The sequence below is a fragment of the Paenibacillus sp. RC73 genome (genome assembly GCF_044908085.1).
In the GTDB taxonomy this organism is placed as follows: Bacteria; Bacillota; Bacilli; order Paenibacillales; family Paenibacillaceae; genus Paenibacillus; species Paenibacillus terrae_A.
In genome coordinates, this window is record NZ_JBIYCV010000014.1 from 1 (window position 1) to 57,671 (window position 57,671).

At 46.3% G+C, this 57,671-nt stretch carries 45 protein-coding genes and 4 pseudogenes (1 of these 49 running past the window's edge); 6 read left to right on the plus strand and 43 right to left on the minus strand.

The annotated features are described in order from the left end of the window. The 7 genes and pseudogenes from ABH897_RS24055 to ABH897_RS24085 form a co-directional block, all read right to left on the minus strand. A partial coding sequence (locus ABH897_RS24055) for an SMI1/KNR4 family protein (protein ID WP_404592820.1) occupies positions 1–736 on the minus strand: 736 nt, incomplete at its 3' end. A gap of 440 nt (positions 737–1,176) precedes the next feature. After that, entirely contained in the window at positions 1,177–1,824 is a 648-nt protein-coding gene (gene catA, locus ABH897_RS24060) for a type A chloramphenicol O-acetyltransferase (RefSeq protein WP_283653971.1), read from the minus strand. 662 nt (positions 1,825–2,486) lie between these two features. Further along, positions 2,487–3,866, minus strand: a complete 1,380-nt coding sequence (locus ABH897_RS24065; protein WP_044647837.1) for an FAD-binding oxidoreductase — start codon at positions 3,864–3,866, stop codon at positions 2,487–2,489. Positions 3,867–4,347: 481 nt separating this feature from the next. Beyond that, positions 4,348–5,127, minus strand: coding sequence for a class B sortase (locus ABH897_RS24070; protein ID WP_044647838.1), 780 nt, complete (start codon positions 5,125–5,127; stop codon positions 4,348–4,350). A gap of 19 nt (positions 5,128–5,146) precedes the next feature. After that, the gene (locus ABH897_RS24075; RefSeq protein WP_404592821.1) at positions 5,147–11,296 is read right to left on the minus strand and encodes a DUF7601 domain-containing protein; all 6,150 of its coding nucleotides are present in this window, start codon (positions 11,294–11,296) and stop codon (positions 5,147–5,149) included. Between the two features lie 1,074 nt (positions 11,297–12,370). Next, positions 12,371–13,193, minus strand: a pseudogene (locus ABH897_RS24080) (IS3 family transposase); the annotation flags it as partial. Positions 13,194–13,672: 479 nt separating this feature from the next. Continuing rightward, positions 13,673–14,371, minus strand: coding sequence for a hypothetical protein (locus ABH897_RS24085; protein WP_283653973.1), 699 nt, complete (start codon positions 14,369–14,371; stop codon positions 13,673–13,675). Between the two features lie 360 nt (positions 14,372–14,731). Between ABH897_RS24085 and ABH897_RS24090 the strand changes: the two genes are divergently transcribed. Next, complete coding sequence (locus ABH897_RS24090) at positions 14,732–14,971, plus strand: hypothetical protein (RefSeq protein WP_283653974.1); 240 nt, start codon at positions 14,732–14,734, stop codon at positions 14,969–14,971. Between the two features lie 316 nt (positions 14,972–15,287). Beyond that, positions 15,288–16,709 carry an MDR family MFS transporter gene (locus ABH897_RS24095; RefSeq protein WP_283653975.1) on the plus strand — a complete coding sequence of 474 codons (1,422 nt, stop codon included), beginning with the start codon at positions 15,288–15,290 and terminating at the stop codon, positions 16,707–16,709. Positions 16,710–16,845: 136 nt separating this feature from the next. On the opposite strand, the gene ABH897_RS24100 is transcribed toward ABH897_RS24095, so the two are convergent. The 8 genes and pseudogenes from ABH897_RS24100 to ABH897_RS24135 form a co-directional block, all read right to left on the minus strand. Beyond that, positions 16,846–17,448 carry a class I SAM-dependent methyltransferase gene (locus ABH897_RS24100; protein WP_283653976.1) on the minus strand — a complete coding sequence of 201 codons (603 nt, stop codon included), beginning with the start codon at positions 17,446–17,448 and terminating at the stop codon, positions 16,846–16,848. 164 nt (positions 17,449–17,612) lie between these two features. Then, positions 17,613–17,912: pseudogene (locus ABH897_RS24105) on the minus strand (SMI1/KNR4 family protein); the annotation flags it as partial. 300 nt (positions 17,913–18,212) lie between these two features. Next, positions 18,213–18,365: pseudogene (locus tag ABH897_RS24110) on the minus strand (phage tail protein); the annotation flags it as partial. A gap of 366 nt (positions 18,366–18,731) precedes the next feature. After that, complete coding sequence (locus ABH897_RS24115; RefSeq protein WP_404592822.1) at positions 18,732–20,471, minus strand: ABC-F family ATP-binding cassette domain-containing protein; 1,740 nt, start codon at positions 20,469–20,471, stop codon at positions 18,732–18,734. Positions 20,472–20,664: 193 nt separating this feature from the next. Continuing rightward, positions 20,665–21,030, minus strand: coding sequence for a helix-turn-helix transcriptional regulator (locus ABH897_RS24120; protein ID WP_283653979.1), 366 nt, complete (start codon positions 21,028–21,030; stop codon positions 20,665–20,667). A 178-nt stretch (positions 21,031–21,208) separates the two neighbouring features. Further along, positions 21,209–24,124, minus strand: a complete 2,916-nt coding sequence (locus tag ABH897_RS24125; protein ID WP_283653980.1) for an HD domain-containing protein — start codon at positions 24,122–24,124, stop codon at positions 21,209–21,211. Positions 24,125–24,248: 124 nt separating this feature from the next. Then, entirely contained in the window at positions 24,249–24,728 is a 480-nt protein-coding gene (gene rlmH, locus ABH897_RS24130) for a 23S rRNA (pseudouridine(1915)-N(3))-methyltransferase RlmH (RefSeq protein WP_013312768.1), read from the minus strand. Between the two features lie 188 nt (positions 24,729–24,916). Continuing rightward, a complete protein-coding gene (locus ABH897_RS24135; RefSeq protein ID WP_283653981.1) occupies positions 24,917–25,741 on the minus strand; it encodes a DNA-binding protein in 825 nt (274 codons plus the stop codon). Positions 25,742–25,907: 166 nt separating this feature from the next. On the opposite strand from ABH897_RS24135, the gene ABH897_RS24140 reads away from it, so the two are divergent. Both ABH897_RS24140 and ABH897_RS24145 read left to right on the plus strand, forming a co-directional pair. Continuing rightward, a complete protein-coding gene (locus tag ABH897_RS24140; RefSeq protein WP_283653982.1) occupies positions 25,908–26,249 on the plus strand; it encodes a helix-turn-helix domain-containing protein in 342 nt (113 codons plus the stop codon). Positions 26,250–26,315: 66 nt separating this feature from the next. Further along, positions 26,316–26,661, plus strand: a pseudogene (locus ABH897_RS24145) (helix-turn-helix domain-containing protein). Positions 26,662–26,744: 83 nt separating this feature from the next. On the opposite strand, the gene ABH897_RS24150 reads toward ABH897_RS24145, so the two are convergent. The 4 genes from ABH897_RS24150 to ABH897_RS24165 form a co-directional block, all read right to left on the minus strand. Then, positions 26,745–27,236, minus strand: coding sequence for a DinB family protein (locus ABH897_RS24150; protein ID WP_404592823.1), 492 nt, complete (start codon positions 27,234–27,236; stop codon positions 26,745–26,747). A 28-nt stretch (positions 27,237–27,264) separates the two neighbouring features. Continuing rightward, on the minus strand, positions 27,265–28,203 hold the full coding sequence (locus ABH897_RS24155; RefSeq protein WP_404592824.1) for a DUF6597 domain-containing transcriptional factor: 939 nt from the start codon (positions 28,201–28,203) through the stop codon (positions 27,265–27,267). A 119-nt stretch (positions 28,204–28,322) separates the two neighbouring features. After that, a complete protein-coding gene (locus ABH897_RS24160) occupies positions 28,323–28,490 on the minus strand; it encodes a CxxH/CxxC protein (protein ID WP_081750721.1) in 168 nt (55 codons plus the stop codon). Between the two features lie 108 nt (positions 28,491–28,598). After that, positions 28,599–29,363: a class I SAM-dependent methyltransferase gene (locus tag ABH897_RS24165; protein ID WP_404581049.1), complete on the minus strand. Its 765-nt coding sequence runs from the start codon at positions 29,361–29,363 to the stop codon at positions 28,599–28,601. 235 nt (positions 29,364–29,598) lie between these two features. Here ABH897_RS24165 and ABH897_RS24170 point away from each other — a divergent pair, with 235 nt between their 5' ends. Further along, entirely contained in the window at positions 29,599–31,320 is a 1,722-nt protein-coding gene (locus ABH897_RS24170; RefSeq protein WP_404581026.1) for a cellulase family glycosylhydrolase, read from the plus strand. Between the two features lie 89 nt (positions 31,321–31,409). Here the strand turns inward: ABH897_RS24170 and ABH897_RS24175 are convergent, their stop codons facing one another. Continuing rightward, positions 31,410–32,645: a S1C family serine protease gene (locus tag ABH897_RS24175; protein WP_283653986.1), complete on the minus strand. Its 1,236-nt coding sequence runs from the start codon at positions 32,643–32,645 to the stop codon at positions 31,410–31,412. Between the two features lie 485 nt (positions 32,646–33,130). Between ABH897_RS24175 and ABH897_RS24180 the strand changes: the two genes are divergently transcribed. Then, on the plus strand, positions 33,131–33,337 hold the full coding sequence (locus ABH897_RS24180; protein WP_283656356.1) for a hypothetical protein: 207 nt from the start codon (positions 33,131–33,133) through the stop codon (positions 33,335–33,337). Here the strand turns inward: ABH897_RS24180 and ABH897_RS24185 are convergent. The 23 genes from ABH897_RS24185 to ABH897_RS24295 form a co-directional block, all read right to left on the minus strand. Then, the gene (locus ABH897_RS24185; RefSeq protein WP_283653987.1) at positions 33,306–34,112 is read right to left on the minus strand and encodes an MBL fold metallo-hydrolase; all 807 of its coding nucleotides are present in this window, start codon (positions 34,110–34,112) and stop codon (positions 33,306–33,308) included. The two genes, ABH897_RS24180 and ABH897_RS24185, sit on opposite strands and share 32 nt — an antisense overlap. A gap of 6 nt (positions 34,113–34,118) precedes the next feature. Continuing rightward, positions 34,119–34,883 (minus strand): two-component system regulatory protein YycI, encoded by a 765-nt coding sequence (yycI, locus tag ABH897_RS24190; RefSeq protein WP_283653988.1) that lies wholly within the window; start codon positions 34,881–34,883, stop codon positions 34,119–34,121. 88 nt (positions 34,884–34,971) lie between these two features. Beyond that, positions 34,972–36,315 carry a YycH family regulatory protein gene (locus tag ABH897_RS24195; protein WP_283653989.1) on the minus strand — a complete coding sequence of 448 codons (1,344 nt, stop codon included), beginning with the start codon at positions 36,313–36,315 and terminating at the stop codon, positions 34,972–34,974. Beyond that, the gene (gene walK, locus ABH897_RS24200; RefSeq protein ID WP_044648119.1) at positions 36,312–38,141 is read right to left on the minus strand and encodes a cell wall metabolism sensor histidine kinase WalK; all 1,830 of its coding nucleotides are present in this window, start codon (positions 38,139–38,141) and stop codon (positions 36,312–36,314) included. The genes ABH897_RS24195 and walK overlap by 4 nt, the downstream gene beginning before the upstream one ends. Next, positions 38,138–38,869 carry a response regulator YycF gene (gene yycF, locus ABH897_RS24205; RefSeq protein WP_014278963.1) on the minus strand — a complete coding sequence of 244 codons (732 nt, stop codon included), beginning with the start codon at positions 38,867–38,869 and terminating at the stop codon, positions 38,138–38,140. The genes walK and yycF overlap by 4 nt, the downstream gene beginning before the upstream one ends. Before the next feature lie 227 nt (positions 38,870–39,096). Then, the gene (locus ABH897_RS24210) at positions 39,097–40,620 is read right to left on the minus strand and encodes a M23 family metallopeptidase (protein WP_283653990.1); all 1,524 of its coding nucleotides are present in this window, start codon (positions 40,618–40,620) and stop codon (positions 39,097–39,099) included. A 299-nt stretch (positions 40,621–40,919) separates the two neighbouring features. After that, complete coding sequence (locus ABH897_RS24215) at positions 40,920–41,567, minus strand: hypothetical protein (protein WP_404581029.1); 648 nt, start codon at positions 41,565–41,567, stop codon at positions 40,920–40,922. Positions 41,568–41,711: 144 nt separating this feature from the next. Beyond that, positions 41,712–42,428 carry a GntR family transcriptional regulator gene (locus ABH897_RS24220; RefSeq protein WP_283653992.1) on the minus strand — a complete coding sequence of 239 codons (717 nt, stop codon included), beginning with the start codon at positions 42,426–42,428 and terminating at the stop codon, positions 41,712–41,714. A gap of 38 nt (positions 42,429–42,466) precedes the next feature. Beyond that, positions 42,467–43,474: a CehA/McbA family metallohydrolase gene (locus ABH897_RS24225; protein WP_283653993.1), complete on the minus strand. Its 1,008-nt coding sequence runs from the start codon at positions 43,472–43,474 to the stop codon at positions 42,467–42,469. After that, complete coding sequence (locus ABH897_RS24230) at positions 43,467–43,934, minus strand: hypothetical protein (RefSeq protein WP_283653994.1); 468 nt, start codon at positions 43,932–43,934, stop codon at positions 43,467–43,469. The genes ABH897_RS24225 and ABH897_RS24230 overlap by 8 nt, the downstream gene beginning before the upstream one ends. After that, positions 43,931–45,445 (minus strand): hypothetical protein, encoded by a 1,515-nt coding sequence (locus ABH897_RS24235; RefSeq protein ID WP_404521388.1) that lies wholly within the window; start codon positions 45,443–45,445, stop codon positions 43,931–43,933. Before ABH897_RS24235 ends, ABH897_RS24230 begins: the two co-directional genes overlap by 4 nt. Positions 45,446–45,476: 31 nt before the next feature. Then, a complete protein-coding gene (locus ABH897_RS24240) occupies positions 45,477–46,319 on the minus strand; it encodes an ABC transporter permease (RefSeq protein ID WP_283653996.1) in 843 nt (280 codons plus the stop codon). Between the two features lie 2 nt (positions 46,320–46,321). Then, the gene (locus tag ABH897_RS24245) at positions 46,322–47,491 is read right to left on the minus strand and encodes an extracellular solute-binding protein (RefSeq protein ID WP_283653997.1); all 1,170 of its coding nucleotides are present in this window, start codon (positions 47,489–47,491) and stop codon (positions 46,322–46,324) included. 98 nt (positions 47,492–47,589) lie between these two features. Then, on the minus strand, positions 47,590–48,621 hold the full coding sequence (locus tag ABH897_RS24250) for an ABC transporter ATP-binding protein (RefSeq protein WP_044648128.1): 1,032 nt from the start codon (positions 48,619–48,621) through the stop codon (positions 47,590–47,592). Positions 48,622–48,649: 28 nt separating this feature from the next. Continuing rightward, positions 48,650–49,474: an ABC transporter permease gene (locus ABH897_RS24255; RefSeq protein WP_149096164.1), complete on the minus strand. Its 825-nt coding sequence runs from the start codon at positions 49,472–49,474 to the stop codon at positions 48,650–48,652. A 233-nt stretch (positions 49,475–49,707) separates the two neighbouring features. After that, positions 49,708–50,994 carry an adenylosuccinate synthase gene (locus ABH897_RS24260; RefSeq protein WP_044648129.1) on the minus strand — a complete coding sequence of 429 codons (1,287 nt, stop codon included), beginning with the start codon at positions 50,992–50,994 and terminating at the stop codon, positions 49,708–49,710. A gap of 378 nt (positions 50,995–51,372) precedes the next feature. After that, positions 51,373–52,731 (minus strand): replicative DNA helicase, encoded by a 1,359-nt coding sequence (gene dnaB, locus ABH897_RS24265; RefSeq protein ID WP_014278975.1) that lies wholly within the window; start codon positions 52,729–52,731, stop codon positions 51,373–51,375. 2 nt (positions 52,732–52,733) lie between these two features. Then, entirely contained in the window at positions 52,734–53,177 is a 444-nt protein-coding gene (gene rplI / locus ABH897_RS24270; RefSeq protein WP_014278976.1) for a 50S ribosomal protein L9, read from the minus strand. Next, positions 53,174–55,162 (minus strand): DHH family phosphoesterase, encoded by a 1,989-nt coding sequence (locus ABH897_RS24275; RefSeq protein WP_014278977.1) that lies wholly within the window; start codon positions 55,160–55,162, stop codon positions 53,174–53,176. Before ABH897_RS24275 ends, rplI begins: the two co-directional genes overlap by 4 nt. Before the next feature lie 11 nt (positions 55,163–55,173). After that, complete coding sequence (locus tag ABH897_RS24280) at positions 55,174–56,091, minus strand: DUF2232 domain-containing protein (protein WP_044648131.1); 918 nt, start codon at positions 56,089–56,091, stop codon at positions 55,174–55,176. A 5-nt stretch (positions 56,092–56,096) separates the two neighbouring features. Continuing rightward, on the minus strand, positions 56,097–56,399 hold the full coding sequence (locus ABH897_RS24285; protein WP_404592825.1) for a MazG-like family protein: 303 nt from the start codon (positions 56,397–56,399) through the stop codon (positions 56,097–56,099). Positions 56,400–56,520: 121 nt separating this feature from the next. Then, positions 56,521–56,949, minus strand: a complete 429-nt coding sequence (locus tag ABH897_RS24290) for a CBS domain-containing protein (protein ID WP_283653999.1) — start codon at positions 56,947–56,949, stop codon at positions 56,521–56,523. A gap of 46 nt (positions 56,950–56,995) precedes the next feature. Next, positions 56,996–57,671: the 3' portion of an LCP family protein gene (locus tag ABH897_RS24295; protein ID WP_404592826.1), read on the minus strand. Its footprint extends 383 nt past the window's final position; 676 of the gene's 1,059 nt are visible here — the last part of the coding sequence; its start codon lies off the right edge, out of view; it ends in the stop codon at positions 56,996–56,998.

A 57,671-nucleotide genomic window follows, 5' to 3' on the forward strand; every position in this document is an offset into this window, starting at 1 on the left:
GGGTTGGCTGAGATATTTTCTTAAACTTGGACATTCCATCAAGCGCTTTTGCTTGGATTTCTTCGTTTGGAGCGCTCTGATAAATCTGGATCAGCGCATTCTCATCACCCGGTATTCGACTGCCAAACCACCCGATATCATAATCCAGAATAATTTCATCCAGCCAGCGCTCGTACCAGTCCAGAAAGCTGTCTTCATAGACAAAGAAAAAAGGATGATCGGGATGAAAATCGGAGGTGTACACAATTCTCCCCCTGTATTTCCCTTCAAGTACGAGATACATTTCGTATTCGCAGCCTTGGGTACCTATGCACAACATGCCGCCCAGCACCTTATTACAGGTGTCGTCGTATTCCTCATCGGGGATGTCCTCATCCTTGGTCAGGGGCTCAATTAGATGGTTCCATTCCTCTTTGGTCATCCCGGGATGCAGAACGGATTTTGCAAGGAGTGCCTGGCGCTCGGTATAGGAAGCTGCCTTTTCAATCGGATAAATTCCATAATAGGGTCCGGCGCCTCCGTTGCCGACTTTCGTTAAAAACTGCGCGTAAGGCTCAGGAAGAGTGACCTGATTATGGGCTTGCCAGTCCGCCAGCTCTTTTGCAGTAAGCTTCTCATTAACCTTGTATTGATGTGAGGATGCTCCAAACACCGAGAAAGCCGTGTCTTTGCGCATGGCTTGATTCAGTTTATTTTTTATTCGATCCAGTTGCGTTTCTTTCTTCCCAAACCACATATTGAACCCTCCTGTTGACTATAGCCAGGTTTCCTTTGTTTGCTTATCCAGCAATTTTATTATTTTTTCTAAGGGCCTTACCTCTTTAGAATTATATGTATCTTAAGTAGGTCTTTACCAGTATACAACTGGTGCAGCAAACAGCTTGGACTACTGTCAATAGAGTGGACACCCCAAGTGGAGAATTTCAAGCGAGCCGATTCGTTTCCATTATAAAAGCATGTAATATATTCGAAATCTGCTTTCTTACTTAAAGTTTAACAAACTTATCTAAAAAATGCGTATACATTTCCCTAACTATTCGCTTCTGATAAGGTTCTCCGCGCTGTCTGTAACAGCAAGTTTTAGGACCATCCTTTGTCGGATGGCCCTACTTTGTAATCACATACGTTTAAACCATCAAGCACCATCGAACGCCAAGCTTATCAACAAACGACCAGTTAAACCCAGTCTTCGCTTTCATTAGCGAATCTTTGTAAATCATTCATAAAAACAGATGCATGGTAGCCATCGCAAACAGAATGATGAATTTGTAAAGAGACAGGCAGGAATAATTCATTATTCACTTGGGAGTATTTTCCGCCAGTTATTATTGGTAAGAGAAAGTTTCCACCATTATTAATATTTAAGTTAAACGCTTTAAAAGAACTCCAAGGAATCATAGATATCGGAATATTATTATCTGGTATAGGTTCTTTTGGAAATAAACTACCTGTACCATTGTATTTTCGGACATCCTTTTCATACTGAAAATGAAACTCTGAAAAATTATTCATATTTGGCGACCAAATGGCTGAAAATGTATGCGTCCTATTGTCAAAAATAGTATAACAAGGACAAATCTCTGCCCAATAACCTAAATTACCCTCTGAGTTAAAACACGTTCTAAATTCTCTGTGAGAATTAACTATTCTTGTAACCATAAAAATAAACGCAGGATATAGCTTATATCCCTTTTTCTTTAAGTTCTTCATTAGAACAGTAATATTAATTTCATTCGTCATACTGAATGTTGTCTGTTGTTGTAAATAATGTTCAAAGTATTCTTTTCGATACCAATTGTCACGATTAATAATACTGAATTTCAACTTCAACGCCCCCTAATATAATTTATTTAATATTAGGAGGCTACTTTCACTGCTTTTTTCATATCAGTCATCCTTTTTAATATTTTATGCCATTATATCATCAAGTATATCTAACACCCTCTGAGCCATCTTTCACAGGCAGCTCTCTCACTGGAGTAGCGCCTAGCCTTTATTGCATAACTTACAACAAGTCCATTTTTATATCAGCCTTTCCATGAATTAAATGTAGTCGCTAGCATTGTCTGTATAGTTTTCAGGGTTTGGCGATTGATAAGTTACCAGGCACAAGCTCAGTGTCTACAAATTCCTTCAATAACCGTGCTTGCTCGTATTCCCCCATGTAACTTTTGAACCAATCAACCTAAGAATATGATTGGCATTGACGATGCTCATCAATACCAAAAGCTACATCATCCCACTTAAACGACCACCTGCTCAAAGCAGGTTGATTTTGACATGAATGTCAACGACTAAAGTCGTTACCTAAGACTAAAGTTCTTCTGAAAGTCCATACGCTGAAGCGCATTGGTATTGAAATTCGTAGCTCTTATTATTTTTCGCCCTACTTATGATACGGTTCAGCTTACGTCTCTATCAGCGAAATTGCTAAAGGAGCTGCATCTGTCAGCTCTTTTAGCAATTTCGATCTGGTGTGCATATTGTCATTTTCCGACCTGTTTATCCACTGGAATACTCTGAGCAAAACGAAACACATTATGAGGATCGTACTTTCGTTTCACCTGCTTCAATCTGCCAAAGTTCACGCCATAATACGCCTTGGGCCAGTTCTTAATCTGCAGATCGGGAAAATTCACATAATCCCCTTTAACAAAGGGACGTAACGCTCTGCGAAACCTTTCCACCCACTGAATATTCCGCTCCTGCTCCCCATTGTTTCTCCAGCGGGCTGACAGTTCGTAGATTGTCTCAGCCTTCCGATGAGGATAGGCCGTTGCAGTAGGCGATACTCGACTCACCGCGCTTCCTGCACCACCTAAGCTTTGACTCCACACGCTAGAATGTCTGTTGGGTGCTTTGGATAAAAAGTCACGTATAATTCGTACTCCTACAGGCGGCAAAGCTTGGAACCCGTAGGCCCCGGTTATTTTAAACTTCGGTTCCAAATTCAGGTCCGATTCGGCAAAAAATTTGGTTGCTTCAATAAAAGGTACTGTCTTCACCATCACCTTCACCGGAGTGCCTGCTCGCAAGAGCGGTCTAATCAATCGACGCAGCTCCTCTGCACCGCCAAGCAATTGCCCGGTAGATACAATGGTTCCCACCTGCTTGGCAGCCACCTCAATTGTTGAGGTTAAGCGGTTCGTGACAGACGGGGCCCAGCGCTGCCAAGTTGGTAACACCTTCTCAAGGTCACTCCATTTCCATGTAATACTGTAAATAGATACCGATGAAATCGGCCTAACCCGAAATGTATATTCTGTAGCAACACCAAAGTTCCCTCCCCCTCCGCCTCGTGATGCCCACAACAGATCGGAATGTTTCTTCCGGTTTGCCACAATCGTCCTTGCCCCATACCTTCCCGAAGCTACGACCATCTTCACTTGTTTCAAGTTATCGCACGTAAGTCCATATTTGCGGGAAAGAAGTCCAATGCCTCCTCCCAAGGTAAGCCCAGCTACGCCTACGTCGGGCGCAGTCCCCGCCGGAATGGCCACACGCTTATCCCACAGCTTTTTGTACACACGGGCAAGTGGATTTCCCGTTTGTACAATGGCCACTCTATTTTTTCGATCAACCTTAACCTTATTCATCTCGCTCACATCAATAATAATGCCGCCATTTACAGCCGAGAAGCCTTCATAGCTATGCCGCCCGCTGCGCACTCGCAGACGTATGCCCCGCTCACGAGCCCATTTGACTGCGTTGATCACATCCTGAGTCCGTTGGCAAAAAACAATGACCCTTGGAAATTTGGAAAAGCGCCTATTGAACTCCATTCTGGCCGTATTGTATGACGGATTACCCGGAATTACGATCCTTCCGGTTAATCGTGTACTTTTCTTTTGCAACTTTTGTGCCATCTACTTTACACCATCCCTGCTCATGACATAAGCCTTTCTCATCAACTTATTTCTATGTAGGGACACCTGTCCTAGTAACGGCAAACGCCCAGTTTATATCGTAAAAGTAGAACAAAGACGTGGTAGGTGTATAAGTTCTTCATTCATCAGGTAGCCCACCTTTTGCTCAATCAATCCTGTAATAAACCTCCTTTAAGTAAAACTATTTAAGAGCTGCACATCTTACAGAGCATTTAAATGTAGTATACTGTAGTATTCTTCACTAATTTCCTAGATTCTACAGGTGGCTAACATGACTAATAAGGGATGATCCATTTCCTTGTCTGTATGAAGAGGATATGCTGGAGGTGCATTTGCTTAAGGAACGAAACGGTGGCGTCAGATGGAGAGATTGGTCACAAAAAAATAGAAGAGAGGCACTAATGCCCTGCCTCTCTTCTATAACGCATATGAAGCAGCTTGACACCGTGTTTCAATATCGTCATTTACGCTTTCGGGCGATCACCGCTAACCGGCCGTCCTCGGTTGAGTATTCACACGTAGACAGTACAATAAGCTTGTCGCCATATCGGGCTGTCACGCCCGTATCGTAAAGAGCGAGTTTTTTGATGTTCTGAATATATGAGTCAAACTCGGCGGGCGTACTTACCTTCTCAATCTGGTAGTATTTAAAAACGTCGTCCGATTTGCGATAAACTTTTGACAGAATAACGGCAACAATTTCATACTCTTCCTTTTCGTAAAGCGTGCTGAACTGGAACGTAGCATGCTCTTTATAAAAGCTTTCGTTCTTGTACTTCATTAAATCTTTAAACATCCAGCCGCTTTTCATGTGGTGTCCGTGAATCAGCAAAATGTCCGAACCGTTGGTCCGGCTATGCGCGTCCAAAAAGGGGAGGCCCCCTTTGTTTTCCTTTTTATCGAAATCATGATTGAGATAGTACTCCGCATCCTGTGGATTCTGCATGACTGGGTACTCAATTCGGGTGCCGTCAATCTTCAGCCAGCCGACGATGTCCGAGTTCCTCTCGTAAAGCTCTCGAAATTCGGGAAGCATAACCGGCTCATTCGCCTTATTGAACAAAAGGGAGGGGAATGCATCCCCTCCGCCTTTGTCCGACCCTTCCTCCCAAACTTTTGTCAGCTCTTCGATTTTCTGCTGCTCGGCATAATCCCCCAGAAAGGTTCTCGCAATATTAACGAGGGAAAATACCAACAGAAGGGAGGAAACGGCGATAAGAAACTTTTTAGTTTTGCTCATTTTCTTACCGCCTTCCCGGTCACTGGATGTGCTTTTTCTTCTTGTTACCGAGTAGACAGAACCCAATCGTCATCAAGGACATCAGCGCCAAAACCATATAGAAGATTGGCGATACGCTGTTGTCTCCGGTTTTCGGAGCATCGTCCAGCTCGTTGCCGACGTTGTCGGTTTCGTTGTTACCGTTATCGGTTTCGTTGTTACCGTTATCGGTTCCGCTGTTACCGTTGTCGGTTCCGCTGTTACCGTTGTCGGTTCCGTTGTTACCGTTGTCGGTTCCGTTGTTACCGTTGTCGGTTCCGTTGTTACCGTTGTCGGTTCCGTTGTTGCCGTTGTCGGTTCCGTTGTTGCCGTTGTCGGTTCCACTGTTGCCGTTGTCGGTTCCGTTGTTACCGTTGTCGGTTCCACTGTTGCCGTTGTCGGTTCCGTTGTTACCGTTGTCGGTTCCACTGTTGCCGTTGTCGGTTCCGTTGTTACCGTTGTCGGTTCCGTTGTTGCCGTTGTCGGTTCCACTGTTGCCGTTGTCGGTTCCGTTGTTACCGTTGTCGGTTCCACTGTTGCCGTTGCCGGTTCCGCTGTTACCATTGCCGGAGTTGCCGCCGGAGCCGCCACCGGAACTGATCGGCTTCATTGGCACGTCGTATTTTATAATGTCAAAATCGACAGAAATCGTATCACTCCGGTGCGTCTCGTATCCGTCCTTCGTTACGATCAGATAGTAATCCGCTTCAGGAAACACCATGTACGCATAGGAGCCATTTGCATCGCTATCCTGCTCCGGGCTCTCGTTGTTGTGCGGTGGAAAATTCGGAACCGGAGGAAGCGTTACTTTCGTACCCGGAATGCGGCCGTTATCTCTATTCCGCTTCGTATCCGCATAATACAGTGTAACTTTGGCTCCGTCAATTTTCTTGCCAGTGATGGCATCTCCTGTCGTTTCATCATAAACCGTACCATAAGGGTCGACCAATTCCTCGGAAATATTCAGCTCTCCGTTAGCTTTCACGTCCAGTTGCGTCACTTTGAGGAGCAGTTCCTCGCCGGTCTCAGCTTTATAGCGAACTTCCATTGTGTACTTCTGCTCGCTTAGCCCTTCCACAGAGAAAGTTCCGTTCGAAGCCATCGGAAACGCCTTAGGACGACCGTTCTCCTTAATATAATTGCCGTCCTTGTCCTTCAAATAGATATGCATCTGGTTGGTAAACGAATCGTTGAATAGCTCTTTTGCTCCATTCAGCTGCTTGAACAGAACGATCCCTACCGCCGTAATGTCCGCCGGAACGGTCTCGTCCGTCACGCTGCCGTCCACATTTGCTTTTTGCGTGAACTCGACAGGCACACCCTTCCCACCTACCTGATACCACTTCGTATATGTGATCGTATAGTCGGTATCCGCTGCGGCTGGGACCGAATATTCACCCTTCTCATTTGTCTTCGTCTGAAGCTCCTTGCCTGTGTTCAGATCGGTCACCGTGATGGGGGCATTCGGAATGACTTCTCCTGTGTTGTTATCACGCAGCACGCCTTCCAGATACGGGCGGGTATTGACAAAGTGTGCTTCGGCCGCTTTTTTCTGTGGAATGGTGCCTGTGCGAACGAGACTTTCAGGATCTGTCACATAGCCGTCTTTCGTATAATCATCCTGGGTCACCTTATACTGGAGATATGTCGGAAGTCCTTGCACAATGAGCGTCTGGCCATCTGTAAGCTCGAAGGTCTCTCCGCTCTTGATCGTGCCCTTACTGCCATCCGACTTCACATAAGAGTAGGATTCGTTCGCTCTCTCGCCTGTGAAGGTGACTGTGTACTTGAACGGCTTCTTTTTGTCGTCGTCTTTGCCTTTAATCGTGTTGCTGATTAGCAAGTCGCCCTCCAAGACTCGCACGTTCGTAAACGGGGCATCTTTATCTTTTCCCTCCATGACTCCGGTATAATACCGTTCCTCAGGAATGGTCACGTATTCGTCGGCTGTGTATTCCTTCTGGGTAATTGTGTATTTCAGACCCTTAGGCAGACCCGAAATATCCAGTGTCTCTCCATCCTTGAGCTTGAAGGTATCGCGGGACTTGATCGTACCTGTGCCTCCGCCCGACTTCAAGTAAGAGTAGCTTCCATCCTTGCCTGCATCCTCAAAGACGACGGTGTACTCGAACACCTTCGTCTTGTCGCCGCCGTTGCCCATGACCGTATTGCTGACGGTCAGTTTGTTGACGGTCCGTTCATTGATGAAATCCGCCTTGTGGTCGCCTTTATTCACGATTGTGCCGGACAGCTCTCTCGTCTCCGGCGTGGTGATATAACCGTCAACGGTCGTATAATCGGCCTCGGTTATGGTATAGACCAGATCCGCAGGCAATATCGGGAGCGTCACAGATTCCCCGTGCTTGAGGGTAATCTTATCTCCGCTTTTGATCGTGCCAAACGTATTATCCGGCTTCTTATAGGTGTACTCTCCGTCCTTGCCTTCGCCGGTAAAGGTCACGGTGTATTCAAATTCCTTGGAAGAATCGCTGCCGTTTCCTCCAACCTTATTGCTGATAGTCAGCTTTCCTTGCGCCGGCGTAGGTACGACCAGCGGATTATCAGAGGTTACTTTTACGCCATCTACCCAGATGGGCTTCCCGGGCGTATTCCCTACGTACACCTGATAAATTCTTGTAGTCGGCAACCATGTCGTTGTGTCAATATAAGTTTCCTTCAGCTCATAATACCCTGGATCTGGGAATAGCAGATTAAGTTTCCCTCCGCTATCGGTTGTTCCTTTGGCGATTTGAGTTCCAGCGTCCTTCTTATAGAGCGTAAGTTCTACGCCTTTTAGCGGATTGCCATTAGGATCCACCTTTTTCAGGGGCAGCAGGGCATTGGAGCTTGAACTGCCGGCTACGTCCGAACTGTCCAGCGTACTTTCGCTTCTGGCACTGACAGATTTCAGATTGTCATCACCCTCCAGCTTTACCTCGTTGCCCATTTTGTCTCCGGCTTTCGCTTTAGATGAATCAACCTCTGTTTGGTACACAAACTGGTAAAACTTATTAGGGTCGTTCATTTTGAATTTTAAAACTGTGGTGCCTCCCGCGCCTGGTGCAGCTTCTACCTGAACTTCAGCATTCGGGTCGCTTAGATCCAGTGCTGCGCCCTCTCGTTCCAGAGCACCGCTGGCAGTCAGTTTAGCACGATAGACTGCCATACTAGGCGCTGTCAGCACAAGCTTTCCGTTTTCTTCATAGCGCAGATTCATGCCTGCACCTAGGGTATCCTGCAGATAAACGCCCTGCTTCATGTTAAATGGCGGGGTATAGTTCACTGTCCATTCCAGCACCCCTGGAACTGGCTTAGTTACCGACTTGCCCAAGGTCTGAATAGGTACGATAATCTTACGTTGTTCAGTGAGAACCTTTTCCTCTCCGCCCCATGTCATATGAAGGTCAGCTTTATTATACAACACCTGCTTGGTTGTGCCGTTTGTAGTGTATTCCTCTAAATATTTCCCCAGAGCTGTATTGGAAGGTCTTGCCTTTACCAAAATGACATAAGGACTTTCCAATTTAGAGAAGGTGAAAGTTCCTACGTTTCCATTATGGGAGAAGTTTACCACATGAGCATTAGTGCCTGGTTCAATAATTGTTCTGGCGTCGTTTCTGACACCATACTCGGTGCCTCCACCATTGTCCGAGTAGCCTTTCCAAAGCTCAACATCTTTGCTCTCAGAAAACGGCACGAATTCCCAGCCTTCAGGCAGTGTATCCACTAGCTTGATGTTGCTGATTACTCGGCTACCACCGTCCTTAGCCATTTCTTCTGTGTTGTATCCTGGCATATTCACCCCTAAGCGGAATGTAACAGTCTTGGTTGTCCTGTCATAGCCAGAAATCGTCCACGCTTCATTGCTGTCGTTTCTAATGTAGTTATTTACGTTATTTGGATTAACATTTTCAAGTGTACCATCTGCTTTCAATGGCTTCGACGCAAAGAGCATATCCTTGTTCAGCATACGCAGATGAAGATTAACAGCGTTTTCCGCAGCAGTTTTTACGGTTTCGCCGTCAAAGAGCAAGGCCCGATTCCAGCTTGTTTTCCCTGCGTTAATATCCTGTCTGAAGAGGATATCCGGCTTGGTCTCAAGTGAACGGAAGCTGAAGGATGCAGCTTTGTCGGTGTATCCGGTCACCTTGATCAAATCCGCCACGACTTCACCGTTCACTGTCAAAGGGATAACCTTCAAGGTTAAGCCGTTTGCGCTCTTGAGAGTACCTTCGCGATATTGCTTCCAAAGCTGAGCAGTATTAACATTCGCCTTGATTTTCGCAATCGTTTCCGCACTCACCTCGCCTGTTGCATCCACTGCGTTGTCCAAGACGTTCAAATCGCCGCCATGCACTAGCACATCGTATACCGCCGCATTTGGCAGGGCATACTGTGGTGTTAAATTAACGGTCCACGTGATGCCGCCCAGGTTATAATCCTCCATCGAAACAGAGCCTGTTTTTGTAAAAGTATGCGCACCGATAGTAACGATTGCCTCGTCAGTTACTGCGACAGGTCTTAAACCAGTTGTCACATCATTGTTCTGAATACCGCCTGTTGTGTCCAAATTCCAGTTAGCGCGTGGGTCGATTCTGAAGTTGGAACCGCTTGTTACCTTACTCTTAATCACTAGTTCCACTTTACCGTTAATATCCCCAAAGGAATAAACGCTGTTCGCATCCGGTACAATTGATTGTACCTCAGATGCAGTGCCATCCACCCACGTCTGCCATGTGGCTGAAGTAAACTCCAGCCCTTGAGGTAGTACATTTGTGATGGTAAAGTCCTTTAAACCTTTTTTGTTATACTGGTTAACAGTGACTTTCCATGTGATTGTTTCATTAGGATTGTCATACGAGGCGCTGGCTTGAATCCAGTCGGGTGCGAAAGAAATTTCCTGACCTGCCTGCACCAACATATTATTGTCCTGTCTCAGTTCCACTTTGCCATTCATATCCCGATAGCTGCGACCAAGATTGCCTGGCGGATTCCGGTGCTCGTAATAATAGGCTTCCTTTGGAATCCATGTTTTATATTCAACCTTTGGATCTACACCTGTTCCCTGTGGGAAAGTGTAAGTCAGCGATCCGTCTGCCCCAATGTCTGGAGTTACATTTTGGTCATTTACTTTGAATGAATCCTCCATATAGATACCGCGGACATTTCCAAAGCCGGTATTATAAGTTGAAGGATTCGTATAAAATGTCTTCCCGTCTAGCGGTAATTTGATTGTTTTATCAAACTGATCGAATGCAGATACGCTTGACTGCCAAGTAATCGCTCCCTCAACAAATTGTGCCGGTTGAATTCCGCGATAACCATACTGATCCCACCTGATCATTCCAGGCGAGCTTAAAGTAATGCTATACGCTGCTGTAACATCTGGGTTCTCTAGCTGATAAGCACCGCCAAAGATGTTGATAGGCTTTGTATCGCCATACTCCATTCCCGTTACATCTGCATCGGCAGTAGTTACAAAGCTGAAGACAATACCTCGTCCAACACCATTGAAAAAGTTATCATCACCGTTAAATACAATCCTGATGCTATTTGGAGTGAAATAGGCGGTACCAAGCTGTTTCATACCTGATTCAGTCTGTGCATTCAGGGTTTTATTAGTTGTCGGCAACACCACTTCCTTGAAGTAGTCTTCTCTTTTCAGCTCGATCCAGTCACCCTTCTGAATGTATAGGTCGAGATTCGCATTTGTCGGATTAGAGTCATCACCATTCACTGGCACCTTCAGACCTTCCGATTTGAGAGTAAATGGCTGTCTACCCTGAATAATACCGTTTGGATCAATAACAGCATTTCCCTGCGTCACTTCCAGCGGAAAGGTTGAATTAGCTTCCATGAACACCGCCGTTTTGTCCGTCGGGACTGCCGCCATCGCTACGAGATTGGCCGGCATAGCGAACACCGCCTCTGGTACTGGCAACGGTTCGGTCGGCGCAGCGTATACCGCCTCTGGTACCGACGACGGTTCGTCCGCGCTCGGCGAATCGGCTTCGCTAACGGCCGCCGCACCGGAATCGCTTGGCGCGCTATCCGCAAATGCGACAGCAGAGAACGCCACCGTCTGCAAGACAAGCAAAACTGCTAGGCAGAAAGATAGCACAGCTTTGCTCACACTTCGTTTCCTTTTCAAACGAATTTCCCCTTTATTGACATATTTTTTCTATACCGAACTCATCTCCTCGATTTAACCGCTCAAGCGAATAAACATATGCTATTTGCTTGATCCCAACAGCCTTTATATCATCGAAACTCTTGCGGAGTTCCAGATGAACGTGTAAGTGCCGTGGGGTGCTGGCTGCTGATCATGCTTAGTAGCTATCTTCCCCTCTCCTTCGATGGTCTTCGCCACTTACATACTGCAAATGGCAGAATACGCCCAGTCTACACGACGTATTTCAACATTATATTACAAGGGACCTATACAAAATCTAAACAACCGCTCGACAATATGAAGCGTGAAACTCAATTTCCACCATCACATGCGGTCCAACCATCCGTTCAGTTGATTATTCTTGGAACTAGGTATGCTTAAACCGTCTGCCGAGATGTAACTTGCTAAGTTCCCTCTTTTTCACCTCCTCTTAGAAACTGATTGGCTTGCTGGTAGATGTAGTAGTTCCTTCTTCCTAGTATCTTAGTTTCGCTGTAGACTATCATCACAAAAAAACTCTCAGATGTAGGACACCGATTATAGGACATCTACATATAGCTAGCCTATCTTAGTTCTTTTTTCATATTTTTAAATTTGAGACAATTTACCTACTCAGTGTAAGCCAATAAACTTTTTTCGACAAGACTTGGAAAACATACTTCTAGTATCTTGTCTGACAATGTTGAAGAATATCTGCTTTTTCAAAACACAATTTTATTGTGATCCTTAGGAAATCAGCTCATGATAACTACATTTTCACCAAACTTTTTTCATAGTTTAAATCCTAGCCTCTACAAAATCTCTATAAAATACAGACCGTACCCTCTCCCTGCAAATCTCAATAAAAAAACAACCTCTGACAGACTTCAAAGCATCAGTGGTTGTTGGGGTAATTATTAGAATAGTTGTTGAGATTAAGAATGCCTTCCTGCCAAGGTCGATTAGCTGACTTTGGATTGTCAACAGTAAATCAGACAACTTTTTTAAGGGCTGCATGACGATACTGAACAGGCGTCATATATCCTAGTGTTCCATGGATACGAAGCTTTTTTCAAACGTCTCCAGCAGTTCGTCCATCTTTTGATTTTTAAACTCGCTGCCACGGTCCGTATGAAACCACTAAATCTGACACAAATCGCCCTTGACGCTCGCAAAAGCGCGGGAAATCAGAGCAGCATCCTTGTTTGGACCTCGACCAGCACACAAATGTAATGCCATCGGTTCTGGACCTTCACATAAGTCAGATCGCTAACAACGAAGCGTTTGGCTTCCGTTTGCTCAAACTCACGCCGTTGTGTCTGTATTACAAGCAGTTTTATGGGGCTTATATTGTGCCACGGTGTAGCTGGAAACCAGTCCTTGCTCTTTCATAATCCGACCAATTCGGCGTCTGGAGACGATCAACCCACGCTCATGTAGCTTCACTTTGATCTTGCGTGTGCCGTAGGCTTTTCGATTCTTGTGAAAGATATCCACAATAGCTTCGGTGACATCGTCTTCAGTGGCTCGTTCTTGGGCGTCGTAATAAAATGTACTTCTTGCGATTTGCAGGACGTCACACATTGCTGATACCGAGTATTTATCACGGTTATTCTGGATGATAGCTACTTTCGTCCCATGGCTTTAAAATATCGTTTTCCATCCTCAGACGCTGGAGTTCTTTTCGCAAAGCGATTAATTCGTTTTCCTCGGGCGAACGATTGTCCTTCTCTTTGAAGGAACCCGATGTCTGAGCTTGTTTGATCCAGCGGTCTAAAGCAGAGGCTGTGAGGCCATATTCCTCCACAAGGGCTGCTCTGGATTTCCCGTTTTCATAGAGTTGCACCATTTGCTTTTTAAATTCTGAGGTAAAGGTACGTCGTTGTTGTTTTGGCATTGTAGAGATCCGCTCCTTAACATGATAGGTTTATTCTACAATCCCTTATTTTTTCTGTAAAATTAAGTGTATCCGATCCATTTTATCCACTATTTATGAAAAGAAATCAACTTTTCCTCCTAAATGAACATCGGAAAATATACTTTATAATGAAGATAAAATGTATGCAAAAAGGGGGATTCGCTTTACTATTACTTATGATACGGTTCACCGCGATTGCTTAGTTAGTAAAGCGGATTATTAGTTGGTAGAATCCAAAGTTAGTAACCTAATTTATAGGGACGGGGCTCCCCAAAAAGTAATAGGAATCAGTTTCGAAGCATTACTTTTTTTGGAGGTTCAAGAACGATGACAACCCGATTAGAAACGTTTGGCAACTTCTATAGCATGAGCAATTGTTTTTTGCTTTATAGCTGGAGCTTTCTCCAATGATGCCGTTCCTTCAGCAAAGGTTGCTTCAATAGATTGAATCCTCGTCATTACCAATCGACATCTATATCCTTAATATCTTGAACACTTAAACTACAAAGCTCCATACGGGCAGTCGTAACATTCCCTCGGCGTTCCTTACTATTTGGGTCTCCTCCAATAGCTTGTACTAGGATCATTCCTCCGCCATGTTTTTTCAAGGCTTCGCTCCCCCATGCCTCATACCAATCTGAGAAGGTTTCGGCAGTGGAAGGGCTTTGGTATAACACAAAGATAGACTCGCCATCAACGCGGGATTTTATCTTTTTCGCATCCTTAGGCAGATAGGGAAGGATTTTAGCAAGTGCATTTTCCTTGTTAATAAACGTCTCGTTTGAAAAGGACATTGATATTGAGTTGACCATACCACTTTCGTTGTCACTGTCGATTAATAGATCATCTTGATTATACGAGATGGAAAACATGTATTTCGAGTCAGGTGTTCCATACTTGTCCTTAAATGCTTGAAGAGGCCCGGCAAATAGAGGTTTAAGCTCGGCTGTAGATTTCGCTGGTTTGGTTACCGATTGGGATTGGTTCAATACTTTTGCAGGCTGATCTGAAGGAACTGTAGAATTCACAGTAATTTGGGTGTCATTTTCAAACTGTGAGCTAGTAGAGGAAACTTCCGTATCCTTTGAGTTTCCGATTAGATAACTAACAACGATTAATACAATAATGGCACATATCATCAAGTTCTTCCGTTTCATACTTCCTCCTTAATTAATGCCTTATAACAATTCGATCATATCATGGAAGTAGCATTCACGAAAATTATAGCGTTGTTCCTATCCTACCTATTGTATGATGTGCCCATATCTGACCATGATGGAGTTTATCGAACTTTCGTTTTTATGTTGCAAGATTGTAACTTCCTCCATCACTCCTACAGGTCTCTATATCCTTTTTGATATTCCAGTTTTTCGCCCTACTTGTGGTATGGTTCTGCGTCCACAACTTGCTGGTACACTCCTCCGCCGTTGTCACGTAGAAACCTTATCCCTTGACATTTTATGGGGAATACTGTATATATTCAAAGCCAATACGAAAGACAGGAAGGGAAGATCTGCATGCACAGAGTGATCAAAATCAAATTTACACTCTTTTACGGTGAAGCGCCTGAAGCAAAATGTTACGGGTACTTGGAGTTGAATCAGGATGGCAATATGATCGCGCTCTACAATAGGTACGGTGAGGAAATAGACATGTATGGCGGATATGAATTTGTTAGGGTAAGGACACTTGGCAAATTTGATGACCAAGACCGTGATAATTTTTATTCTTTGTTAGAAAGTGATGGTGTAGGATAATCTGCACGATAGGCTGACGATTCCGGTGCCAAGGCACTACGAAAAGTCAGCCTTTTTGATTTTATTTGCCTTATAGAGTTGACCGGCACGTTATCATAATCCCCTAACCTCATCTTGTCAAGAAATAATGCGCGAATGAGCGACACCGTGGGGGGCCCCCCCTTTTGCTTTCGAAATATGAATGAATTTCCGAGTATGATGAGCAATTTCGCTTTTTCCAATTCATCTCACTTCACGTAGAATGATCTTCAGGCGTTGCGGGATAAGCGATATACAAACAATGGACGGAACGTCATGAACAATCGGGAGGTAGAAGATGGACAATCAGGCTCAAGATGCAAGAGGAATGAAGAGAGGGGCAATATTAACCACTCTACTCATCGGTACATTTGTCGCGTTTCTTAACGAAAATTTACTTACCAATGCGTTTCCTGCATTGATGAGAGAATTTAACGTTGCTGCTTCGACCATACAATGGTTATCGACGGGTTATATGCTCGTGATCGGCGTACTGGTGCCGGTGACCGCATTACTACAGCAATGGTTCACGACTCGCCAGATGTTTATGTCTGCGATGGCGTTATTTTTGGCCGGTACCTGCTTGTGTGCAGTATCCCCGGGATTCGGAATCTTGCTGGTGGGCAGGGTTGTTCAGGCTTGCGGGACAGGATTATTGATTCCGTTGATGATGAATACGATTCTCGCCCTCTATCCTCCAGAACGCCGGGGTGCCGCCATGGGTCTCATGGGGCTGGTCATCATGGTCGCCCCTGTCATCGGGCCGCCTTTGTCTGGCTTGATTATCGATACCTTTCAATGGCGATGGCTGTTCTACATGGTGATTCCTGTCGCACTGTTTTCGATGATTTATGCATTCGTGTACTTAAAGAATGTGACAGAACTGACCAAGCCAAGGGTCGATCTTGTATCCGTTGTGATGTCAACCGTCGGTTTTGGCTGCGTCACCTATGGCTTCAGCCAAACAAGTGTCTCTCTTGAGCCTGAAGGTTACGGATCGATTGCAATAGGCAGCCTTTTCTTGCTCTTGCTTGTATGGCGCCAGCTTAAGATCAAAGAGCCGTTGATCGATCTTTCCGTATTCCGTCATTCCACTTTTTCTCTGGTTGCGGTATTGATTGTAATTCTGATGATGGTTCTATTCGCCACAACAACATTGCTGCCGTTCTATATGCAGGATGTGATGAAGTTGACAGCATTTGCGACAGGCTTACTTCTAATGCCAGGTAGCATTTTGAACGGGATGCTGATGCCGGTATCGGGGAAATTACTCGATAAATTCGGGCCGAGACCCGTCATTGTGCCCGGACTGTTCCTGATCGTCATATCGTTGTGGCTGTTTACCGGCATCGACAGTGATACAACACAAGGTTCCGTTCTCTTCAATCATATCCTCTTATTCTTAGGCATGTCGTTCGTCGTCATGCCGGCTCAGACGACAGGATTAAATCAACTTCCACGTCACCTGGTTTCTCATGGCACAGCCATATACAATACGCTCCAACAGATTGCAGGGGGAATTGGCATCGCATTGTTCGTCGGCATCATGTCGTCTGGAGCCAATCGTTATCTTCACCATTCGCTCAATCCCACTGCGATGCATGAGAAGACACAAAGCATGGTTTCCGGTCTACAAACAGTTTTTTGGATTGAATTTATTCTGGCAATACTTATTCTGGTGCTGGGTTGGTTTATAAAAAAGCCACCTGAACATAATTAATTCATTACTAGGCACAGATTGAATCATAAGTTTAACACCGTACAAGAAGCATGGGGCTGTCTCATAAGGGGCGGCCTTTTATTTCGTTGTACCTTGGAACCCCGAATATAGGGAGAGCTGATTTCTGCCTAAAAGTTTATTTTCGAGAATCAATAATAAACATAGATGCATCTTGTCCCATGAATATTTTACTTCCATTATAAAAAGTTTTGGATTGAATACCTCTATACCCTATTTTAGTCATAACGTCAGCCAGCTCTTCTTGATTAAATCCGTTATGAACTATATCTGAAACTACTTTTTCATTTTTATTAAAATCTACGATTAGTAAATGTCCTCCCTCATTTAGAACATCAAATAGCCTTGATAAAACGAATTCAACATCATGAATATGAAGTAGAACCTGAGCCATAAAAATATAATCCGCATGCAAATCCGTTAGACCTTCCTTTTCAAAATCAAAGCATAATGTATCTGCATTCTGAATATGAAGATCAGTAATTTTTTGTTTTATTTGATTAATCATGTTTTGTGAAGTATCCAGAAAAAGCATAGAATTAAAATCGTTTAACAAGTTCATTCCGACAAGGCCCGTTCCACACCCAAAATCAATAGCATTCTTACTATTAGCGTCAACTACATATTCACGAATGGCATCAGATGATCCCTTTGCAATCTGAATTCTTTCAGAAGTGTCATATACATTAGCTATCATTTCAAACTTATCCGTATTTCCCATTTTACCTCTCCAATCTGCCTTAATAAAATCCTGAATACAACAGTATAGAATGATATTCTATCAAGCATTAGCATTTAATCCCCATTCTTATTAGTGCTTATGGAAAAACAAAACCTCTGTATGAATGGAGGAGACAACCTTGGGTTGATTCATGTACACCTTCTTCACGATTCGTCTTTGTCGAAATAATCATCTAGCAAATGCAGTTCTCGCAAACAACCGATAAATTTTTCTCTGAAATTCGGATTGCTTTTATATTCTGGCCATACCGCCTTATAGTAAGGCAGCAACTTCTCGTGTGGAATAATGCCCCAGTATAAAATCGAGTTATTCAAAACCTGCGGGTCGGCCCCCATCAACATCTGTTCAATGATCTGCCAGCTTCCCTGCTTGTTTTCACAACTGCGCGCGGCATAGATGGCAGTGGTTTGCATTTTCGGGTCGGCGTGACACAATAAAGGCGCAAGTGGAAGCTTCGACACTCTCACTGTACCAAATGAATTGGTGTTTTTCTATGTTAGCAAGATCGTTACTTGAACCGACTTCACCCTAATCCCCGCTTAGAGTCAGCTCGATTTTGACTCTGCGAAAGTTGAGTAATTAAGTATTCAAAAAATTTCGCCCTACTTATGATACGGCTCTCCGCGCTAGGTGAAACGGTAAGTTTTAAGCCATCCCGTTTAGGATGGCCCTCTCTTTGATCTCGCATCTCTTTTGCAAAAAGAAAAAGTGAATGGATTACTCCAATTGCGCTTTTGCTTACTTTAATATTCTCCTTTAATCACAAAAAACGAATCCCTAATGGTTCCCGGTAGTTTAGACTTCTGCCGGGCAAACTTAAACTTCTCTTCTAATTCCTGCGGGATCTCCATCCCCTCAGAAAGCTTAAAGCCAACGGCCCACTTCTTCAGGTCGGTGCCCGTATTCGTGACCTGAGAAAAGAAAGAGGATTAACACAAGAGTCTCTCGGAGAAAGATCCTCAACAGATTGCTATGGCCAAAAATGTGTTAAGAAAGATTTTTAATAATAAGTGAACCACTGACCACGGCAAGAGCTATCAAGAAATCAATGCAGTAAAAAGACACTGAGATTCTATCCATCAGTGTCTTTTTTATTGATACTTTTCCACCAACATCATGTTTCATCGTTGAACTCGAACTGATTCACTTTAGCAATATTCGCTGTAACTGACTTCACTTTCTAGTTGGATGGTTCCGGAGTAGCCGTAATTCCCAGTACAATAAATTGATTCTTGTAATCATTTCAATCAGAGGGTTGTAATTTAAAGCAACTTAATCAGCTCTTCTAGCTCATCAACCAATACTTTTGCAAGTTCAAAATCAGTATCTTTTAAAGCCAATTCTATTTTCATTTCAACTGATTTTTTATTTTGTTCAGTTTCTAAATAGTCTCTATCAAAATGACTAGCATAAATCATCTGTCTAAATTTTCGCATACTCATTTTTCTAATCGTCTTATCGTCAATGATTAAAACATAATCCATACCATTTACAACAGAATAGAAATCATGAGAAATCATGAGAATCGCACCTTTATAGTCTTCAATGGCTTTCTCCAGTGCTATTTGTGTATAGGTGTCTAAATGGCTTGTCGGTTCATCAAGAAGCAATACGTTTGCTTTACTGGCCGAAACTTTAGCCAATTGAAGCATATTTTTTTCTCCACCAGATAAAGATTCTATCTTTTGATTAACGATTTCTCCTTCAAAGCCATAGTTTGAAATATACGATCTTATCTCATCATAAGTTTTAAACCCAGCATCGATGAATTCTTCTAGTATTGTATTAGAATCCTTTAGTATTTCGCCTTGAAGCTGAGATAAATAAGCCACTTTAACATCAGCATTTATTTCAATTGAATCATGATTATTTTTAAAGATTTCTCGGAGCAAAGTCGTTTTCCCGGTACCGTTTGAACCAATAATGGCTACTTTATCAGTAGATTTTATCTCAAAGTTAACATTGTCTAAAAGCAACTCATCAAAGGCAACACTATAATTATTGACATTCACAACAATCGTGTCTTCAATTTCATTATCAATACCAAAACTAATATTCGGTTGCTTAATATCAACAAATGGCGCTTTAATTCTACGCGCTTCCAATCTTTCTTGAAACTTAACTCTAGCTTTTAACGCTCTACCTCTAGATGCTTCTGCATTATAAGTTGCGATAGCTCTAAGATTATTGATTATGTTCTCGTTTCTCTCAATTTCTTCATCTTCAGCGATTGTGAGTTCTTGTAACTCAATTTTAGTCTGAAGTAATGAGAAGTTATAATCAATATATCGCCCATCAAACTCTTGGATCTCCGTATTTTCAAGGTGTATAATTTTGTTGAAACAATGATTCAATAGATATCGGTTGTGCGTAACAACTAGCAGCATTCCCTTGTGGGAATTAATAAGATTTTTAAGCGCATTTAGGTTTTCAAAGTCTAAAAATACATCTGGTTCGTCCATAATCATTAAGTCTGGACTACTAAGCATTTCCTTCATCACTTGAATAAGTTTGAATTCCCCACCACTCAGGTCGGATACCCTAAGATCTTTTAGCTTCATGAGGTTTGCTAGATTTAGTTTCTTATTAATGTTGCTTTCAAAATCATCCCCACCCATTGAATCAAATGCGTCTAAAGCTAATTGATACTTTTCTAGTAACGAATCAATATCCGATGATGTTTCCATTTCAGTACAAATAGATGTTATTTCATTTTGTATCTTAATAAATTCTTCTCCTATATATTCAAAAACGGTTGTTTCTTTAGTTTTGTCTACTTGTGAGAACTGACTTACATACCCAATTCTGCAAGTTGGGTCTATCTCTAACTTGCCATCGAACAAATATCTTTCCGGATCCATCAGTATATCTATCAGTGTACTTTTCCCACTGCCACTTGTTCCTATAAAAGCGCAATGTTGTGCCTCTTCAAACGTAAATGAAATGTTTTTATATAGTTCTTTTTGCGGAAATGAGAAGGATAAGTTATCAACTTTTATCATAGTGTTACCTTTCTTTATAACTAAAATGGTGACTATTATTAGAGGTATTGCAGAACATAGATTTTGAGTTTACCGTTGTTAGAGTAACACTGTTTACCACCAAGTTCAATCCATTTGTAGCCCATCCCTTGGGGGTCAAAGTTCCATGCTACCTCCTCAACTGTCCTCATAAAAGCGCCGGAATGAACTCGACTTAGATCTCTGCCGGTTGTAAATGTACCTTATTCATCTTATCTCGCTCCTTGATCAAATAACGATAAGGCGAGAATACCTCCTGACGAATAGCCAACGGAATAGGTCGGGGAGCTTTTTCGTAGGCTGCAGGGGTGAGCTGAAAAGCCTTGTTGAATGCTCGTGTAAACGTCTCTCGTGATAAGAATCCATACTTTACGGCAACATCCAGAACCCGCTGATCTGTGTCGCGGAGCTCGAAGGCGGCACGGCTGATCCTTCGAGTCCAGATGTAATCCCGCAATGTCATCCCGGTTAATTGATTGAACTGTCTGTAACAATAATAGGGTGAATAGCCCATATGTTCCATTTCATTCCATTTGTACACAGAAGTCCTCCCTCCTTTCCTTTTGATCATATCACCGGCGATTTTTGCATACTTGATTCGAGTTGTACAATAAAAACTTGCCGTTATTTATGATACGGTTCTCCGTATCATAAATAGGGCGAAGTCTTCCGTTTCTACAGGATGACTTCGCCAAAAAATATAAGAGACTGTGTTTTTATTATTGAACATATTTGAGAAACATAGAGCTAGAAATTTCTATCTGAGGCGGAATTAGCTCATCTGGTAAATTGGGTATGTCCTTCCACTTTTCAATTTGATTCTTCAACTCCTCATATTCATACCCACCTAACCCGATTGGGGTTTTCAGCAGTTCAAGTAACTTATTAAACGCACTTGTAATTATTGTATCAGTATCCCTATCAATAAACTCTTGTATTCTTAAGATCCAATTTATCAATTTATTATTTTCATTTAGAATCAATATTTTGCCTTGCCGATTATCAAATAATCTGAATCCAGCAATTTTATCATCTAAGTATGAAGTAACAATAAATCTATCACTATAGTATCGAGATCGAGAACCTATTACTTCAATTATTTTCCTTTTACCCTTTTTCCAGTAAGTTTTAACATACCGTTCATTTATTAATTTTTCTGCTTTGTATGGATATCTGTCTTTGAGAACTTTGATTGATCTTGAAAGCACATTAAAATCATCCTCCAACAATGTTGCTAGATTAGTGTATTGTGCGAGGTCATTAATCTCATCAGTTTCTGTGCGAGATTTAATATATTTGCGAGAAATATCAGTGATAATTACGAACTCCTCCAGACTCTCAAACTCATTAAGTGAAATAACCTCTGCAGTTCCATTAATATACACTCTAATTAGTGGATAATCTATAAAATGTGCAACTAGTTGAGGAGCATGTTCTAATATTGAATGAATATAGTACCAGCCATCAGGTGTATTATTCACCGAGCTATTTTTCAAATGGTCCTCTACTATTTCAACAAATCTTTCAAATAGAACTGGATCATCTAAATAATCCCCTCTCTGTTCCATATGTTGTCTTGAGAGATTTTGTCTATGACTATTTCCTCGATAGTCAATGCGAAATCGAAATGGCCCCGAAGGGTACCCGCTTTCAGCAAACGCAATTCCATGAAGACATGTTAAATTACCGGGTATCTCAGGTAATTCCGCAAGAGGGTGACTTTTGGTGTAGGTATAATTTGCCCATCCCCACTGATCCCATCTATCAATATTATTCTTAATAACACTGAACACATAAATCTCACCGAAAACTCCATCACTTTTAATAGGATAAGCTGAAGTAGCAAATTCAACGTCTTCCAAGAGAGTACCGGAATTATTAATTAACTCCCTCCGGTCTTCGGCCTGAATTAGTGTCTCTTTTCCATATTGGTTAATATAAATAGGAAATTCGACCTTCTTGCACCAACCGGATACTAAACTTATTAATTCATCTTCACCAAATTCTGTATCTAATAATATTTCGATTTTCGTACCACTTATTCTTCTGTCACTTCGTTCTGTAAGAAGATAATTTTTCGGACCGCTAAGCGTTAATCGTACCGCTCCTTCACCTTGTTTGGAGTGAACTTTATATGTCTCGACTGTAACATTCTCACTTACAGCAAACACAGACAAAAAGCCGACTCCAAATTGACTAATTGGTTTGAAACTATAGTTTCTTTGAAAGTCCTCTGAAGAATAATACGATCTGCCGATCTGTAAAAAATACCTCTTTATAATTTCTGAATCCATGCCTATTCCGCTATCTTCAACAATTAAAAGCTGTTTTGAATACTCTTCACCGGAAAGGGGATTCAAAACTTTTAATGATTCTAACCTTATATTTATTGGATATTTATTTCTTATCAATTCATCTATATCATTAGGATAACTAGGAAGTGATTTTCCTTCGTATTTTAAGTCTTCATAAATCTTGCATCTTGTTGCATCAAATGCATTTTGAAGTATCTCTCTAAGAAATTCTTTTTCATTTTTATAAACATCTAGTATTAATCTCTGAAATACTGCGTCGTGATCAAGTTCAAATTTCCATTCTGAAGGAATATACATTGCAGAATCACTAGGTTCAATTTTTATAGTTGAGTTATTTTTCCCTATGGTCACCACAGGTGCAATCCAGCTTGAATGTCTGCTGACTTTAGACATTAATATTGACGCATTATTAATTTCCTCCACAAGCCACTGGCACCAGTCTTGAAGAAACCTATGTTCATCTTGAGTATTACATTTTGCAACTAATTCAATCCTGTCATATGCAGTTAATCTATGATAGATTCTTTGATATTGTGTCCAGTGTGCTAAACTATCCGCCGGCAAAGGACATGCAGCATTCAATAAAAGTGGACATGCTCTATCATATGTCATATCCAACAAATCACCGATTCTAAGCAATATCGCCAGGAATCTTACATTCACCTCTTCTCCTCTTATATCCCGTCTATCAGGGTAAATATCACTATTTTCTAATTCAAAATGCTTTAATCCATGAGCTACACACACATCAGCAATTGTTTTAAATAGAGCAGGATCATCAAACGAGAACTTTCCTAATAGATTATGATTTTGAACTAGTATATCCACAGCTCTAGTATGGTGGTTCTTGCGAATATACTCGGCAATTAAAAATCTTGTTTGTAAATCTGCTATAAAATCTTTAACGCTCGGCTCAAGGGTAGTGCTCGTTCTAGTTGCTTCTATTTCATCCCATCTCTTTTTTCCACTACCATTCACAAATAATCCCCATTGTTCGGATTGAATGATTTTCAACTTTTCTTTATCAGAAACAACCATTCCTGAATCGTGTAAATATGCTGATGCTATAAGAATAAATACCTCAACACTTGAGAGTCGTAATACCGGCTGTTCAAATTCATTATCTCTAAAAAGCAGTTTAGACATCTGTAAAACGATTTCTTCACTGTGTTCTACTGTATGTCTAGTATAATGAGGAAAAGTTTGAGGTATATATGATAACCAATTCGCTACAGATTCCTTTAGTTCAAGAATTTTCCCATAATATAATGGGCTTTTAAATTTAAGATATTGTACTAAAGCAATGTCGGATATTTGCATTAATCAACACTCCCTCAGATTAAGATAAATTTATATATATTTTAACTCTTAAGGATTTAATTATCCACAGAACCGAGTGAAGAGTAGTATTTTATAACAAATTGAAAATAAATCCTCTTTCACCCTACTTGTGGTACGGTTCACCCCGATTAATCTTCACCGCTCGGTAAATCTGCTCTACCAGCACCAATCGCATCAGTTGATGAGGCAAAGTCATCCTTCCGAAGCTTAGCTTCTGCTGGGCACGACGGAGGACTTCGTCAGAAAGGCCGTGGCTGCCGCCAATGACGAAGACAACATGGCTTGTACCGTAGGTGCCGAGCTTATCCAATTCCTCCGCAAGTTCTTCCGAGCTCCAGAGCTTGCCGTCGATGGCGAGTACAATAACATGTGCCTCACTCTTCACATGGGCAAGGATGCGCTCTCCCTCTCGCTCCTTGACCTGTCGAACCTCCGCTTCGCTCAGTGTGTCAGGAGCCTTTTCATCGGCTACTTCGATCATTTGAAACTTGATGTATGGTCCCAGCCGTTTAGCGTATTCCTGAATGCCCATAACCAAATACTTCTCTTTTAACTTCCCCACACCTATAAGCTGAATAAACAAATTCCATACCCCTATCTATGTCGAATGATAATGTAAAATCGTATTTAAAATCCCTAACTGAAAAAGATGGCTTTAACATAGTTATTTTAGCATCTGAAACGTCTCTTACCTATCTATTTCCTCTCCGTTACGAGCCTATTCGCTGTTCAAATCATAGCGGATCATTCATTTACGCTCTTCACAATGAACTACCTATCCGTTTCGTATTCATTAAGACACTGCATTAGCATCTTTCGATATCCGCTAATTTGTTCAGCTGTCGCCCACTCGCGCAGTGATTCGAACAATGCTGTACATTTCTTGAAATTACGATCGTTACCTGACTGATCGGCTATATGTATCGCCTGCACAGTAAGCCCCACCGCTTCCTGTAATCTGCCGTACTTCCGATAGTACAAAGCCAAATGATAGCAGTAGCTATAATAGTAAGATATGTTCTCCGCGTCTTCATAACTCCCGAATTCATCAATCTGCTCTGCAAACGTATGTAAAATATCCCCTACATCCAAATGATACATAAGCGCTGCCTGTAATATGGTATTCAGCCCCGGTAATATTTCCTCTAGATTATCCTGCAAAAAGGCTACGTATTCCTCGAGCAGCTCTATATTTCCAGACAAAATATCTACTGCATATAAATTAGTTTTGGCTAAAAACCTGAACTCCTCGACAACCTGAATGTCTTCTTCCTTTAAATCCTCCATCCACCCCAGCTCAGCATACTTATAAATGCACTCCCTTGCCTGCTCATATGCTCCCTGGTTCTGGTGAGCCATTCCACACATCAGGTGACTGAGCCCAAAATAATATACCAACGGACGTTCTAAATTGACATGCGGAATGGGTAATTTCATCGCTTTATGATACTGCCGTTCTTCATAGATACGCTGTACACATTGGTACAAAATATCCGCTGTCTCCATGACCTTTTTCCAATTCTCAAAAGCCACAGCCATCCCCAACATTTCAACAACGATGTCAGGTTTGAGTGATTTTAGGATAGAAGTTCTCAAGAAAAGTCCCTCCTTATATTTCCATTTACAACCAATTGTATAGAAAATGAGAATGAAGGTCAATATAAAAAAGTACTTAAAAGTACTATTTTTAATGATTTTATTTTGTATAAGATGGTCTGTAACGATATTCTATCCTCTTCTAACCTTAAGTGGAGGTGATTACATGAGTTTGCCAGAAAGCGTCGGAAATCGGATACGAGAACTAAGAAAAGCTAAAGGATGGACACAGGAACAATTGGCAGAAGCAGCAGGACTTCATTACAGTTATATTGGCGGAGTAGAACGTGGAGATCGAAATATTTCATTGGAGACGTTGGAAAAAATAGTTTTAGCGTTAAAGGTTCCACCCTTTGAACTTTTCCAATTCGATGAAACTTCGGATCGAAAACAAATCATAAATGAACTTATGTTACTCATAAATTCAAGAGAAACAACAGAGCTCGAAATTCTTACTACTATAACTAAAAATATTGTTGGTTTAGTTGAGTTACAACAAAGAAATTAATTGAAAAATTCTCTTCTACCTGACTTTTACACTTCATCTTCCATAAGCTTGTTATGAGGTGGTTATATGACAGAATTACGCAAGCAAATGGGTACAAGAATCCGAGCTATTCGAAATGCAAAGGGACTTACACAGCAAAAGCTAGCTGAAATCGCAGGCTTGGACTATAGATATATTGGTGCATTAGAAAGAGGCGAAAGAAACTTTTCCATTGATACCTTGGAGAAAGTGTTAACTGCCTTAAACGTGTCTATCAGTGAATTAATGTTTTCCAAAGAACATATGACTAAAGACGAAACTATTCGGCAAGAGGCGATAGATGAGTTTGTTGCGTTGACCAGCAGATTGAATGAAGGAGCAAATCGGGATTCTCAGACGAGTTAATAAAGAGGTTTCGCGCGCGTTTGAGTAAGGCCATACCATCCCTGAAAAGCTTGATTACAACCAAAAAAGAGCACCGCACAGGTGCCCTCCAAACCTTTTTATAAAAAACACTCAAGCATACAACATAAAAAAGCTCACTTCATGCCCCAACTGCTTCAAATAATTATATATTTGCGAACGGTGATGGAACACGTGTGTCATGGTCTCAATCTGCCATTGAACCTGCAAATGTCCATGCTCCATATAAAAGGCTTTGGTCGAACGATTCAGATAATCCTCTTCGCTAAGCGAAAGAATGTAAGCTTTATACGCCTCGAAATTCTCTCTGAAACTTGCAGCCAAGCGTTCGGGATCGTCTACCTCAGATAGGCTGTTTTCAATATTCCCTACTTCTTCCTCGGACTTCTCCTGATGCATAATCGCAAGATCCGAAGCAGGAATGAGTACAAAATGATGCACTAGCTCCAAAAGTGAGCGGAAATTGTCCTGTGGACGAAAGCTCCAATCCTCTGGACGTATTTTACGGATCAGGGCTTCTCCTGTTCGTACTCCAGTCTCCAGCTCATCCAGCAGATGTTCCCGAATTTGCAGCGTTCCACTCATGTTCTCATCTCTCCTTTGTCATTCTTTTTCATGTTTTGAGTATAACGGAAGCCTCAGGACGTGTATTGTAGAAATCGGACAACCTGCGAAAATCCTTTGCGGCAGTAAGCGGAGAATCTCCATAGAACCTGCGAAAATCACGAATCAGGTGGGCCTGATCGAAAAAGCTGTACTTCAACGCAAGCTCCGTCCAATCCAGAGGGTCACCGCTTTGAATACTACGCAGAACGCTCTGGAAGCGGACGACCTCACTGAACTTTTTGGGACTGATCCCGATCCATTGCCCGAACTTGCGGTTGATCTGTCTTTCACTGATCGCTTCGCGCTCTGCTAGCTCTTTAACACTCATACTCCCACTACTTACAAAAATACGATGCAGCAGATTTTTCATCAGGTCACAATCGTTCGTCCCTTGGCGCAGCAAAAGCCGGTTTAGATACTCATCCATGATGCGCACCCGTTCATTAAAATCCTGCGCCTCAAAAATACGCTCACCTATGACCGCGATGCTTTCGGGCCAGATATCTTCCAAGCGGAAGTGTCCACCTGTAAACAAGTGAGTCGGCATGCCGTGAAAATAATGTGCTCCGCCCGGAAAAAATCGCACAGCAAAAATGCGTGTCTCGGTACCTGCTTGTCTGGCAGACACGAACGGATGTGTAAACGTCCCGCAGTACGAGATATCCTGACGCTTACTCACCGGGTTGTATTTTAATAGAATATCCGTACAGCCGTCAGGTAATACCCGATCCACCGCTTCTTCACCTGACAAGCCTAATGTAGCTTCGTTACCACACGAAACACCCAGATTCCCCTCCAAAACCTCTCCAGTAACCGGACCGGACTCCCAATAGCAAGCGACATAAGCTCTCAGCGGAGCAGACGGCCTTTTTTCAATATAGTATGTAGAAGAATCACTTCCATTGACCTGAATCGGACGAAACAGTGAATGCAGCAAAGGGTCCATCCATCGTTCACTCCTGTCTCAGCACCTGTTGGGAATAAGTATAGCTATATGTATGAGGATTTTGCAAAATCCTAGTATACAAAAAGGACGTTTCTGCCCGAAACGCCCGTGCTTGTTTTTTAGACGACTAAAAATTCCGCTTTCTGCTCACATTCCTTGCACTTCACTGGAGGGTCCCAATCCGAAAATTTCGTTTCCTTGAGATCGACGACATCCGGTGCATCCTCGTATTCATCGACGAACATATCAATTGCCAGTTCCACATGCTCTTTACATACCACGTACATCCCAGTTGCATCCCTTTCCGTATGAAGCTCTTCCAGTTGTTTGGTGTCTGTTACAAACACCTTCTTTTGTTCTACCACACTTAACGCGGAAAGAAAAGGGCTTGATTCCTATCCCTGACGCTTGGTTTTAAAAATGAGAAAATAGCTGACGTTCAGGCCCTCGTGGAAATCGGGATATCGCTCCAGCATCTCTGCGGACGGCTTCGGTTCGATCATTGCTTCCAGCAGCAGACCTGCTCCAGTAATAGCCTGTACGTAGCTGCCCAGCGTGCGGTGGAAGTACAGAAGCTTTTCCTCCTGATCATAAGGCATATCTTGCTCCAATACGCCTTCACTGAAATAACGGTTTACTTTCCAGTACAGCTTTTTCCCTGCCTCATCCTTTACCCATCCACTCTCTGGTGTCTGAAAGCACGGATGCAATATAGAGAAAATAAAGCTGCCCCCTGGCACCAGCAGCCGCCGCATTTCCGCAATCGCCTGCTCATAATCCTCCAGGTCCTGTATGACCATGTTTGAAACGATTAGATCAAAGCTCTGATCCCCGAACATCTCCAGCTTCTCCAGATTACCGTGATGATACGTAATCCCCAAATCTGACGGTGTCCGCTTTCTTGCAAGCTCCAGCATTTCCGGCGAATAATCGACACCTTCCACCAGCGCACCCGCCCTGACCATTTTACGGCTCAGATAACCTTCACCACACCCGGCATCCAGCACTTTTTTACCCGCGAGGGTGCCCATGCATTCTTGTAATGCAGGATTCAACAGCACTTCGCGAGAGCGATCCCCTTCTTCAGTGTATCTGGCGGTAAAATTCTCAGCATGCATATTCCAGCGCCGAATGGCCTCTTCCGTGTCCCACTTGTTCATATTCATCTCCTTCTTCCTCCTGTATTTACTATTCAATGCTGCTCTGATTTCTGCGTAGGGCCATAGATTTTACAATCATTCTTACATTTTGGCAACAATAACGTTTACAATCATAAAATAACTAATTATCACATGATTTTCCCACTAATTATATAGGTATTCTATAATGGAATAGTATGGTAGTATCTCAATGGAAAGCGCTTTCAAAAATAACTTTGTAAAGGGGCCTGCCTGTATGTTCAAACGAAGACCCGTTTCATTGCTGTCGTTGACGCTTGCCATTACCCTCTTATTATCCACGTTCGCGTCCGTTGCCGCCGCTGCCGAATCTGACGGACAAGCATCGCAAACTGCCGCCACAAGCAGTATGCAATCATATGTCGAAGCCATGCAGCCCGGATGGAATTTAGGAAATTCTCTGGATGCTGTCGGGGCAGATGAGACTGCCTGGGGCAATCCACGCATTACTCAGGCACTGATCAAGCAAATTGCTGCCCAAGGATACAAAAGCATTCGTATTCCCGTCACCTGGGATAAACACATAGGAGCAGCACCGAATTATACCGTTGACGCTGCCTACATGAACCGTGTAGAAGAAGTCGTCCGCTGGGCACTGGATGCCAATCTGTACGTCATGCTCAATGTCCATCATGATTCGTGGTTATGGGTAAGCAGTATGGAGCCCAAGCATGATGAAGTGCTGGCTCGTTATAATTCACTTTGGACACAAATTGCCAATCGCTTTAAAGATCAGCCGAACAAGCTGATGTTCGAGAGTATTAACGAACCCCGTTTCTCCGAAGGAGGAACGACGGATGAAGCGAAAATGAACCAGATGCTCCAAGAACTGAATGTTTCCTTCCACAAAATCGTCCGCGCCTCTGGCGGTAATAATGCAACCCGCCCACTTGTTCTGCCCGGCTTGGATACTTCACCTGCCCAGAACAAAATCAACGAGCTGTACAACACGATAACCAAGCTGAACGATCCCAACCTGATTGCGACCATTCACTATTACGGCTATTGGCCTTTTAGTGTGAATATTGCCGGATATACTACATTTGAGAAGGATACCAAAAACGATATTATTCAAACCTTTGATAACGCCTATAACACATTTGTGTCTAAAGGTATTCCGGTCATTGTCGGCGAATACGGTCTGCTCGGCTTCGATAAAAATACAGGCGTTATTGAACAAGGCGAAAAGCTGAAATTCTTTGAGTTTTTGACCTATTATATGAAAGAGAAAAAATTAACAGGCATCCTCTGGGACAATGGCCAGCATTTTAACCGCACAACATACAAGTGGTCCGATCCTGAACTCTTTAATGTCATGAAATCCAGCTTAAAAGGACGTTCCTCCAATGCAGTCAGTGACCTCATTCACTTGAAGAAAGGCACTTCCGTTCAGGATGCCACGGTCACTTTAAACCTGAACGGCAATCAGCTGAGCACACTAAGCGCCAACAACAAGCAACTGAAACAGGGCACCGACTACACACTGAGCGGAGATACATTAACCTTGAAGGCCAGCTTGCTTACCAGCCTAACCACCTCCGGTAAATATGGTGAGAATGCAGTCATTAACGCCAAGTTTAATAAGGGGGCAGAGTGGAATTTCAAAGTAATCGTATATGATACACCAAAATTAAGCGCAACCGAGGGTACTACGCAAACCTTTACCATTCCAACGGACTTCCGTGGCAGCCAGCTTGCCACAATGGAAGCTGTTTATACCAATGGCGGCAATGCCGGTCCGCAGGATTGGACACCGTATAAGGAATTTGGCAACACCTTTGCCCCTGCCTATGATGCGAATGGCATCAAGCTGCTGCCTGAATTTTTTAACAGTGTGAAGGATGGTGAAGTCACGCTGAAGTTCCATTTCTGGAGCGGCGATGTGGTGACCTACAAGATTACCAAGAGCGGAACCCGTGTGACAGGAACGGCATCCTAGCCTAAAATACAACCGACAAACTGAAAAGGCGTTCCCGGAAAATGATCCGGAGAACGCCTTTTTTTATAGTTATGCCTAACCATTAAACCTTAGCCTTCCGGCTTATCCGTTAATTTCAACGTCACGGATTCTTCCTTGCCTGCCCGATAAAAGGTAACCTTCAGCTCGTCGCCAATTTTCTTGTTATCGTACAAGTAGCGTCGCAAATCAAGCGTCGAGTTGATCGGTTCACTATCGAACGCGGTAATGACATCGTTCAGCTTCAAGCCTGCCTCCTCGGCAGGGCCGTGCGCCTCCAGAACAACTGCCCCGTCCTTTACGGTGTCAGGCAGCTTGAGTTCCTTGCGCTGTGTTTCATCCAGCGGAGCATACTCATTATTAAGGTCGACCGTGTATACTCCCAGATAAGGGCGGGTAATCTTGCCATCCTCAACCAGTTCATTCACCGTCTTCATGACCTCATTGGCCGGAATCGCGAAGCCGAGTCCTTCAACACCGGTATCGGCAATTTTCATCGTATTGATGCCTATCACACGTCCGTCCAGATCGACCAGCGCACCGCCGCTGTTTCCTTCATTAATTGCTGCATCGGTCTGGATGACATGCTGTTCCCAGTCATATACGCCATCCTGATTAATGGAAATGGGAATGATCCGATTCGTATAGCTCACAATACCAGATGTGAGCGTATCGCCCAAACCAAGCGGATTGCCAATGGCAATCACAGTCTCGCCCAGACGAAGCTTACTGGAATCACCGATATCCGCTATTGTGCTAATGCCCTTATCGTCTACCGCCAGCACTGCGATATCGCTAATGCGATCCTTGCCGATCAGCTTCGCCTCTTTTTTGATACCATCCACAGTTACAATCTCCAGATCATCCGAGCCTTCGATCACATGGTTGTTAGTCATAATGAAGGCTTTGCCGGAAGCTATCCGGAAAATAACACCTGATCCAAGCGCCGACGGCTCCGTGCTATGACCGTCTTCCCCTTTCAGGTTCACGATGCTGACGACGGCCGGACGTACCTTGGCTGCCGCCTGCACAATTCGGTCATACGGATCACCCGCCGCTTGGCGCATGGGATAATGACTTGCTCCGGTTACCGCTGTCGTGGAGGGCAGACCTGTAATAAAGCTGAACAGCAGCACCGCAACCACCGCACTAACTGCACCGCTAATGACAGCGGCCTGCACCGGACTCACGCTCCGGTTCCTGTGCGACCAACGTTCCTGTCCTCCACGACGTGCCTTGAATGCCTTTTTTTTGGCCGCACGCGTGGATACCCTCGTTGAATAAAAATCGTCATCAAACAAGCCCATGTTCATCCTCTCCCCTTCGTTGTCATGCACCGACACTCACTAAAAAATTAGGGCTATTCGGGCTTGCGCCAACCTATGCTACAGAGACTCGCTCCGTTTGAACGCCAAAATGGATTGAATATCCCCCATGACCGAAACAACAGCTCATTTCAGCCTACTTATTAATCACCACAAATGGGGCCTCCCTAAGCATCCTGATCTCATTAACCAGCATACACGCCGCAATCCACTCCGAATAGAGGAAAAAGGAGGAATGATTTCCAAATCAATTGACTACAATAGTAACAAGTCTTCTATTCTATTACAAAATGATCGTCTCATAGAGACGTTCTGGCCTGTTCCCGTTCGCTTGTAACAGCTTATGCTTCTGATACGAGCTTTCTTTCAGAAAGCTTTCAGTTGTTAGCTTTATTGTATCACAGCACCCGGCAAAACCAAGCCGATCACACGCCATTTTTCAAATATTTTAACAGGAGGAATGTATGATGAATCAACATCGCTCAGCTATGGATGAAGTTCGTATGGCTGCCAAGCTTGCGGATCTGAAAGACGAGCATTACCGCAACACTCTGGCGTTAAGTACACTCATTGAGTTACTGGTGGACAAAGGCATTGTAACCCGCGAAGAGGTAGAACGCAAAGCCGCCGAGCTAGACAGCTTTATGACTCACTTACCTTATCCCACGGTGTAGGACGGTCATAATACGTATCGCACAATCGGAACTCACTGTCCTTGTAAAAGCAGCCACGGTCCTCCATCGCCCCGCGCACGGTCAGCTTTGCCAGCTCCATCATATTGTGGTCGCGGCTCAAATGTGCCAAATACGTTCGCTTCGTCCGTCCCGTCAGCAGCTCGCTAAGAATCGCGCCCGCCATCTCATTGGATAAGTGACCGATATCACTGAGAATACGGCGTTTGATGTTCCAAGGATAACGCCCCATACGCAGCATTTCCACATCATGATTAGACTCCAGTACCAATACATCTGCGTCGGAAATCGCCAGCTTCACCTTGTCGCTGACATAGCCCAGATCGGTGGCTACACTGAGCTTCTCTGCCCCATCGTAAAAGCTATAGCCTACCGGCTCAGCCGCATCATGAGATATACCAAAAGACTCTACACGCAACGATTCAAATTCGCGTGTTGCGCCTGTCTCCAATATCCTGCGGTTATCGTCCGCAATCTGCCCAACAGCATTGCTGATGGCAAACCACGTCTTCTCATTCGCATACACAGGTAAATTATATTTACGCGCCATGGCGCCTAGTCCTTTAACATGATCGGAATGCTCATGTGTGACCAAAATACCATCCAACTCTTCTCCGCTCAGATCGCGTTCCTTCAGCAATTCATCAATACGCTTCGCGCTGAGACCTGCGTCGATGAGTAATGTCGTGTCTTCGTTCCGGACAACGGTGGCGTTGCCGGTCGAACCGCTCGACAGCACGGTAAATGAAATCCCCATATCTGTTCAAGACCCTTCTGTTTGTTCTGTCTTTGGACTTATGACATCTCCGTTCATCTGCACGTAATACACGCCTTGCCCGTTATCCAGCATAAACCGCCATACAGGTGCAGCCACCTGGCTATCCGAGTTAAAGGTTTGTCCGTAATAACCCAGCCGGATATCCTTCACAATCGCATCACGCGGCAAATAACTGTCAATCAACCTTGCCAGCGCCTTGGATGCGGGCAGCATTTTCTTCGCTTCATCCGAGGGCTGGAGATCAACCTGAATTTTGCGATATCCGATAATTTTCTGGTTACTGTAAAACAGGGCCATCTTCACATTAAATAAAGGCCACTTTCCCTGTACCAATGGGTGTAGCACAAAAGCATCTGCCTGTCCGGATGTAAGCTCCTCCTGAACATCCAGCGGATCATACTGGTAGTTGTCGATGTCCCTGATTTGCGGCTGCAATGCCTCAACCAGCGCATCGTGGGTGAATACCAGCTTGCTGTCTACCGGCTCCGGTAACTTCACACGCTCATCCTTTTCCCCGCCATGGACATACGTGTAAGACAGCTTCGGCAACTGGGGGGTATCCCCGGGAATCGGAGCCAACACCTGAATGCTCTTCTCTTCCATTAAACGCTGCGTATTTTCATCCAGCGAAGTAAAATCCAGATTCGGCCCTGCCGTTTCCTGCGCATCACTCCACAACTGGCGCCCCAGTACTACATTGAGCAGCAAAAACGTGCAGATCAGTACGTTTTTGGCGCGGCTCCAATCCATTCCCGTTCCCCCTTTCTGTCATAACCCTGGCCATGCTTTATCCCTTTGCTGGTGCTATGCTGTGTGAGCAGCACCAAATCTGAATCAGTCACTTCTTTACTGCCTGAGATTGCTGCGTTTGCGGTGTACTCGACGTTGTCGCCGTCACTGCAACAGCGTGAATCTCTGCCACAGAACCGTCGCCCAACGTAACACGCCACTCGGGAACGAGCTTTAACCCATCATTGATCAGCTCCGGCTGATATACAGGGGTCAGATCTCTAATCGTTTTCCCTTTAGCTACAGTTTCGAGCTGCTTCTTCAAAGTTTCGCCACCCGGAAGCATAACCTTCTTCGAGGATGGCTCGCCGCCCTTGAGATACAACAGCGAACGATCATAGACGGATGCCGTTTCCTGCTGGATTTCCAACAAAATCGTGCCAAACCGGAAGGATGGCGTATCCAGCACCGGATAAGATCCGTAATACTGCTGGAACAGCACATTGGTACGGTTCTCGTCGCTGCTTCTCATTTTCAACTGATACGAAGCATCCCAACCGCCATGCTGATTCACAAAATCAACTGCCGACAGCACATCCCTCACCGAACTGCTTCCGCCCGCCCCCGGTGCACTCGGATCGGTATAGCTCATCCAACGCTGCTCCTGCTTAATTTGCAGACTGCGCTTGCTGTCCGTATAAATTTGGGAACCGTCCTTCTCCTGAATATTTCGCGTAATCCCTGGATCGAAAAACAAATTCCGCTGCATCTGCTCTGTCGTGAATAGCCCGGCATATACCACGGGCTGCACCGTCTCCAGGTTATCTGCCGGAATGTAATACTGATTATCCACCAGCTCGTACAACGGGGCATTTTTACCGAAATTCACATGCTGCCGGATATCCTCCATCGTCATATCAAACTGATTCGCCTCATACACCACATCGCCTCTGGCACTGAAAAAGAGGGCATGCGGCTTGGCATTTTTCTCATCTATATAGATCCAGATACGATTAATCGTCTCTCCCTGAAACACAGAATCCGGCGTCAGACGCATAACTCGCTCCAGTAATGAAACCGGGACACCCCCCGAAAAGGATAATTCCATGCCCTCATTCTCGCTGCGAATCCGCGCCCAATCTGCCGAATGGATACTCCGACGTTGAAAGCTGTTAAAGCTCCGGCTCTCCAGCCGTGTAAAAATCAAATCATAGAAAGCAACACCCGGATAAAAAACGGTATGCTTGTTTTGCCCTTGATGAATCAGCATTTTGTCAGGAAACACGAGCTTTTCAATCTTTTTCTCCTGTCCCATGCTCTCGGTTTTGACATAGTTCGTCTCCGAAGTAAGTACAGAATCACTGCCCGGAAGACGATAAATCAGAAAATAACTCTGTACGAGGCTGGAAGCAACCAGCAAAATAAGCGCCCATGATTTCAAACGTTCCTTCACTGTGCTTCCCTCCCTTCACCCAACATGGGGAGCGTAAAGGTTGTGCAGGTCCCTTGACCATATTCTGACTCCAGAAAAATCTGGCCTCCATGCGCCTTTACAATTTCCCGGGCAATCGACAGCCCTAGTCCCGTACCGCCCATATTGCGCGATCTGGCCTTGTCCACACGGTAAAACCGTTCAAAAATCCGGTCCAAATCCTTTTTGGGAATCCCTATCCCGGTATCCTGTACCGAAATAGACAGCATCCCCTCACTATTGCGGCGAGCTTCAATCCGAATATTTCCGCCCTCCGGTGTATATTTCAAAGCATTGGACATCAGATTGTCCAGCACCTGCTCAATTTGGTCCCGGTCAATCACGACCTTGCCGATCCCCTGCTCCACGAACATTCCAGACCGGATATGCTTTTGCTTCATTTGAAAAGAAAATCGATCCGCGACTTCGTCCAGCATTTCCATCACATCCGCAGGCTGCATCCGCAAGGGCGCTTCATTGGAATCCAGCCGCGACAGATGCAGCAAATCCGTGACTAACCGGATCATACGCTCCGTCTCGTTGCGGATCACGCCTACGAAACGCTCCGCGAGCTGCGGTTCACCCATTGCGCCGTCATCCAGCGCTTCGGCATAGCTGCGGATCGTCGTCAACGGGGTGCGCAGCTCATGCGATACATTCGCTACGAACTCCCGACGTGTCGTCTCCATTTCCTCCTGCTCCGTCACGTCCTGGAGCACCGCAATCGTTCCCGTGATGCCAAATTCACGCCGATGAATCGGCGTGAACGTCACGCGGATAACGATCGGCTCGTCCTGACCCGCTGGCTCCAGCTGCAAGAGCGTGGAAGCCGAAGAACCGCTGTACAGGGCCTCGGTTTCCTCCGGGTCGATACCGAGCAGCACCGCGATATGTCTGCCGGTCATTTCGTTCTCGTTCACGCCCAGCATCGCACTGGCTCGGCGGTTGACCAGAATAACCCGGCCATTGTCATCTGTAGCGACCACTCCGTCGCTCATGTTGGTCAAGATGGAGGAGAGCTTTTCCTTCTCCTCTTCATTTTGTGACAACGCCTCGCGCAAGCGGCCTGTCATATAGTTAAAGGCCACACTGAGCCTGCCGATCTCATCGTCGCCAAACACAGGCATCTGCTGGTCGAATTTGCCCTCGGCAACCTCTGTCGCATGACGCGTCATCACCTTGATCGGGTGTGTAATCGTATGCGCCAGCACCACGCCCAGCACAGCCGTCAACGCCAATGCAATGAGCATACCCGAGAGAAATACATTGTTAATGCGTTTCATCGTATCGTACAACTCCGTCATCGAGGCGGCGATATACACCGCACCGACAATCTTGCCTTGGCTGATGACGGGCTTGGCGACGACCTTCTTGCGGACATTATCCTCGTCCACCATGTACTCCTCATTGTCACGGATACCCTGGAGTGCACGGCTGACCACCGTCTGCGTATTTTTGCGTCCGACATAATCGGCGTGTGAGCCTTGAGAAGTAATCAGCACCTTGCCGCTGGCATCCAATACCTGAATTTCTGCACCGCTAAAATCAAACAGATTATTCACGCGTGCGCGCAGACTTTCCACGCTGTCTTCCTCCATTTTACCGTCACTGCCGTTCAGATCCTGCTCTGCCAGCACGGACAGCATTTCCGCCCGCGCCTGCAAGTCCTGTGTAAAGTTGCTCGTCAAAGAGTTCTTCATGGAGCTGACAAAATAGACCCCGATCAGCTGCATCGCCACTAAAATCAACAGCACATAAATAATGATCAGCTTCGCATGAATCGTGCGAAAGAAAGACAGCCATCTCATGCCCGCAGGCCACCTTTGCCCCCGCTAATAATGTATCCGAGTCCACGGCGCGTCAGGATCGTCTCCGGCTTGCTCGGGTTTTCCTCAATCTTCTCGCGCAGCCGCCGGATCGTCACATCCACCGTCCGCACATCCCCGTAGTATTCGAAGCCCCACACCGCCTGGAGCAAATGCTCCCTTGTCATGACCTTCCCGGCATTTTTAGCCATATAATACAGAAGCTCATACTCCCGGTGCGTCAGATCGAGCGGTGTACCGTTTTTGTATGCTGTATACATATCCGTATCAAAAAAGAGGTCCGCCACGCGCAGCCCCTGCTTCTCTTCCTGCGAACGGCTTTCCGACGTGCCTGCCCCGCCGCGCTGCTGTCTGCGCATCTGTGCCTTCACCCGCGCCAGCAATTCCCGTGTGCTGAACGGCTTCGTCACATAATCATCTGCGCCCAGCTCCAACCCCAGCACCTTGTCGATTTCCCCATCTTTGGCGGTCAGCATAATAATCGGCGTCTGGAGCTGATGCCCGCGCACCTCGCGGCACACATCCATGCCGTCCATCCCCGGCAGCATCAGGTCCAGCAAGATCAGGTCAGGCTGCTGCTTGACTGCGATATCCACCGCGCTGATTCCATCGAAGGCGCAAATCACCTGATAGCCCTCTTTTTCCAAATTAAATTTCAAAATATCAGCGATAGGCTGTTCATCATCCACCACCAGAATCGTTCCCTGCATACAGCGCTCACCTCTTCCTACGGATCATGTTATATATTAACTTTCGTTTGTCAGTGTCCATAAGTTGCTTATTCTATTCTACCATACCCGCACGCCATTCTATTACTTGTCCAGCCCCTTTTTCTTACACAAAAAAAGCCATGCCTGCACCCACTGTTAAGCATGCAGAAAAACATGGCCTTCCCCGTATCCTCATGAATTATCATCCAGCGTTATAAACGATCCTTCTATCTTAAATACGTCATTGGATTGCGTGGCGTATTGTCTTTACGAATTTCAAAATGCAGATGTGTTCCTGTCGAGCGTCCCGTGTTCCCCATAACTCCGATCGACTCGCCTTGCTGAACCACCTGTCCCACATGAACGCCAATGCTGCTCAAATGCCCGTATACCGTCTGGTAGCCATTACCATGGTCGATCATAATGACATTGCCGTAGCCATTCTGCTGACCTGCAAATGTAACTACACCTTCATCCGATGCGTGGATGTCAGGACTGCCGACCAAATCGACACCCTCATGCATACGTCCCCAGCGTGCGCCAAAGCTGCTCGACATCGCTGCGCCGGACACCGGCCAAGCGAACTCTCCCGATCCTTCGCCTACGACCTTTGTTCCTTTCAAAACCACCTCGGAAACAGACGGCTGCAACACCTTTTGACCGAGCCATTCCTCTTGCACGACCTCGCCATTCTCCTTGGTCAGACGGTAATCCATTTCCTTCAAGCCTGCCTGTCCAGGTCTGACGACCTTGGTAACTCCTGCTTTCAGCTCGTCACTTTGGCGAACCTCAATCTCAGGCTCAATGGCAATCTGCTCAACGACCTTCTCTACCGTCCGGACCGTAACCGGAGCCTTTGGAGCGGTAAGCTTCAATTCATCCCCGATTTGCAGATACAGCTCACGCGAGCCGGGGTTGTTCTGCTTAATCTCCCAAGCGGTCATATTAAATTTATTCGCAATCGACGACAAGGAATCGCCTTCCTGTACCGTATACGTTACAGGTGCCTCACGCGCCTCAGTCAGTGCTTTAACCGCTTCTGCCTCTGTCAGCACCTTATTCGGGTCCGCTTTTACAGGCTCATATGCAATTTTCTCACGAATACTGGCAGACTCCAGCCATGCTTTAGGGGCTTTGCTACTGGTACTTGCATGACTGCTGCCCACGGATGTTTTGCGAACCAGTCCCTTGATGCCTGTAGCCGTGGCCTCACCCGCAGGTGTGTATTTCTTCTGCACTTGCTTCAAAGCAGCCTGTGCAGTCGCTTTATCCTTTACAATACCGACCGTCTGGCCGTTGACCTTCACTTCTACTCCTTTGGCATACGCGGTGAGCATGCCGTCCAGCTTCTTCAGTGTTGCTCCGCTGTCGATATCCACTTTATACGCCTTTTCAATGCCTGTCGTTACCGCGCTTGTATTGAGCACCATGTCCACACCGGGATACTTGTCCTTATATTGCTTGCTCTTCGTTGCATACAGTTGATTTAGCTGTTGCTCATTGAGGATGCTTCCGACCTCCACACCCTTTACATACACTTTATAATAAGGAACCGTATTGGCTCCGACATATTGATTGCCAGCAAAAATAAGACTGCCTGCAATCACCACACCGCCTGCGGTCCAGCTCAACCATTTTCTCCGTCCGTTCCACCACATTGCTATTTTTCCTGCTGCTCCAGCAGGCTTGTTTTCAACGCTTGATTCTTCTTTCCTGCTGTCTGGTGAATGCTTCCCCTTAAAAACCTCCATGATTCTCTCCTTTTCAGCATATCTTATCTCTATATAAATGCGTTCGTTATTGGTTTTTCTCGCTATGATTCCAGCCTGTATTTACAAGTATCTATGATATTAGTCGCTATCTAGCATTGCATAGTTGCGTAAAAGGTTTCAAAATTTTAACCTTTTCGCGACACTGTTTACTTTAACATAGCCTTTACAAAGAATTCAACTCCACTCCAATTTCTGCCTGACACGCAAAAAAATCCGCGCCCGGCGCGGATTCCACAGTCCTATTGTGAGCATGAGCATTCCCCATAGTCGAATCGTTACTATTTAAGCATACCCATCAGCTTGTTATACTCTTCTTTCGTTAGATACTTCGCAAGCACCTGCTGAATATCCTGCAGCTCCTGCTCGGTCAGGCCGCCTTCCATCGCGGCAGATATTTTCTGCATTTCCTCAGGCGGCAATTTATTCATCAGAATCGCAAAAATTTCCTGCTTCTGCTCGGCGGGTAAACTGTTCTTCTTTTCCGTCAAATTATCGGGCGTGATGACCAGGTCATGACCTTCAATACTCGTTTCAGGTGTAGCGTTCCGTGACGCACCAGTCGACGAAGAACCGCCCTCCTGCGGGGTTTTCCCATTCGTTGCCCCACTGGTACCCGTGCCTCCTGCGCCGCTCCCACTCTCATCTAAGCCCTGTCCCATGACGGATAAAGCATCATCAGGCGGTGTTACACTTTCCGAACCGCCACCCGTAGCTTTGTTTTTTCCCGTACCTGTACTTTTATCGGTGCCAGAGCTTCCATTCAGCCAACCCAATCCCCATACTGGCTGATGATCCAGTTGAATGTTAAACTGCCGCAGCAGCGATTGAACATAGGCATTCACGACCACACCTGTTACTGCCAGCGTTAAAGCACTGACCAGCACCACTGTTATTCCTTTTTTAAGCAGCCATCCAAGCCACCTCATATCCCGTTACCTCCTTATACGCATCTTGCCATGTGTATCATCATGAAGTGCATATAGATCAGTATTGACGAGATATGACGATTTTTAACCCTTGGAATATGTAAAACTAGCACGGTTGGATAGTAGATGTAATTCTTACATGAATCAGCGCGTACGGCGCACCCAAAAATGGAAAATGTCGCTGCGGACATAATCCAGTGAATACAACACCTGTCTGTTCAGCTCATCGTAATGAAGCTGCTTGAGCAGTAACACCGTGGCCTGCGGATGCTTCAACAGACGCGTCATATGGGCATCGTCATGACTCGGGACGGTAAGCTCCGAATACGCGCCAACGATTCGTACCCCGGCTTTAAGTTCCAGACTTTGAAAAAGCGAACCCGAAAAAGACCCGCCGTCCAAAATCGAACCTGCTAATGTCTCCGGCATCCAATTGATAGAATGTGCTACCGCTTCCCCATCGGCTGTGCGAGTACGCTCCAGAACGATCATGGGCTCATTCTCGGAAAACCTCATTCGTTCGGCAATTTCAGGAGGACAAACCTTCATCCTCTTGATAGATTCCAGCTGCTCGTCTTCCCGCAACCCTGCCGAACGGATCATGTCCCCGATGCTGTACAGGCGGTCCAGCGAGCTTGGAATGCTCGGCAGCGGGCAAGTAGCGAACGTACCACTCCCGTGCTTCACCAACAGCTTGCCTTCCGTTTCCAACTGGCGGACGGCTCCCCGTAGCGTCGCACGCGAGACGCAGAACAATCGGGAAAGTTCAGCTTCCGAAGGCAGCCTCTCGCCCGGCTCAATTTGGTTGACCTCTATATATTCCTCTATAAGCTGCTTAATGTTCTCTTGTTTTGTTGACACCGTCCAAAGCCCAGCCTTTCTATTATAGTGACCTGAGTTCAAGTGATATACATCGGATTTGTAAAGGCAATCATCGTGACGCAATCTTCCATATATCCATATAATTCGGCTCGCACCCAGCCTTTTCCTGTTGGATCTTGTAATGATAGCGTATATTCACCTGATTGAGCAGGGATATAAGTTTCGAAGCATACCCCCTGGCCGCTTGTCAGCAGAAGGCGAAGGTTCTGAGGCTCAAGGTTGTAATGGCCTGCTCTCGTTTCCACATCCAATTGAACCGTCACAGACAGTGAATCCTCCACAGCCAGCTCTACACATTCGCCGATGTGATATCGCTTTTCACTGCCCTTAACCTGTGCCGACATCGTCAGTAACGGTCCCATCGTAACCGACACCGAACCGAGGCGGATCGCCTCGACTGCCCGGTTAACTAAGCTCTCCTGCTCTTCTGCTTCACCATGAACACCCAGATACGTGACAGCCGGAAGCGCATCATCCGGTTTGGATACATGCCAGTCCCGACCACTTACAGCCGTGATGCGATACCCCTGATTCAATAAATCCGTCCACATGGCAAACGCCCGCTGGCTATCCCGCTTAATAGACGGCATAAGCGTTGACCAGACCTCAATATAATCGACCTCATGCCAGTCCTGAATGGTGTATTCCCAAAAGCACCCCGTACAGATCGGACTTCCGATCCTGAATGGATGGGCAAGCCCTGCAATGCCTCCCTGCTCATGCACTTGCCGGATTCCCTCATGAATGTCATCCGGCCCCAGCACTCGCCAGTCAATAAAGCGGTCTACCCCCAGCGTCAGCAAATGTCCGTAAAAGGTCGTCCACTCCATCCCTGAAATGATCGGGACACCGAACTGCTGCTGGACCCGTTCCTGATCCACAAGTGCCGACTGGGTATTGTGATCCGTCATAGCGATGCATTCAAGCCCGAGGTCCGCTGCGCTTTGGGCAAGCTCCTCCAGCGTTTGCTTTCCATCACTGTGAAGCGTATGGGTGTGAAGCTCAGACGGAATCCATTTAAGCATATATGGCTCCCTCCCCCAATACGTGAATTTGGTAAACAAGCGTCTCGGTCACAACGGCATGCAGACTGACGGTAATCCGCCACATTCCCGCCGGATTATCTCCTGCGAGGAATCCCGGCGAAGCCGCAGACGAACCGAGCCAATGCTCCTGCTGCATCTCGGGACGGTGTGCATTTCCCCGATGGCGGAGAGGGTCATCGACAGACAGCGTCAATAAATTTTGCAGTGGCATATACTTCTTCCACAGATCTGATGAATGTCCCGGTTCGTCGTATCCGTATTTGCTCATGCTTTCCTCAATAATTTCTCGCGCTTGCTCCTGATCCTCCAATAACTTGGGGGTGTAAGAGAAGTGAATGCGGATCGTGTCAGTCGGCTGTGGGATGTGAAAAGAGTACGTAATATGGCTCTGGGTGCAGGTTCTATCGACCGTTCCTTCCACATACAGTAGCCTGCTCATGACTCCCCATCCTGACTTGTCGGGTCATCCACAGTACGGTTCACCATATGATTCACAGTATGATTGCCATCACCCGCTCCGTTTTTGTCTGCTGCCCATAAAATACCCGCTGGATGATGCCGCGTTAGCTCAATCACCCGATCTGTACGAATACCAGGAAACTGCGGCAGGTTTTCCTCGTTTAGCGTAAAAGCATACAGTCCAGCCACTTCCATGCTGTCCGCACCGCCCTCCAGCAATACGGCTCTGATTTCAGCTATATCCTCAAGCACAGCCTCTCCAGATAACTTGACCGTTGTAGAAAAATGCGACTCTGCACCCTCATAAGCAGCCCTGAATTCACCCAGTCGCAGATCATGATAGCACGATGAATACCACTGCTCCGACCCGTGAAGGCGAAGCTCTATATCCACACAGGCATCTTCCTCGCGTCGGTTAAAGCCCGGCTTGGACGCTGGAGACAATTCACTGCTGGAATCCCTTAAGGGGCGTTTTGAAGTCTGGATAAATACATAGCTGCGTTGGTGGGCAAGCATAATGGAAGACGCATTTGACGGCATTTCCAGCTCCTGCTGACGCTCCATCTCCCACCCGGTGACCTGATAGGCAAAAGGAAAACGACTCATGACCGCCTCACGCGGCTCTTCCTCTGGCTTCCACTGGAAAGCAGGCGGCAGCATAAAACGATAGTCCGATGAAATGTCATCCTTAAAGTTTCCATTGGTTGTTGCGGATTGGAGAACAGGATGCCCGCCCAGATCATAGTTGCCATTAAACGCAGTCGTAATATGATGTGCCCCCTGGAAAACAGCATCCAGAACATTGCCCCCGGCATCCAGCTCGACGCGGTACATCCATTCGATATCGGTGGTTCTCCCCCATTTGCTCATGAGCAGCGGTGCGGGCGTTCCTTCATCCTCATGGCTGTACATCATCTGGTATTCAATGACCGTTTTCCCCTCATTCTCTTCCACGGAGTAGAACAGAACAAGCGGTGTATCCGTAAAGCGGTTCTCATAGGGATGTGCCAGATTGCGACCGTATAAAAGTGGGGTGTGGCGATAAATCAGCGATCTTGGAGACGAATCGGCCACGCAGCGCATTTCAACCCCGTCAATCCATGCTCTGGATACAAGCGGAGCCGACTCCAGTTCTCGAAATTCGGCATAGACCTCATAATCGCCTTCTTTTAGATACCCCAACAAACGGGTGTACACACCCTGACTGCTGCCATAATACAAAATAACATCCTGATTATAGGCTTCGTTCAGGTAGAGGCGCACGAAGGCGGATTCCCGATCTGTCGCAGCCCAGTCACTGTCCGATCTGGCGAGCAGGTCAAGCTCCGCGAACCCGTCTTCGGGCATGGAAAACGTGAACCGGAATCCGTTCCCCGGACTGAGTTCAACCTCCGCTTTGTGTAAGGCAATCCGATACCCGCAATCCAGCAGGTCCTTTTCCCACACTCGCCCACTAAACCCGGTAATCTGCACCTCTGCTTGGCTGTTCATCCCTGTAACCTCCTTAGTTTATAGCGGCTGTCTAGCTCGCATCCGCATCATTCACCATGGTTCGAATGTAAAAGTATCCCATAAAAGAACACAGTAAAAACATAAACACTGCCATAGCGCTGGCTGTATGCGTCTCCTGATAGCTGGAAAATACCTGCTGCATTGCGACACCCAGCACCTGCGGCGAGTTGGCGCCAATCAGGAACGGAGCTGTGAAGCTGCCCATAATCCCCATAAAGATGAAGGTCACCGCAACCCACATCGTTTTGTAGGAAAGGGGTAAAATAAAGCGCCCAAACAGTTGCAGCGTGCTGGCTCCCGCGTCTCTGGCACTCTCCACAACAGCGTTTGGAATGCTGGCAAGGGCCGAGCTTAGCAGCATGGTGGCGAATGGAATGTTAAACCACAGATTAGCCAGCACCAGACCTTTGTAGTCGTAAATAATCCTCGGAATGGTTTCAATACCCAGCGGCAACAAAAGGCGTGCAGCCCAGCCATGATTGCCGTACATCGTAATGATCGCATAGGTTGCAATTACGCCGGGAACGAACATCGGGACAAAATACAATCGGCCGATCCATTTGACAACAAAACCTTTTCCAAATCGCAGATAAATCGCCAAAGCGTAGCTGATGACCAATGTGAGGGCTGTCGAGACCAGTGTGACATTGATCGTATATATAATGTTTTTTCGCATCGCAGGCTCCGTAAAGAGGCGGATATAGTTCGCCAGCCCGTAGCCCGTTCCATGCTGATCTATCAGGCTTTCCTTTACGGCATAGAGAATCGGAATAATGACGACGACCAGCAAAATGAGAAAAGACGGGATGACCAGGGCAAGCCCCAGCATCCCCCTTTTGGACGATGAACTCATGATTAACCGCCCGCTACTTCACTCTGCCAGCGTTTGTAGATTTCCTGCTGGAGCTCGCCGCTGTTAAAGCTACGGTATCCAGAAGATACACTGTTGAATTTTTCTTGCAATTCACTTGGCATCAGACTCCACTTAATCCCCGGATAGCCATACATTTTGTTGATGACCACCGTTTGCGCTTCTGGCGTCAGCACAAAATTCAGGAATTCTTGTGTTGCTTCTTTTTTGGAGGAAAGCGAAGGAACCATCAGATAAGACGGACCGCCTGTAAAAGCAGGGTCGATCTGTGTCAGCTTCACCGTGTCTGGAAGCAGACCTTTAGCCAGTTGTTCGAGCGCCATATCGGACCAGGCCGGAACCATGTCCACCTCTTCACTTGCCAAAATATCAAGCGTGCCTTGGTTCTTTTTCGGATAGACTCCCTTTTGGTACATCGAAGGACCCAGTTCCTTGAGCAACGAGAAGCCTTGATCCCATTTCTTCATATTTGCCGGATCATCACTGTTCATCGCCTCTGGAGGAAGGAAATTATAGATAACCGTGTTCACAAACGAGCTACCCGATCCACCCGTGGACGGGTCGTTATAAGCAAATTTTCCCGGGTGCTGACGAATCCACGTATACAGCTCATCCGCTGTTTTCGGAGGTGTCGCTACTTTTGCACTGTTGTAGGCGAGAACAACCGAAGAGGCACGGTATGGAATGGCCTGATTGTTTACTTGCTTGAGATACGTTTCATCTACATTCGCCAGGTTCGGAACTTTGGCGGTGTCTACCGTTTCCCACAGTTTTTCGCCTACCCCTTTGGTGATGTCATCCAGACTGCCTTCGTACAGGTCGATATCTGTATCGGTTTGCCCGCTCTTCTTGGCTGCGATCAGACGATCCAGTGTAGATGCGCCCCCGGTTCCCGCTGGCAAATACACCAGTTTGACCTTAACGTGATCATTTTTAGCTTCAAAGTCCTTGATTAACGTTTCCCACAGCTCTTTGACGTTCAAAGAACCGCCAGTGTACAAGGAGATTTCTGTCGTTCCCGTAGCTGCTCCCGCTTTCGTATCCTTGGCTTCCCCTGTAGCTGTAGCGGCATTACCACCGTTTCCACATCCAGCCAACAACGATAAGCTAAGCACCCCAGACAAAATCAGACCCATCTTCTTTTTCCCAAACACGTTGTTGCCTCCTTTAGATAGTTGCACAAGTTCGCAGCATCACCAGATGATGCGTTCATGATGGACATTGATGCGATGTAGAGGTTGATCGTGAATCTTCACTGTGCTGCTGGAAAAGTAACAATTTTACTGAAGCTGAATCTGATTTGCTCTCCACTGCGCAGATCGGCCGCCCGTTCACGTGGCACAAACATTTTCAGATGATCGGTACCGCTATCCAGCGAAACCTCCGCATAATGCCCGAGAATCATCACTTGCCTGATCGTTCCGGCTAGAGAGCCGTTTTCTTCCGTCGTCAGAACAATATCCTCTGGCCTTACACCGACCATGGATTCACCGCTGTATTCATGCTCCTGCGCGAACGCAATTCCGCTCACGGACACACTGCGACCTGTACTCACCCCCTTTAATAAATTGATGCGACCAATAAAGCCCGCTACAAAAAGCGACTGTGGCTTGTCATAAATCTCCTGCGGTGACGAGAGCTGCTCAATCCGACCCGCATTCATAACGACGATCCGGTCGGAAATGGATAAGGCCTCCTCCTGATCGTGGGTGACGAACACCATCGTCATCCCCGTCTGGGTCTGGATGTCGCGCAGCTCCTCCCTCATCTCCATGCGCAGCTTGGCATCGAGCGCTGAAAAAGGCTCGTCCAGCAGCAATACATCCGGCTTTAGCAGCAGAGCCCGAGCAAGTGCTACCCGCTGCTGCTGACCGCCCGAGAGCTGCCCCGGCGTTTTACGCTCTGCCGTCTCCAGCCGAACCAGCGCCAGCGCCTCCTTCACCTGGCGGTCAATCTCTGCCTTTTTCACCTTACGAATCTTCAACCCGAAAGCAAGGTTGTCATACACCGTCATATGCGGCCACAAATTATAGCTTTGGAACACCATAGCGGTTGGGCGTTTTTCGGGTGGCAACTTGAGCACACTTTTACCCTGAATCTGAATGTCGCCACTGTCCGGGTCCAGAAAGCCGCCAATGGAGCGAAGCACGGTTGTTTTACCACAGCCGGAAGGACCGAGCAGGGTTACAAGCTCCCCTTTCATCACGTCAAGTGAGATGCCCTTGACTCCGTCTCCCGTCTTAAAGCGCTTGGTTAACTCACGAATGGATAATTGAATGGACATTAGCTTTGGCTCCTTTTTACCAATTGCATTATTTCACCTGGAATCCGCCAGCCAGCACGTCCGCACTTACGAAACGCCTTGCGGCCAGCAGCAAGATCACTGTGGGCAGAGTCAAAATGACGGAGAATACAGCACCCGTAGTACTCGGATAATCCGCAATAATGGAATACATAATGACAGGCATCGTTTTATAGTCTGGTGTCCCGACGAGCAGCGTTCCCTGCGCCTCATCTAATGAAGCGAGAAATGTAAAGATGGAAGCGACCACAATGCCGGGCAGCGCCATGGGGAACGTAATTTTCCAGAAAACCCGTAACGGTCCCGCCCCGGCATCCCGGGCAGATTCCTCTTGAGCACGATGGACGCTGCGGAACGCAGAGGAAGGAATCCAGGTCATGTACATCAGCGTGTTCACCATGTGGATCAATACAATGCCCGTAAAGGTGTTCATCAGCCCGAACTTGTAGAACAACACCGCGATAGACACGTACAGCCCCATTTTTGGAAAAGCATGCGTGAGCAAAAATGAAAACAAAAACCACTTACTCAGCGGAAACGAAATCCGCGCGAAGGCGTAGGCAGCGGGAACACATACGATAATCGAGCACACGGTAACCGTAATGGCGATCAGGAAGGATAGAGATATGGAGCTGAGCACATCATCCTGGGTCAATACAAATTTCCACCATTCCAGTGACAAGCTCTGTGGCAGCGGTGCAGGATACTGCCATTTTCCTGAAACCGCCAGCAGCAACAGGTTAGTCAGAGGCCCCAGGAAAAAAATGACGAAAATAACGAGCACGATGAACTCCACAATTTTGCGTGTGCCAAGTGAGCGAAGATACCAGTTCATAATTCATCCCTCTCAAGACGTCTAGACGTCCGAATCTCTTTCTATCTGGATTATAGAGAGGGTTTGTTATCACAAATCGACATGGGCGATAAGATTTTGTAAAGGGGAAGGAAATCAGAGGAACGGTTTTTACATAAAAAAAGGAGAGGGGGGCTTTTAACAGCCTCTCTCTCCTTGGTCGTGCAGGAATAGCTATGCATAACGCCTTAACAGATGAAAACAATTCTGCTAGCTTACAGGTAAATCGGAAGCACCTGGTTCGTTTGGTCACGGTTACGACCAACAGAGAAGATTGCAATTGGAATACCTGTCAGCTCAGATACGCGTTGTACGTAATTACGAGTAGTCTCAGGCAGTTCCTCCAGCGTTTTCACGCCAGTAATGTCTTCGCTCCAGCCTGGCAGTTCCTCGTATACGGCCTCGCACTCCGCCAGCATTTTCAAACTAGCCGGATAATGCGTAATCACCTCACCGCGATACTTGTAGCCTGTGCAAATTTTCACCGTTTTCAGACCTGTCAATACGTCCAGCGAGTTCAAGGACAAACCTGTAAGTCCGCTGACACGACGGGCATGACGTACAACCACACTATCAAACCAGCCAACACGACGAGCACGACCTGTAACGGTACCATACTCATGACCTGTTTCACGGATGTAATCGCCGATTTCATCATTCAGTTCCGTTGGGAACGGACCGTCACCGACACGAGTTGTGTAGGATTTAGCTACACCGATGACTTGTTGAATCTTGGACGGGCCTACACCGGAACCGATACATACGCCGCCAGCCGATGGGTTCGAGGACGTAACGTACGGATACGTACCTTGGTCGATATCGAGCATAACGCCTTGCGCGCCCTCGAACAGTACCTTTTGATTCGCATCAATCGCATCATTCAACACAACAGACGTATCCCCTACATAAGGACGAACAAATTCTGCATACTCCAGGTATTGTTTCAGTATTTCTTCTACATCCAGCGGCTTGCCGCCGTATACTTGTTCAATCATTTGATTCTTCTCTTTTGTTTGATGGCGCAGCTTCTTTTCGAATTCCTCTGCATCCAGCAAATCAGCAATACGAATACCATTACGTGCAGCTTTATCCATATAAGCAGGGCCGATCCCTTTACGCGTCGTACCGATTTGGTTAGGTCCTTTGCGGTCTTCCTCCAGCACATCCAACGTGATGTGGTATGGCATAATAACATGTGCACGGTCGCTAATGACCAGATTTTTCGTAGAAAAGCCATTATCGTGAATGTAAGTAATTTCTTCAATAAGAGCGGCCGGATTAACTACCATGCCGTTGCCAATGACACACTTTTTATCTTCATAAAAAACGCCGGATGGAATCAGGCTCAGCTTGTACTTTTTACCGTCAATGAGAATCGTATGACCGGCATTGTTTCCGCCTTGGTAACGGGCCACCACTTCAGCGCTTTCCGCCAGATAGTCCGTAATTTTACCTTTGCCTTCGTCTCCCCATTGTGTTCCCACAACGACTACAGTTGACATGTTTCATTCCTCCGTGGAGTGCCCACAGACACTCTGATTTTGGGCTGACGCGCTACGTATATCTGACTTCAACCGCCTGAGCGGACAGATATAGAACGTTCTCGGACAGCAGGAAAAAACGTCCGTCGCAGACATTCCGTAGGTACGGAAAGCCCCGGGCGTAATGATCTCCCCACTGCGTTGAAGCAGCACTATAAGTGTAACAGCACCATTTTTTAAAGTCAAATAAAAAGCGAACATTATATCACATGAAAATAGTATTGTTCGTAATTGAGAGTTTCGGTCCTTATATGAAAACATATGAGCATGATATGTAAAAGGCCCTTCGACATCGCGCAAACCGCGTCGAAAGAGCCTTTTTTCAAATATATCATTCCGTTATCCAGCGAACGCATCCGAATGGGCACGCTCATAATTGGCGAATTTATTATAATTTTTGAGAAACACCAGCTCTACCGTACCGACCGGGCCGTTACGTTGCTTGGCAATGATAATCTCAATAATATTTTTCTTTTCCGTTTCCTGATTATAGTAATCATCCCGGTACAGAAACGCGACGATATCAGCATCCTGCTCAATGGAACCGGATTCCCGCAAGTCACTCATCATCGGACGCTTGTCCTGACGCTGCTCTACACCCCGGCTTAACTGGGAAAGGGCGATTACAGGCACTTCCAGCTCACGGGCAATTTGCTTCAAGGTCCGTGAAATTTCGGATACCTCCTGCTGCCGATTCTCGCCCGATTTCCCGCGCCCATGAATGAGCTGCAAGTAGTCGATCACGATCATGCCGAGTCCTTTTTCCGTCTTGAGACGGCGGCACTTGGCACGGATATCCGCAACAGTAATACCCGGCGTATCGTCAATATAGATCTCGGCCTCTGACAAGGCCGCAATGCCCATCGTCAGCTTCGCCCAATCGTCGTCGCCTTTAAAATCACCTGTCCGCATGACGTTCGCGTCCAGATTGGCCTCGGCGCAGATCATCCGCTGAACGAGCTGGGCCGCCGACATTTCCAGACTGAAGATGGCTACCGTCTCCTTCGCCCGAACCGCAACGTTTTGCGCAATATTCAGGGCGAACGCCGTTTTACCCACGGATGGACGAGCTGCCACAATGATTAGATCATTGCGCTGGAAACCCGCCGTCATCTTGTCCAAATCAACAAAGCCGGACGGAATCCCGGTCGTATTGCCCTTGTTCTGATGCAGCAATTCGACCCGGTCGAACACTTCCATCACGACATCGCGGATGGCAATAAAGCCGCTGCCCGAGCGCCCATTGGATATCTCCATAATCTTGCGCTCGGCATCGCTCAGCATACCAGCGACGTCCTCGCCGCCGCTATAGCCTTCGCTCACAATCTGCGTGGCTGCACGAATCAATCGGCGGAGCATCGCCTTTTCTTCAATAATCTGAGCGTAATAATCCACGTTAGCCGCTGTCGGCACCCCGTGAGCCAGCTTCGCCAGATAGCTGACGCCCCCGATATCCTCCAGCTGACCCTTGTCCTGAATTTTCGAGGTCAGTGTAACCAAGTCTATCGGCTGTCCGGATTCACCCAGCTCAATCATCGCTTCGTAAATCATCTGGTGAGCCTTATCGTAAAAATCCTCGGTCTGCACCCGCTCCATCGCTGTAATCAGTGCTTCGGACTGGAGCAAAATGGACCCGATAACCGCCTGTTCTGCCTCCAGATTTTGCGGAGGAATCCGATCGAAAAATTCGCCGCCCATAATTATTCTTCGGTCACCTGTACCTTCAGCGTAGCTTTGACCTCAGGATGAAGCTTAACGGTCATTTGAGTCACGCCCAACGTACGAATCGGTTCTTCCAGCTCGATTTTGCGTTTGTCCAGCTTAATCCCCGTTGCAGCGACCGCTTCCGCGATTTGCTTGCTTGTAATTGCGCCGAACAGTCGACCGCCTTCACCAGCTTTTGCTTTCAGCTGAACGGTTGTGGATTCCAGCTTTTTGCCGAGTGCCTGCGCCTCTTCCTTTTCCTCTTGCTTGCGCTTTTCCTCAGCAGCGTTCTGGTTCTCCAGCGTCTTCATATTCCCTTCCGTCGCCGGGCGGGCAATACCGCGCGGCAGCAGGAAATTCGCTGCGTACCCATCCGATACTTCCTTAATTTGTCCCTTCTTGCCTTGGCCCTTCATATCTTTAATAAAAATCACTCTCATTCAAATAACCCCTCTTCCCCATCAATTTCGGCCAGCACGTCGACCACTCTGCGTTTGGCTTCCTCCAGCGGACAATCCAGCTGAACCGCCGCATTCGTCAGATGTCCTCCGCCGCCTAGCCGTTCCATGACGACCTGTACATTCATGCGTCCGAGTGAACGGGCGCTGATCCCCACCAGGCCGTCAGGACGTTCACTGACCACAAAAGAGGCCAGTACATCCGTCATATTGAGTAATGAATCCGCCACCTGAGCAATCAGGAGCTGCGGTATCTTCTGTCCGGGCTCTGTCACCGCAAGCGCGATGTGCCCATATATCATTTTAGCATGCTTAATAATTTCCGCCTTAGCAATATATTCATCCAGGTCCTCTTTTAACAAACGCTGGATCATCACTGTATCCGCCCCGCTACGCCGCAAAAAACCGGCAGCCTCAAACGTCCGCGAGCCTGTATGCAAGGAAAAATGCTTGGTATCCACCGTAATCCCTGCAAGCAACGATGTCGCCTCCAGCGGCGTCAGTTGAACCTTCTCATGAATATATTGCAGCAGCTCTGTCACCAGCTCACAAGCCGACGACGCATATGGCTCCAGATAAATCAAAACAGAGTCGTTAATAAACTCCTCGCCCCGACGATGATGATCTACAACGACCACCCTGCTCGCCGTCTGCACCAATTTTGGCTCAATCGTCATCGAGGCCTTGTGCGTATCCACCACGACCAGCAGGCTGTGCTCGGTCATCAACTGGAGCGACTGCTCTGGTGTCATGAGCGCTGCCGACAGATTCTCGTCCTTGTTCACCTGCTCCATCATCCGGTCGATGGACGGATTGGATTTATCCAGCACGATGTGCGCCTCTACGTTGTAGAGCGCTGCCGCCTTCCACACCCCAATGGCTGCTCCCAGTGCATCCATGTCCGGTATTTTGTGCCCCATGATCAGCACGCGGTCGCTCTCCTGCATCAGGTCACGCAGCGCGTGCGCAATGACCCGCGCGCGCACCCGTGTACGCTTTTCGACAGCATTGGACTTGCCGCCGTAAAAAGATAGACGCTGTCCGGCCTTCACCGCCGCTTGGTCGCCACCCCGTCCGAGCGCCATATCCAGACTGGACTGAGCCAGCTCACCCAGCTCCTTGATGCTCTCCGCGCCGAAGGACAAACCGATGCTCAGTGTCATCGGCACTTTCAAATCGGCAGTCATTTCCCGCACCGTATCCAGAATGACGAATCGACTTTGCTCCAGCTCCTGAAGCGCCTTGTGATTCAGCATGATGAGATAGCGCTCGGATGACAAACGGCGCAAATAAATATTGTACTGGTTCGCCCATGCTGTAATCTCGCTCGACACCTTCGCAATAAGCGCGGTACGTTGCTGATCGTCCATTCCCTGAGCAGCTTCATCCATATTATCAAGCATAACGATGCCGAGCGCCAGCCGCTCGTTCTCATACTGCTTGCGCAGCACCGCCAACTCCGTTACTTCATACAAATAAATCAGACGCTCATCCAGCACGATGAGGAACTGATAATAGCGCTCATCATGCTGTAGCTCTACCTTTAGCTCACGCACAGGCTCCTTCGTTTCCTTTTTGGCACCCAAAGCTCCTGCCAGCTGGGGAAAAAGGTCCTGGAGCGGCTCGCCTATCAGTGACTGGTCCTCGAACATTTCCCCAGCGAACCGATTGTGCCATTCTACCGTTCGATTTTCACTGTATAAAATGATGCCAAACGGCAGTGAGCTGACCGCTTCCCCTTCCACCCGCTTGATGCGAAAGGAAAGGCCGCTGATATATTGATTCAGTTCCCGACGGAAATCCAATTCCGTCTTCAGCATCAGCCCGCCGAGCAAGAATGACAGCACCAGTCCCATCACACCCAGTTCCCAGTTATACATGGAAATACATATGACAAGCACCAGCAGCAGTAAAAACGCCCAGACAGTCTGATAGCCGTGCCAGCGTTTTTGTAGAAATTTAGGCATGACTGTTCACCCTATTTCTTTGATCTTGTAATAGCTTCACGCAGCGGAAAGGCCAAATCAATAATACCGATAATGCGGAGTGGCTGGAACACCAGAACGACGAGCGATAGCAGCACCGCGATCACAGGGCTCATGTTACGGCTATGCGTCCAGAAGTAAATAAATCCGATCGTCTGGATAATAAAGCACGCATGAATCAGCGGCAACATACTAACAGAAACCGCCTGAACCCAACTGCTGTCAGAGGACATAGCCACCCACTCAAACACAATCGCCAGCAGGTAATACCAGATGAGCGCGCGTGGCAGTCTCCATTCTCGGGCAGGCTTCATTTTGCGTACAGGCACATCAAGGCTACTCAATGCCGGACGCGTCAGAGCGTGCGTGATCACAGCCAGTAAAAACGAGGTCAGGATCAGCACATATGGAACTTTGCCGATCATCATCGTACCGAGTCTCTGTGTATCTTCTGCTGTCCAATTCATGCCAGGAAGCATCGGATTGCCATTTAGGATTTGCTGTACCAGATTTGCCGATATAGCAGCCTGATCACGAAGATACTGCGAAAGATCAAACCCGAAGGTATACGTAGCGATGAGCAATACAACCAACAACTCGGCTAAAATCACACCCGTTCCGGTCATCAACGCCTGAAAAGCAGGTGCTCCCTTTTTATATACCCGTCCCATTAACAAGGCGGGGATCAGAAAATAAATCGCGGGAAGCAGCAAATATACATCTTGTAGCGCTATAATCAACAGCACCGGTATGACATGAATCAGAAATCCCTTGAAAGGCAGCGATGAAAACAATACAACGCCAGGCACAATCAGCAAAAATACGGTAAAGATTCTTAAGGGTGTCAATAGAGACAGCAGCAGAAGCAAATAAATAACGCTCCATGCTACAGTTGCCAAGCGGAATTTCAAAGTTTTCACCTCTTACGCATATGTTCTTCCAGTGCGGATATGTCCTGATACCAATCCTCCAGCTGGTGTCCTTCTTTTCTGTGCTTTCTTAGCTTGTCGATGAGGAGATCATCCAATTCACGGTAAGGCACCCCAAGACGTCTTCCCAAAATATAACTGCTCATCATCAGACTCGCCAGACAATCGCCAATGTGGGCTGTACTGCCCTCCCACATCGCTTTAAACAGACGGGAAACCTGATCAAGTACCTCTGTTTTGAGCCATTCAATCACCTTGGCCCGTTTAACTACATCCATTTCTTTAGGCATATGATGAAGAGTCACACCCCTCTGAAAAAGCTTTATTCTCCATTATAGCATATCCTATTTTGAAAATAACTGTTACCCCATAGGATAAATAGTTATTTTCAAAGCAGCTATGCTGCTTGCTTTAGGATGACGAGTTAAGCGATTCTCTCGACACGAATTTTTCACAATATTCAATAATCTGGCTACGGCGGACAATGCCAATAAACCGTTCCATATCATCCACCACAGGTACAAAGTTCTGCACCTTAGCCAAATTAATTAAATCCTCCATATTGGCATCAATGGACACCGGCTTTATCGAAACCCGAAGCGGGACGTCCTTGAGCATAAACTTCGAAGCGTTTTCAAAGGTTATTTTCCCCTCAGATTCCTTCATATGCCACAGCAGATCACCCTCTGTAACCGTGCCGGTATATCTACCTTCCTTATCCAAAATCGGAACCGCCGTGAAGCGGTGATGCTCCATTCGCTCCAACGTTTGCCGTAAAGTTGCATCCGCCGTGACAAAAGCAACCTCTTGTTTGGGAAGCAAGAAAAAAGCGATATTCATGAGAAAAGAATCCCCCTCAAAATCAATTGTAAAATCAAATGATTACTCACTGAATGTCCTGCTTGTCGGGAAGCTTCAGCGTCTGCGGGGTTGTGCCAGAATCCAGCCAGTTTGCGATCATAAGTCTGGCGTATTCGAGTTCCTGTTCATTGGCCCGGTCATAATACAGGCCCTTTTTCTTGAAACCTTCCCCTGTAATCGTAAAGCTCGAAATTTGTGGTTGCCCCTGCGAAATGGCCTGCTTGCCAAGTCCTGTAATAAAAGTAGGCTCCATGTCCGTCTTGAAATTGGCTCCCATAATATCGAGCAGCTCCGGAATCTTGGAGATTTCGTTGATATTCAGCAGCTTATCCGCCATTGCATTCAGAAAAATTTGCTGCCGTTTGGTACGGTTAAAGTCGCTGTCTTCCCTATATCTAACATAATACATCGCTTCTTCGCCATTATAAAGCGGCTTGCCCGCCTCGATGCGGAACTTGATATGCAGCGGATTTTTATTCTCAATCGGCTTATCGATGGGAAGCTCAACCCCGCCCACCGCATTTACAGCATCCTGAATACCCTGGAAATTAATCGTAGCATAATAATCGGCCTTATGCTCCATCAGCTTCTCTACCGTAGCTATGGACATATCCTCGCCTCCGAACGCATAAGCATGCCCCAACTTATCAAAATCATCCTCACCGTCATGATTTGGATCATGTCCGACAATCTGGACATAC

Bases quoted from the DNA above. Each gene is read 5' to 3' on its own strand.
- ABH897_RS24150 (WP_404592823.1), bottom strand. From the start codon at position 27,236: ATGAGTGGAACGCTGCAAATTCGGGAACATCTGCTGGATGAGCTGGAG.
- ABH897_RS24275 (WP_014278977.1), bottom strand. From the start codon at position 55,162: ATGCCTAAATTTCTACAAAAACGCTGGCACGGCTATCAGACTGTCTGG.
- ABH897_RS24260 (WP_044648129.1), bottom strand. From the start codon at position 50,994: ATGTCAACTGTAGTCGTTGTGGGAACACAATGGGGAGACGAAGGCAAA.
- ABH897_RS24240 (WP_283653996.1), bottom strand. From the start codon at position 46,319: ATGAGTTCATCGTCCAAAAGGGGGATGCTGGGGCTTGCCCTGGTCATC.
- ABH897_RS24175 (WP_283653986.1), bottom strand. From the start codon at position 32,645: ATGGGCTTGTTTGATGACGATTTTTATTCAACGAGGGTATCCACGCGT.
- yycI (WP_283653988.1), bottom strand. From the start codon at position 34,883: ATGGATTGGAGCCGCGCCAAAAACGTACTGATCTGCACGTTTTTGCTG.
- ABH897_RS24160 (WP_081750721.1), bottom strand. From the start codon at position 28,490: ATGTACGTGGTATGTAAAGAGCATGTGGAACTGGCAATTGATATGTTC.
- ABH897_RS24095 (WP_283653975.1), top strand. From the start codon at position 15,288: ATGGACAATCAGGCTCAAGATGCAAGAGGAATGAAGAGAGGGGCAATA.
- ABH897_RS24250 (WP_044648128.1), bottom strand. From the start codon at position 48,621: ATGTCCATTCAATTATCCATTCGTGAGTTAACCAAGCGCTTTAAGACG.
- ABH897_RS24070 (WP_044647838.1), bottom strand. From the start codon at position 5,127: ATGAGCAAAACTAAAAAGTTTCTTATCGCCGTTTCCTCCCTTCTGTTG.
- ABH897_RS24255 (WP_149096164.1), bottom strand. From the start codon at position 49,474: ATGAACTGGTATCTTCGCTCACTTGGCACACGCAAAATTGTGGAGTTC.
- ABH897_RS24100 (WP_283653976.1), bottom strand. From the start codon at position 17,448: ATGGGAAATACGGATAAGTTTGAAATGATAGCTAATGTATATGACACT.
- ABH897_RS24125 (WP_283653980.1), bottom strand. From the start codon at position 24,124: ATGCAAATATCCGACATTGCTTTAGTACAATATCTTAAATTTAAAAGC.
- ABH897_RS24090 (WP_283653974.1), top strand. From the start codon at position 14,732: ATGCACAGAGTGATCAAAATCAAATTTACACTCTTTTACGGTGAAGCG.
- walK (WP_044648119.1), bottom strand. From the start codon at position 38,141: ATGAGATGGCTGTCTTTCTTTCGCACGATTCATGCGAAGCTGATCATT.
- ABH897_RS24170 (WP_404581026.1), top strand. From the start codon at position 29,599: ATGTTCAAACGAAGACCCGTTTCATTGCTGTCGTTGACGCTTGCCATT.
- yycF (WP_014278963.1), bottom strand. From the start codon at position 38,869: ATGCAGGGAACGATTCTGGTGGTGGATGATGAACAGCCTATCGCTGAT.
- ABH897_RS24065 (WP_044647837.1), bottom strand. From the start codon at position 3,866: ATGGCACAAAAGTTGCAAAAGAAAAGTACACGATTAACCGGAAGGATC.
- ABH897_RS24210 (WP_283653990.1), bottom strand. From the start codon at position 40,620: ATGGAGGTTTTTAAGGGGAAGCATTCACCAGACAGCAGGAAAGAAGAA.
- ABH897_RS24140 (WP_283653982.1), top strand. From the start codon at position 25,908: ATGAGTTTGCCAGAAAGCGTCGGAAATCGGATACGAGAACTAAGAAAA.
- ABH897_RS24290 (WP_283653999.1), bottom strand. From the start codon at position 56,949: ATGAATATCGCTTTTTTCTTGCTTCCCAAACAAGAGGTTGCTTTTGTC.
- ABH897_RS24180 (WP_283656356.1), top strand. From the start codon at position 33,131: ATGAATCAACATCGCTCAGCTATGGATGAAGTTCGTATGGCTGCCAAG.
- ABH897_RS24235 (WP_404521388.1), bottom strand. From the start codon at position 45,445: ATGAACAGCCAAGCAGAGGTGCAGATTACCGGGTTTAGTGGGCGAGTG.
- ABH897_RS24115 (WP_404592822.1), bottom strand. From the start codon at position 20,471: ATGATAAAAGTTGATAACTTATCCTTCTCATTTCCGCAAAAAGAACTA.
- rplI (WP_014278976.1), bottom strand. From the start codon at position 53,177: ATGAGAGTGATTTTTATTAAAGATATGAAGGGCCAAGGCAAGAAGGGA.
- ABH897_RS24165 (WP_404581049.1), bottom strand. From the start codon at position 29,363: ATGAACAAGTGGGACACGGAAGAGGCCATTCGGCGCTGGAATATGCAT.
- ABH897_RS24230 (WP_283653994.1), bottom strand. From the start codon at position 43,934: ATGAGCAGGCTACTGTATGTGGAAGGAACGGTCGATAGAACCTGCACC.
- ABH897_RS24215 (WP_404581029.1), bottom strand. From the start codon at position 41,567: ATGAGGTGGCTTGGATGGCTGCTTAAAAAAGGAATAACAGTGGTGCTG.
- ABH897_RS24225 (WP_283653993.1), bottom strand. From the start codon at position 43,474: ATGCTTAAATGGATTCCGTCTGAGCTTCACACCCATACGCTTCACAGT.
- ABH897_RS24155 (WP_404592824.1), bottom strand. From the start codon at position 28,203: ATGGACCCTTTGCTGCATTCACTGTTTCGTCCGATTCAGGTCAATGGA.
- ABH897_RS24285 (WP_404592825.1), bottom strand. From the start codon at position 56,399: ATGCCTAAAGAAATGGATGTAGTTAAACGGGCCAAGGTGATTGAATGG.
- ABH897_RS24185 (WP_283653987.1), bottom strand. From the start codon at position 34,112: ATGGGGATTTCATTTACCGTGCTGTCGAGCGGTTCGACCGGCAACGCC.
- ABH897_RS24085 (WP_283653973.1), bottom strand. From the start codon at position 14,371: ATGAAACGGAAGAACTTGATGATATGTGCCATTATTGTATTAATCGTT.
- dnaB (WP_014278975.1), bottom strand. From the start codon at position 52,731: ATGGGCGGCGAATTTTTCGATCGGATTCCTCCGCAAAATCTGGAGGCA.